48 protein-coding genes, 4 pseudogenes and 1 riboswitch (1 of these 53 running past the window's edge) are annotated in these 57,671 nt (G+C 57.5%); of the genes and pseudogenes, 25 read left to right on the plus strand and 27 right to left on the minus strand.

Annotated features, from left to right (window positions below):
- Positions 1 to 14 precede the first annotated feature (14 nt).
- Positions 15 to 594, minus strand: a pseudogene (locus GOB81_RS17565) (hypothetical protein); the annotation flags it as partial.
- A gap of 79 nt (positions 595 to 673) precedes the next feature.
- On the opposite strand from GOB81_RS17565, the gene GOB81_RS00005 reads away from it, so the two are divergent.
- The 4 genes from GOB81_RS00005 to GOB81_RS00020 all read left to right on the plus strand — a co-directional run bounded on the left by GOB81_RS00005 (position 674) and on the right by GOB81_RS00020 (position 5,407).
- Positions 674 to 1,437, plus strand: a protein-coding gene (locus tag GOB81_RS00005; protein WP_173568336.1) for an IS5 family transposase whose coding sequence is annotated in 2 segments (ribosomal slippage) — positions 674 to 1,007 and positions 1,007 to 1,437 — 765 coding nt in all. Because the reading frame shifts where the segments join, the coding sequence is not laid out codon by codon here.
- A gap of 511 nt (positions 1,438 to 1,948) precedes the next feature.
- Positions 1,949 to 3,325: a purine-cytosine permease family protein gene (locus GOB81_RS00010; RefSeq protein WP_173568337.1), complete on the plus strand. Its 1,377-nt coding sequence runs from the start codon at positions 1,949 to 1,951 to the stop codon at positions 3,323 to 3,325.
- Between the two features lie 266 nt (positions 3,326 to 3,591).
- Positions 3,592 to 3,996: a flavin reductase gene (locus GOB81_RS00015; protein ID WP_173568338.1), complete on the plus strand. Its 405-nt coding sequence runs from the start codon at positions 3,592 to 3,594 to the stop codon at positions 3,994 to 3,996.
- A 97-nt stretch (positions 3,997 to 4,093) separates the two neighbouring features.
- Positions 4,094 to 5,407: an NtaA/DmoA family FMN-dependent monooxygenase gene (locus tag GOB81_RS00020; protein WP_173568339.1), complete on the plus strand. Its 1,314-nt coding sequence runs from the start codon at positions 4,094 to 4,096 to the stop codon at positions 5,405 to 5,407.
- 76 nt (positions 5,408 to 5,483) lie between these two features.
- Here GOB81_RS00020 and GOB81_RS00025 read toward each other — a convergent pair.
- Positions 5,484 to 6,414: pseudogene (locus GOB81_RS00025) on the minus strand (IS5 family transposase).
- Positions 6,415 to 6,580: 166 nt separating this feature from the next.
- Positions 6,581 to 6,805: riboswitch (cobalamin riboswitch) on the plus strand.
- 12 nt (positions 6,806 to 6,817) lie between these two features.
- On the opposite strand from GOB81_RS00025, the gene GOB81_RS18010 reads away from it, so the two are divergent.
- The 5 genes from GOB81_RS18010 to cobJ are packed head-to-tail and all read left to right on the plus strand — an operon-like array spanning position 6,818 to position 10,567.
- Positions 6,818 to 7,306 carry a cobaltochelatase subunit CobN gene (locus GOB81_RS18010; protein ID WP_408736885.1) on the plus strand — a complete coding sequence of 163 codons (489 nt, stop codon included), beginning with the start codon at positions 6,818 to 6,820 and terminating at the stop codon, positions 7,304 to 7,306.
- Entirely contained in the window at positions 7,303 to 8,472 is a 1,170-nt protein-coding gene (cobG, locus tag GOB81_RS00035; RefSeq protein WP_173568341.1) for a precorrin-3B synthase, read from the plus strand. The genes GOB81_RS18010 and cobG overlap by 4 nt, the downstream gene beginning before the upstream one ends.
- Positions 8,456 to 9,085 (plus strand): precorrin-8X methylmutase, encoded by a 630-nt coding sequence (locus GOB81_RS00040; RefSeq protein ID WP_173568342.1) that lies wholly within the window; start codon positions 8,456 to 8,458, stop codon positions 9,083 to 9,085. Before cobG ends, GOB81_RS00040 begins: the two co-directional genes overlap by 17 nt.
- 4 nt (positions 9,086 to 9,089) lie before the next feature.
- Entirely contained in the window at positions 9,090 to 9,836 is a 747-nt protein-coding gene (locus tag GOB81_RS00045) for a precorrin-2 C(20)-methyltransferase (protein ID WP_173568343.1), read from the plus strand.
- Positions 9,833 to 10,567, plus strand: a complete 735-nt coding sequence (gene cobJ / locus GOB81_RS00050; protein ID WP_173568344.1) for a precorrin-3B C(17)-methyltransferase — start codon at positions 9,833 to 9,835, stop codon at positions 10,565 to 10,567. Before GOB81_RS00045 ends, cobJ begins: the two co-directional genes overlap by 4 nt.
- Here cobJ and GOB81_RS00055 read toward each other — a convergent pair.
- On the minus strand, positions 10,543 to 11,292 hold the full coding sequence (locus tag GOB81_RS00055; RefSeq protein ID WP_173568345.1) for a cobalt-precorrin-6A reductase: 750 nt from the start codon (positions 11,290 to 11,292) through the stop codon (positions 10,543 to 10,545). The two genes, cobJ and GOB81_RS00055, sit on opposite strands and share 25 nt — an antisense overlap.
- On the opposite strand from GOB81_RS00055, the gene cbiE reads away from it, so the two are divergent.
- Genes cbiE through cobF form a run of 4 tightly spaced genes read left to right on the plus strand, consistent with a single transcriptional unit; the run spans position 11,291 to position 14,460 of the window.
- On the plus strand, positions 11,291 to 12,484 hold the full coding sequence (cbiE, locus tag GOB81_RS00060; protein WP_173568346.1) for a precorrin-6y C5,15-methyltransferase (decarboxylating) subunit CbiE: 1,194 nt from the start codon (positions 11,291 to 11,293) through the stop codon (positions 12,482 to 12,484). The genes GOB81_RS00055 and cbiE overlap by 2 nt on opposite strands.
- Entirely contained in the window at positions 12,481 to 12,858 is a 378-nt protein-coding gene (locus GOB81_RS00065; protein ID WP_173568347.1) for a cobalamin biosynthesis protein, read from the plus strand. Before cbiE ends, GOB81_RS00065 begins: the two co-directional genes overlap by 4 nt.
- On the plus strand, positions 12,855 to 13,637 hold the full coding sequence (cobM, locus tag GOB81_RS00070; protein WP_173568348.1) for a precorrin-4 C(11)-methyltransferase: 783 nt from the start codon (positions 12,855 to 12,857) through the stop codon (positions 13,635 to 13,637). The genes GOB81_RS00065 and cobM overlap by 4 nt, the downstream gene beginning before the upstream one ends.
- Positions 13,638 to 13,695: 58 nt before the next feature.
- Entirely contained in the window at positions 13,696 to 14,460 is a 765-nt protein-coding gene (gene cobF, locus GOB81_RS00075; RefSeq protein ID WP_173568349.1) for a precorrin-6A synthase (deacetylating), read from the plus strand.
- Positions 14,461 to 14,702: 242 nt separating this feature from the next.
- Here cobF and GOB81_RS00080 read toward each other — a convergent pair whose 3' ends face one another.
- The 7 genes from GOB81_RS00080 to GOB81_RS00110 all read right to left on the minus strand — a co-directional run bounded on the left by GOB81_RS00080 (position 14,703) and on the right by GOB81_RS00110 (position 25,309).
- On the minus strand, positions 14,703 to 17,687 hold the full coding sequence (locus GOB81_RS00080; RefSeq protein ID WP_173568350.1) for a diguanylate cyclase domain-containing protein: 2,985 nt from the start codon (positions 17,685 to 17,687) through the stop codon (positions 14,703 to 14,705).
- 105 nt (positions 17,688 to 17,792) lie between these two features.
- A complete protein-coding gene (prfA, locus tag GOB81_RS00085; RefSeq protein ID WP_173568351.1) occupies positions 17,793 to 18,851 on the minus strand; it encodes a peptide chain release factor 1 in 1,059 nt (352 codons plus the stop codon).
- On the minus strand, positions 18,848 to 20,107 hold the full coding sequence (hisS, locus tag GOB81_RS00090) for a histidine--tRNA ligase (protein ID WP_173568352.1): 1,260 nt from the start codon (positions 20,105 to 20,107) through the stop codon (positions 18,848 to 18,850). Before hisS ends, prfA begins: the two co-directional genes overlap by 4 nt.
- A 180-nt stretch (positions 20,108 to 20,287) precedes the next feature.
- A complete protein-coding gene (ispG, locus tag GOB81_RS00095; protein WP_173568353.1) occupies positions 20,288 to 21,448 on the minus strand; it encodes a flavodoxin-dependent (E)-4-hydroxy-3-methylbut-2-enyl-diphosphate synthase in 1,161 nt (386 codons plus the stop codon).
- A 162-nt stretch (positions 21,449 to 21,610) separates the two neighbouring features.
- Complete coding sequence (locus tag GOB81_RS00100; RefSeq protein ID WP_173568354.1) at positions 21,611 to 22,966, minus strand: helix-turn-helix domain-containing protein; 1,356 nt, start codon at positions 22,964 to 22,966, stop codon at positions 21,611 to 21,613.
- Positions 22,967 to 24,019, minus strand: coding sequence for an NAD(P)H-dependent flavin oxidoreductase (locus GOB81_RS00105; RefSeq protein WP_338421278.1), 1,053 nt, complete (start codon positions 24,017 to 24,019; stop codon positions 22,967 to 22,969).
- A 36-nt stretch (positions 24,020 to 24,055) separates the two neighbouring features.
- The gene (locus GOB81_RS00110; protein ID WP_173568355.1) at positions 24,056 to 25,309 is read right to left on the minus strand and encodes an aspartate kinase; all 1,254 of its coding nucleotides are present in this window, start codon (positions 25,307 to 25,309) and stop codon (positions 24,056 to 24,058) included.
- Positions 25,310 to 25,579: 270 nt separating this feature from the next.
- Here GOB81_RS00110 and ubiG point away from each other — a divergent pair, with 270 nt between their 5' ends.
- Positions 25,580 to 26,374 carry a bifunctional 2-polyprenyl-6-hydroxyphenol methylase/3-demethylubiquinol 3-O-methyltransferase UbiG gene (gene ubiG, locus GOB81_RS00115; protein ID WP_173568356.1) on the plus strand — a complete coding sequence of 265 codons (795 nt, stop codon included), beginning with the start codon at positions 25,580 to 25,582 and terminating at the stop codon, positions 26,372 to 26,374.
- Between the two features lie 35 nt (positions 26,375 to 26,409).
- On the opposite strand, the gene GOB81_RS00120 is transcribed toward ubiG, so the two are convergent.
- From GOB81_RS00120 to rpsF, 4 genes are all read right to left on the minus strand, one after another.
- Positions 26,410 to 27,633: an SAM-dependent methyltransferase gene (locus GOB81_RS00120; RefSeq protein ID WP_173568357.1), complete on the minus strand. Its 1,224-nt coding sequence runs from the start codon at positions 27,631 to 27,633 to the stop codon at positions 26,410 to 26,412.
- A gap of 532 nt (positions 27,634 to 28,165) precedes the next feature.
- Positions 28,166 to 28,744, minus strand: a complete 579-nt coding sequence (gene rplI, locus GOB81_RS00125) for a 50S ribosomal protein L9 (RefSeq protein ID WP_173568358.1) — start codon at positions 28,742 to 28,744, stop codon at positions 28,166 to 28,168.
- 11 nt (positions 28,745 to 28,755) lie between these two features.
- Positions 28,756 to 29,031, minus strand: coding sequence for a 30S ribosomal protein S18 (gene rpsR, locus GOB81_RS00130; protein WP_010668229.1), 276 nt, complete (start codon positions 29,029 to 29,031; stop codon positions 28,756 to 28,758).
- 6 nt (positions 29,032 to 29,037) lie between these two features.
- A complete protein-coding gene (rpsF, locus tag GOB81_RS00135; protein ID WP_173568359.1) occupies positions 29,038 to 29,499 on the minus strand; it encodes a 30S ribosomal protein S6 in 462 nt (153 codons plus the stop codon).
- 332 nt (positions 29,500 to 29,831) lie between these two features.
- Between rpsF and GOB81_RS00140 the strand changes: the two genes are divergently transcribed.
- On the plus strand, positions 29,832 to 31,280 hold the full coding sequence (locus tag GOB81_RS00140) for a hypothetical protein (protein ID WP_173568360.1): 1,449 nt from the start codon (positions 29,832 to 29,834) through the stop codon (positions 31,278 to 31,280).
- Positions 31,281 to 31,355: 75 nt separating this feature from the next.
- On the opposite strand, the gene GOB81_RS00145 is transcribed toward GOB81_RS00140, so the two are convergent.
- The 4 genes and pseudogenes from GOB81_RS00145 to GOB81_RS00160 all read right to left on the minus strand — a co-directional run bounded on the left by GOB81_RS00145 (position 31,356) and on the right by GOB81_RS00160 (position 36,924).
- The gene (locus GOB81_RS00145) at positions 31,356 to 31,928 is read right to left on the minus strand and encodes a GNAT family N-acetyltransferase (protein ID WP_242009944.1); all 573 of its coding nucleotides are present in this window, start codon (positions 31,926 to 31,928) and stop codon (positions 31,356 to 31,358) included.
- Positions 31,915 to 33,900, minus strand: coding sequence for an RNA polymerase sigma factor RpoD (gene rpoD / locus GOB81_RS00150; protein ID WP_173568361.1), 1,986 nt, complete (start codon positions 33,898 to 33,900; stop codon positions 31,915 to 31,917). Before rpoD ends, GOB81_RS00145 begins: the two co-directional genes overlap by 14 nt.
- Positions 33,901 to 34,890: 990 nt before the next feature.
- A pseudogene (gene dnaG, locus GOB81_RS00155) lies at positions 34,891 to 36,420 on the minus strand (DNA primase); the annotation flags it as partial.
- Between the two features lie 42 nt (positions 36,421 to 36,462).
- The gene (locus tag GOB81_RS00160; protein WP_173568362.1) at positions 36,463 to 36,924 is read right to left on the minus strand and encodes a GatB/YqeY domain-containing protein; all 462 of its coding nucleotides are present in this window, start codon (positions 36,922 to 36,924) and stop codon (positions 36,463 to 36,465) included.
- A 393-nt stretch (positions 36,925 to 37,317) separates the two neighbouring features.
- On the opposite strand from GOB81_RS00160, the gene GOB81_RS00165 reads away from it, so the two are divergent.
- The 8 genes from GOB81_RS00165 (at position 37,318) to GOB81_RS00200 (ending at position 48,970) form a co-directional block, all read left to right on the plus strand.
- Entirely contained in the window at positions 37,318 to 38,694 is a 1,377-nt protein-coding gene (locus GOB81_RS00165) for a CDP-glycerol glycerophosphotransferase family protein (RefSeq protein ID WP_173568363.1), read from the plus strand.
- A 400-nt stretch (positions 38,695 to 39,094) separates the two neighbouring features.
- Complete coding sequence (locus GOB81_RS00170) at positions 39,095 to 40,027, plus strand: ribokinase (RefSeq protein WP_173568364.1); 933 nt, start codon at positions 39,095 to 39,097, stop codon at positions 40,025 to 40,027.
- 175 nt (positions 40,028 to 40,202) lie between these two features.
- Positions 40,203 to 41,618, plus strand: a complete 1,416-nt coding sequence (carA, locus tag GOB81_RS00175; RefSeq protein ID WP_173568365.1) for a glutamine-hydrolyzing carbamoyl-phosphate synthase small subunit — start codon at positions 40,203 to 40,205, stop codon at positions 41,616 to 41,618.
- Positions 41,602 to 42,834, plus strand: a complete 1,233-nt coding sequence (locus tag GOB81_RS00180; RefSeq protein ID WP_242009945.1) for an ATP-binding protein — start codon at positions 41,602 to 41,604, stop codon at positions 42,832 to 42,834. The genes carA and GOB81_RS00180 overlap by 17 nt, the downstream gene beginning before the upstream one ends.
- 15 nt (positions 42,835 to 42,849) lie before the next feature.
- Positions 42,850 to 46,104 carry a carbamoyl-phosphate synthase large subunit gene (gene carB / locus GOB81_RS00185; protein WP_173568366.1) on the plus strand — a complete coding sequence of 1,085 codons (3,255 nt, stop codon included), beginning with the start codon at positions 42,850 to 42,852 and terminating at the stop codon, positions 46,102 to 46,104.
- A 190-nt stretch (positions 46,105 to 46,294) separates the two neighbouring features.
- The gene (gene greA / locus GOB81_RS00190) at positions 46,295 to 46,768 is read left to right on the plus strand and encodes a transcription elongation factor GreA (protein WP_173568367.1); all 474 of its coding nucleotides are present in this window, start codon (positions 46,295 to 46,297) and stop codon (positions 46,766 to 46,768) included.
- Between the two features lie 11 nt (positions 46,769 to 46,779).
- A complete protein-coding gene (locus GOB81_RS00195) occupies positions 46,780 to 47,976 on the plus strand; it encodes a threonine ammonia-lyase (protein ID WP_173568368.1) in 1,197 nt (398 codons plus the stop codon).
- Between the two features lie 19 nt (positions 47,977 to 47,995).
- Positions 47,996 to 48,970, plus strand: a complete 975-nt coding sequence (locus tag GOB81_RS00200) for a S41 family peptidase (protein ID WP_173568369.1) — start codon at positions 47,996 to 47,998, stop codon at positions 48,968 to 48,970.
- Between the two features lie 115 nt (positions 48,971 to 49,085).
- Here the strand turns inward: GOB81_RS00200 and GOB81_RS00205 are convergent, their stop codons facing one another.
- Complete coding sequence (locus tag GOB81_RS00205; RefSeq protein WP_173568370.1) at positions 49,086 to 50,210, minus strand: GumK N-terminal domain-containing glycosyltransferase; 1,125 nt, start codon at positions 50,208 to 50,210, stop codon at positions 49,086 to 49,088.
- Positions 50,211 to 50,385: 175 nt separating this feature from the next.
- On the opposite strand from GOB81_RS00205, the gene GOB81_RS00210 reads away from it, so the two are divergent.
- Positions 50,386 to 50,619: a hypothetical protein gene (locus GOB81_RS00210; RefSeq protein WP_173568371.1), complete on the plus strand. Its 234-nt coding sequence runs from the start codon at positions 50,386 to 50,388 to the stop codon at positions 50,617 to 50,619.
- Between the two features lie 198 nt (positions 50,620 to 50,817).
- On the opposite strand, the gene rsfS is transcribed toward GOB81_RS00210, so the two are convergent.
- The 8 genes and pseudogenes from rsfS to GOB81_RS17575 all read right to left on the minus strand — a co-directional run bounded on the left by rsfS (position 50,818) and on the right by GOB81_RS17575 (position 56,883).
- The gene (gene rsfS / locus GOB81_RS00215; protein WP_173568372.1) at positions 50,818 to 51,366 is read right to left on the minus strand and encodes a ribosome silencing factor; all 549 of its coding nucleotides are present in this window, start codon (positions 51,364 to 51,366) and stop codon (positions 50,818 to 50,820) included.
- 20 nt (positions 51,367 to 51,386) lie between these two features.
- A pseudogene (locus tag GOB81_RS00220) lies at positions 51,387 to 52,053 on the minus strand (nicotinate-nucleotide adenylyltransferase).
- Positions 52,054 to 52,077: 24 nt separating this feature from the next.
- On the minus strand, positions 52,078 to 53,349 hold the full coding sequence (locus GOB81_RS00225) for a glutamate-5-semialdehyde dehydrogenase (RefSeq protein WP_173568373.1): 1,272 nt from the start codon (positions 53,347 to 53,349) through the stop codon (positions 52,078 to 52,080).
- Positions 53,350 to 53,403: 54 nt separating this feature from the next.
- On the minus strand, positions 53,404 to 54,498 hold the full coding sequence (ychF, locus tag GOB81_RS00230; protein ID WP_173568374.1) for a redox-regulated ATPase YchF: 1,095 nt from the start codon (positions 54,496 to 54,498) through the stop codon (positions 53,404 to 53,406).
- A complete protein-coding gene (gene pth / locus GOB81_RS00235) occupies positions 54,498 to 55,124 on the minus strand; it encodes an aminoacyl-tRNA hydrolase (RefSeq protein ID WP_173568690.1) in 627 nt (208 codons plus the stop codon). The genes ychF and pth overlap by 1 nt, the downstream gene beginning before the upstream one ends.
- A gap of 62 nt (positions 55,125 to 55,186) precedes the next feature.
- Complete coding sequence (locus GOB81_RS00240; protein ID WP_173568375.1) at positions 55,187 to 55,807, minus strand: 50S ribosomal protein L25/general stress protein Ctc; 621 nt, start codon at positions 55,805 to 55,807, stop codon at positions 55,187 to 55,189.
- A gap of 196 nt (positions 55,808 to 56,003) precedes the next feature.
- On the minus strand, positions 56,004 to 56,462 hold the full coding sequence (locus tag GOB81_RS17570) for a hypothetical protein (protein WP_338421279.1): 459 nt from the start codon (positions 56,460 to 56,462) through the stop codon (positions 56,004 to 56,006).
- A 127-nt stretch (positions 56,463 to 56,589) separates the two neighbouring features.
- Entirely contained in the window at positions 56,590 to 56,883 is a 294-nt protein-coding gene (locus GOB81_RS17575; RefSeq protein WP_242009947.1) for a hypothetical protein, read from the minus strand.
- A 520-nt stretch (positions 56,884 to 57,403) separates the two neighbouring features.
- Here GOB81_RS17575 and GOB81_RS00255 point away from each other — a divergent pair.
- Positions 57,404 to 57,671, plus strand: partial view of a rod shape-determining protein gene (locus GOB81_RS00255; protein WP_173568377.1) — the beginning only. The gene runs 782 nt beyond the window's last position; 268 of the gene's 1,050 nt are visible here — the first part of the coding sequence; the start codon lies at positions 57,404 to 57,406; the stop codon falls past the right edge of the window.

Raw genomic sequence — 57,671 nt, forward strand, 5'->3', positions numbered from 1 at the left:
CACGAGACTTGAATTCACCCGAATACCGTTTCCGCGTAACCTTCCCCATAAAACCCGTCCTCGCTCAGGTCGGGGGATAGCTTAGCCACCTGTCCGAAAAATGGGGACCACCTCTGATTGGCAAGCCCGATCTTTATTTCAGCACACCAGATGCCAAGGGTCCGGATGAACAACCCCATCCGTGATTTCTGGTCGGCAAAGACATGCCAACACGGGAGCGGTAACAGATTTCCCCGCATTGGAATGCCTCGTCCTCAGGGTCATCTCCTGACGCTGTGTTTTTTTATGGGTGGACTTTCGAGACACAACCCTGACGAGCCATGAAGTCCTCATTGGCGGCCGAGCGATACGCGGTGTCAGCCCAGACGGTTGAGCCCGTATTGCTGCGATCCAGCAGACCTTCTCGCAGCCTTACTCCGTCATGAGCATTGTCATCCGTGGCTTTCCACCGCCGGATCAGAAGTAGTTTTTGTAGTCAAAGGCTGGGATCGCAAGATCCATGATCGTCATGGATGCATCGTCACGCGGTTTTGCCTTTGTGAACTTTAGCGTCCATTACGCATCCCGGTCCTTGTGCCGCAGTTTTACGGGCTTCTTCTAGGCTCACGACCTATTAATTCGTTGAACTGTGCGTCCTGTTGTGATTCACAGGCTGACTGATGGAGGTGAGCCTGTGAGTGACATATTTTTGCTTTCCGAGCGGCAGATGGAGTTGATCAGGCCGTATTTTCCGCTGGCGCACGGCGTTCCCCCCGTAGATGATCGCAGTGTTCTGAGTGGGATTATTTACGTGATCCGCAACGGTCTGCAGTGGAAAGATGCTCCGAAAGCGTATAGCCCGCACAACACCTTATACAATCGCTTCATCCGCTGGAGCCGCCTGGGTGTTTTCGATCGGATTTTCACTGCACTGACTGAGCAGGCTGGCCGTTCAAAGCGCCTGATGATCGATGCAACACACCTGAAAGCACATCGAACAGCGGCCTCTCTGCTTAAAAAGGGGCTTTTCCCCGCCATATCGGCCGCACAAAAGGCGGACTGAATTCAAAACTGCATGCTGTATGCAATGGTCAGGGCCGTCCTGTCCGTCTCCATCTGACAGCGGGTCAGGTCAGTGACTTTAAAGGCGCAGACGTGCTTCTGAACGATCTTCCTGATGAGACAGAAGAACTCATCGGAGACCGGGGATACGACAGTAATAAGATCAGACAGTCTCTCGCAGAACGACAGATTACCACCTGCATTCCACCGAAGAAGAACCGGAAATCAAAGCTGCCTTACGAATGGCATCTGTATAAGAAGCACCTCCTTGTTGAAAACATGTTCGCAAAGCTCAAAGACTGGCGACGGGTGGCAACCAGATATGACCGCTGCGCTCACACCTTCATGTCCGCAATCCAAATCGCCGCAAGTTTTATCTTCTACCTCAAAGAATGAGGCCTGAGCCTGGGCTTCCGGGATTTTACCAGCCGTGAAGCTGCCAGACACCGTCTCACGGCAGCGCATGAAGGACAGCCGGTCATTGATGAGATATTCGGTTCATTCATCGGACAGGGTATTGATCGTCTAGATCACCAGAACCCTGAACATCAGCAAAGGATCAAAGAAACCAGCCTGCTGCATTCTCGGCTTCTCTCAATAAGGGAAGAAATGACGGCATCACAGTGCAACGATCAAAGCCAAGGGGGCGAACCGTCCAACTGTGCACCATCAAGGCCTCCCCAAGATCGGCTGGCAGTATATCTTCGCCATGGATGCCTACAATCTCATCCGATTGCCGACGATGCTCGCAATGCTGGGTACGCCTCTTTGATCCCTCCATCCGTTCACAGATAGCGGCAGCGATGAGGTGCCTCATCGAAGATAAAAACAAACGTTGCGAATTCGATATATCATGTATACACTATAATAATTAGATTTCCGATGCCCTCCATGTGCAAAGGTATTCATGACTGACCGGACTACAGACTTTTCGGTTGAAGCGAATAGCACGTCTTTTGTGCCACTTGGGCAGCGTCATGGCCGCGTGCGGGATCTGTTCACCCTGTGGTTTACAACAAATATAGCGCCTCTGCCTATCGTGACCGGGGCTACACTGTATCGGAGTGTGCATCTCCCCTTCTGGGTGGTGATGGTGACGATTGCGACGGGGCATATGGCAGGCGGATTGGTTCTTGGTGCCTGTTCGGCGCAGGGGCCACAGACCGGGTTACCACAAATGGTTCAGGCACGCGCTCAATTCGGGCGTTATGGATCATTGTTGCTCATCCTAGTTTCTTTCTTACTATATCTTGGTTTCTTCACATCGAATACCGCTCTGGCAGGGGCTGCACTGCATGGTCTCTTCGGTGGAATTTCACCGGGACAGGGATCCATTCTTGCTGGCCTTTGCGCAGTGGGGATCGGAGTGATGGGGTATAATACTATCCATCTCATCAACCGGCTCGGTTTCTGGTTTATGGCTACCGCGCTTGCAGCGGGATTTGTCTCTGTAATGATGAGCGGTGAGGTGCCAGTCATTACGCCCCTGGCAGAGGCGCCATTACAAGCATCGGGCTTCATCAGCTGGATGCTACTGTTTTCAACCACCTGCGTCTGGAACATCTCTTATTCCTGCTATACATCCGACTATTCGCGCTATTTGCCGCCGAGTGTAGGCTTCAAAGGACCCTTTCTGGCGAGTGCGGCAGGTGCTGGTTGTGGTGCATCACTAAGCTTTATCTTTGGGGTGCTGATTGCGGCAATGATGCCCGGCGTTATCGATCCACTTTCAGCGATTGCCGGAATCGAGCAGCCTCTGGGACTGATTTTAATGGGTCTGTTTGTGCTCAACATTGTCAGTCACAACGCCCTAAATGTGTATGGATCGGTTCTTACGCTGATCACTGCCATCCAGACTGTCTTTATTTCCTGGATACCCGGCCGCGTGGCTCGGCTGTGCTTCTCGGTCATTATCCTCGCAGGAAGTTTGAGTCTCGTTACGCTTTATCCACAGAGTGTCGTGCCGGTATTTCTCGACATCGTGCTGTCTCTTCTAATTGTTCTTGTGCCTTGGGTGACGATCAATCTCTGCGTGTTCTATTTTCCCCGTGTGCTGCGGGAAGAAGGAAGCATGGCCACGCAGGAAGTTGGATTTGACAGAAAGATTTGCCTCGCGTTTCTTGTGGGAACTGTTGTGCAAATTCCTTTTATATCCAATGCCTTTTATACGGGACCAATGGGCGCATATCTCCACGGAATCAATCTTGGCTGGCTGATTGCGACCCCGGTTACGGCAGGGGTGCTGTTCATGCTGCATGGTCGACGTCGATCGGGAAGCTCATGACCAACCGATGAAATCTGAAGCACTCCTAGCCGCGCCTGCTTCTGATTTTGCAAGGTCTCAGTTCCTTTGGCCGCCATTTTGGAAGCCTGAAATATACTCACGAGCGATAGGCATCCAGGAGGTCCATGATGAGAATCTGTAAAGGTGTCTTATCAAATAAGTATTGTTTGCAATAAATTTTTACAGACGAAATTTGTTATGGATTCGATTTATTTATCATGTATACATGACATCTCGATATCGAAACAGTTGAGAGGGAGCATCCGGTGATAGATCCTGCCGACTTTCGTGAATTGATGTCGCGTTTACCCAGTCCGGTCTGCGTGGTGACGACCAATGGGCCAGCCGGGCTGGCGAGCCTCACAGTTTCCGCTGTCTATTCGGTGACCGACACGCCTCCGACCATGCTTGTCTGCGTAAACCATTCCAGCAGAAGTTATGAGCCCCTGACCGGCAACTGTGAGATCTGCATAAACGTTCTCGGCTCCCGCAAGCAGGAAATCGCTATGCGGTTTGCCTCATCAAAGGGCAGCTTGGTAGAAAAATTCGAGGGTTTTTCGACGCACAGGCTACGTGGGAGTGCGCTGGCCATCGAAGGATGTCTTGCCTCTCTGGACTGCACCATCGTCAGGACGGCTGACATGCGGCACGCATACCGTGCTGTTTTGTGAAGTCCATTCATCGTCCTCTGAAGAGGATGATGGTCTGACCTATTTTCGGCGTGCTTTTCTTAGCCTTTCCTGATTTGAGCCTTGCGGGAGATCTTTCATGTCCAGAAAAATGAACCTATTCGCTTATCTGAAGACCGGACCGACCGCGCTGCATCCTGCGGGCTGGCGTCATCCCGAGGCGACTTTGGGAGATATTCTCAAACCATCTCGATATGAAAATATTGCACGCACTCTGGAAGCTGCCTGCTTCGACGGATGTTTTTTCGCTGACCTGCAAGGCCTGTATGATATTCACGCGGGAGGCTATGACGCTTATGTCAGATATGGCGGACAGATCAGTTATCTGGACCCGATGACGGTTCTGCCCGTTATGGCCGCTGCAACGCGCTATATCGGTCTGGGGGCTACACTTTCCACAACATTGCTGCCTGCCTACCATCTAGCCCGCTCCCTGCAGTCGCTCGATGTGATGAGCGGAGGTCGTGTGGCCTGGAATATCGTGACATCGGCCACCGAGCTTGAGGCCCGCAATTACGGCCTCGACAGTCTTCCAGACAAGGAGTTGCGCTACGATCAGGCAGATGAAGTTGTCGAAGCCTGCATGAAGCTTTGGAAAAGCTGGGATGAGGATGCGTGGATCCTCGATAAAGAGCGCGGTATATTCGGCGACCCATCCAAGGTTCATTACGCAAACTACGAGGGCCGGTTTGTGCGCACGCGTGGGCCGATCACCATTCCGCGTAGTGCGCAAGGCCATCCCGTTCTCATGCAAGCTGGCTCATCGCCACGAGGGACCGAATTTGCCGCACGCTGGGCCGAACTCGTCTTTACTTTCTACGCACCGAAAGAAAAGGCCATTGCGAGCTACAATACGCTGAAGGAAAAGGTTGTTGAGGCAGGACGACGGCCGACTGACTGTGCAGTCGCCATGCTCGCCACCTGCATCATCGGCGAGACGGATTCCATCGGGCGGGAGAAGGCCGACTATATCAATAGCCTTGTCGTGGGAGAGTTGAACGCGGCGCATCTGTCTGCATCCGCCGGAGTGGATGTCACGAAGCTGTCTGACAAGAACAAGGTAGGATCAGAAGCAGGCTCTCAGGGCATGCATGCAAGCATTGAGAAGCTCGTCGAATTGCAGAAAACTGCCAAGGCGCAGTTCATGGAAGCAGCTAAAAAGGCGCTCCCTGCACAGATCGTCGGTTCTCCAAAGACGGTTGCGGACAAACTGGAAGAAATCTTTACTGCCGGCTGCTGTGACGGGTTTGTGCTGGATCCTGTAGCGGCACCGTCGAGCCATGAGGCGTTTGCGCGTGCAGTCGTTCCAGAATTGCAACGGCGCGGTTTGTTCCGCACGCAATATGAGGCGACGACTCTGCGTGGCAATATCAGAACCCGTCCGGGATGTTAGGGTCGGGATCTATTGATATAGGCTCTGCTACATAAATTTGAGAATTGATGTGAGTGTCCGTTGGCCTGCTAGGTGATTAACAGGCAGCTTCTGTGAGAGGATGTCTGGCTGCGGTGAAGCGATTGAGTATGACCATGCAGATGGGAAATTCACATATTTGACGGTCAAAATCTCGTCTCATGAGGCGCTATGCGAACAGTTCGATACATTACTTTTTTCGTCTCGATACGGCTTTGGAGGCAATACGCGCTCCAGCATCGCCAAATTGTCCCTCCGAAACGCCCTTGAGCACGTAAAGCTTCGTTTCTGGTCTGAGCGCCTGGCGTTGTGAGACCCCTTTGCTGTGCATTCAGTCGAGACAGAATGCTCGCATCCTCCTTCGTTCGGCAATGATCTCGTGACAGTTTCGGATGTCATAGGCACCATCTGCCAGCACGTTACCGATCTCTTCAGCCTGCGGAATCTACCCCGGGAATGTTGGCAGAACCGGTACGTCCTCCACATCGTTACCGGTGATTTTAATAGCCGTAATTTCCAGAGTTTCTTCGTCGATACTGATGTAAAGCTTGCGCCAGATCCTGCGTTTCAAACCGCCATGTTAGCGGGCATACCCTTCTCCTTCGACCTTGACCCCAGCGCTGTCCACCAGGAGAGGAAAAGATCCCTTTGAGTCACGATAGGGAATGGTGACCATCAGGGATTTCTGGTGACGGCCGAGTATGCTGAAATCCGGAACGCGCAAAGGTTCAGTCCAATCATGCACAGGAGCGCTCTTAACGAAATCTGTTGCCTGCCTCAGGACCATGCCAAACAGAACCTTCAAGGATCAGAAAGGTCTGGGTGGCGGCATCGCTATCGCTCGCTCGCCGACCGCGTCGGCCTGTGAGCATCCCCTCCCCGATCATGGTTGGATCGAGCCAGAGCGGCAGAGAACCAGGTTGCTTCAGTGCTGCATTATACGAAAGCCCGTTCGTCGTGCGACAAACAGGCGCTGGGGGCTTGCTCATCCCGCCCCGCTACCACAGGGATGAAGCCGCGCAGGCTCCTTTTGTGTAACGAAGCCTCGGTGATTTCGTCGTCTGCAATTCGCCTGACCACCTCCCTCGTCGCAGAAGACAACCCTGTCCGCAGGCTGGGAGGGGGCTTTGTCGCTTGACATGGAGCGCACCTTGCCGCAACTGCGAGACTGATGGTTCCGCTCCGCAGATTTGTCTGTCGGGCGGCTAAGAGGGAATGTGACTGGGTCCTCCCGCAAGGTTGCCCAAAGCACAGCCGCCCCCGCGACCGTTACCGGAAAGATCGCTCAACGCCACTGACGGATCGTCGGGAAGGCAGGGTAATCGTTGGGGAAACCCTGAATCCGCTAGCCGGGAGACCTGCCACCACCAGAGACAAACGGGCAGCCGGGGTGTGCTGCAAACCGGCTGGACATTCCCACCGCCCTTTACGCAGCGGGGGACTGCCTGCGGTCACCCCGGTTGCGAAACAGGGCCGGGACATGAATGCGACACTTTTCGTTTGCACGATCTACCACGCGGGCGCACCTGCCACCGAGGGGCAATCTGTAAACGGTGCCCGTCTTTACGCCGAACTGACTGCCGCCCCCGCACCGCCAACCCGGACTGGGCAGTAGGCATGATGCGACATGGCTTCCGGCACGCGGCAGAAATGACCGCGACGATCGACAACGTTGCTGCATTCGCACAACTGATCCGTGTTGTCGCCGCTCATCTCTTCGATGTCTATTACAAGGCCACGCTGGGACGGGACGACCTTGTCACATTCATGGGAAAGAATAACCCGACGCCCCTGCGGCGTCGCTTTGAGGCCCGTGTGGAAGCTGGCCTGTGGATTACACGCCGCAACGCCATTGCCGCTAGCCTGCGGAACACACTATGACGGCCCCGCTGATCAGAGGCTGGTGCCCCGGCGCTCTGCGCCCCATGCAATCGGGTGACGGGCTTCTGGTTCGTATTCGGCCTCCGGCTGGACGACTGACCCAGACGCAGACGGCGGGCCTTGCTATGCTGGCTGCGCGTCACGGCAACGGACTGATTGATCTGTCCGCTCGCGCCAATCTTCAAATTCGTGGCGTCACCGAAGAGGGCCTTACTCCACTGATCGCTGGCCTCTCGGCGCTTGGCCTGATCGACCCCACGCCGGAGGCCGAGGCGAGACGCAATGTCATCGTCACCCCTTACTGGCTGGCCGGCGACGGTACTAAGGAACTGGCTGACGACCTGAGCACGGCTCTACGGTCCGATCCAACGCTCGGCCTGCCCGGCAAATTCGGCTTTGCTGTCGATACCGGCGCGGCTCCCGCCCTGCGGAACGTATCCGCTGATATCCGTATTGAACGCGACAGCGAAAACGCCCTGCTGTGTCGTGCGGATGGCGTGCATTATGGCACGACGGTGACGCCACAAACCGCCGTGCGGACAGCGCTCGCTCTAGCCCGCTGGTTCCTTGCCGATGGAGGCAAAGGACGCATGGCGACACATCTGGCTGCTGGCGCGACGCTGCCTCCCGCTTTCGCTGACAGAGAAGCCCTTACCTCGCCTGACGCACCGGCCCCGACACCGCATAAAACAGTTGCTGGATTCCTGATCGGCTTTGCATTCGGACAGATCCGGGCCCAAACCCTCTCCGCCCTCTCCGCAATCGCGCCCCTGCGCGTGACGCCCTGGCGAATGGTCCTGCTTGAAGGACAGAGGAGCGCACCGGAGATCGAGGACATCATCAGCCGCCCGGATGACCCGCTACTGCACGTTGTCGCCTGCCCGGGCGCGCCAGCGTGTGGACAGGCACTGCAACCTACACGACCGCTAGCCCGCGCATTGGCCTCGTATATACGCCCTGATACAACCCTTCATGTCTCGGGTTGTGAGAAGGGCTGTGCGCATCCGGCTCCGGCTCATCTCACGCTTGTCGCCCAGGCAGAGGGGTTCGGCCTTGTCCGGGACGGCACCGCTGCCGGGACGCCTGTCGGACGCCCTTTGACAGCCGAACAACTGCAACGCATGCCGGGACTGCTCAGGAAAGATCCAGATGCCCTATCTCTATGAAACCGATGGTGCGGTCATCTATCGCCAGTCTTTTGCCACCATCCGGGCGGAAGCCGACTTGGCACGTTTCAGCCCGGAAGAAGAGATCGTCGCGGTGCGCATGATTCACGCCTCCGGCATGGTTGGCCTTGAGCGGCACATCGAATTCACTCCCGGCATGGCGCGCGCAGCGCGCGCGGCGCTGGAATCGGGTGCCCCGATCCTGTGCGATGCCCGCATGGTCAGCGAAGGCATTACCCGCGTGCGGCTTCCCGCCGACAATGCCGTGATCTGCACGCTGAACGCCGAGGGCGTTGTCGATCTGGCCCGGGAAATGGGAAACACACGATCGGCGGCGGCTCTGGAACTGTGGCGACCTCACCTGGCTGGCGCAGTGGTCGCCATCGGCAATGCACCGACCGCGCTGTTCCACCTGCTCAACATGCTGGAAGACCCCGCCTGCCCCCGTCCGGCGGCGATCATCGGCTGTCCGGTCGGTTTTATCGGCGCAGCGGAGTCTAAAGCGGCGCTGATGGCTGCTGCGCCCTCGCCTGCCCTCACCGTCAGAGGAAGGCTCGGTGGCTCCGCGATCACGGTTGCCGCGATCAATGCGCTGGCCAGCCGGACGGAATAGACCCATGACCGGCAAAATCATCTGTACCGGCCTTGGCCCGGGCGATCCGGAACTGATGAGCGTACGCGCGGATCGTGTGATCCGCAGCGCCCGTCACGTGGCGTATTTCCGCAAGGCCGGACGCGCCGGACAGGCACGGCGGATCGTTGAGGGCATGCTGGCACCGGGTGTCATCGAGTATCCGATGGAATATCCCGTCACTACCGAACTACCGGTGGACAGTCTGGCTTATTGCGAGGCGCTGGCCAGCTTTTACGATGACTGGGCAAACCGCCTGACAGATCTGGCGCAGAGCCGGGATATCGTGGTGCTGTGCGAAGGCGATCCGTTTTTCTATGGCTCCTTCATGCATCTGCATGTGCGCCTTCAGGGCCACGTCGGGTTGGAGATCATCCCCGGCATAACCGGCATGACCGGCTGCTGGAACGTGACCGGCATCCCGATCACCTGGGGCGACGACGTGCTGACTGTACTAACCGGCACAATGCCCGAGGCCTCTCTGGTGCGACATATGCAGGCTGCCGACGCGCTGGTGGTGATGAAAACCGGCAGGAATTTGCCCAAAGTGCGCCGCGCTCTTGCTGCTGCGGGCCGACTGGTGGATGCCTGGCTGGTCGAGCGCGGCACGATGCCCGGCCAGCGGGTTATCCGCCTTGCTGAAGCCTGCGACACCGATTGTCCTTATTTCGCGATTGTGCTGGTGCATGGGCACGGGCGGCGTCCGGAGATAAAAACAGGTGGGGCACGATGAACGGAACGCTGGTGATCGCCGGGCTTGGTCCGGGGGACGAGGCGCTGGTGACGCCCGAGGTGACCGCCGCCCTTGCCGATGCGACCGATGTGGTTGGTTACATTCCCTATGTGGCTCGCATACCGCCGCGTGAAGGGCTGATCCTGCATGCCACGGACAATCGCGTGGAACTCGAACGCGCCGTTCATGCGCTCGAAATGGCGGCGGCTGGGCGACGGGTGGTTGTCGTCTCGTCAGGTGATCCCGGCGTATTCGCTATGGCCTCGGCCGTCTTCGAGGCTGTGGAGCGCACACCGTATCTCGCTCATGTCGATATCCGCATCCTGCCCGGCGTCACCGCGATGCTGGCGGCGGCTGCACGCATCGGCGCACCGCTAGGCCATGATTTCTGCGTGATCAACCTGTCGGATAACCTGAAACCCTGGGAGACAGTCGAGCGACGCCTGCGCCTTGCCGCACAGGCTGATTTTGCCATGGCGTTCTACAATCCACGCTCGAGCAGCCGTCCGCACCAGTTTGCACGGGTGCTCGACATTCTGCGCGAAGATTGCGGCCCAGAACGGCTGATCATTTTCGCCCGCGCCGTGACGATGCCCGAGGAGCGGATCAGTGTGGTAACGCTGGCTGAAGCGCATGCCGACATGGCCGACATGCGCACCGTCATCCTGGTGGGAAATGCCTCGACACGGCGGATCGGGCCGTATGTCTACACACCGAGGCGCTCAGGATGACCGAGCCATGCCATCACCTCATCAGGCGTGCCTGCGACGGAACGCGGCGGTATGGCGGGCCGGTCGATCAGGATCACCGGCAGACCCAGACGGCGCGCGGCTCCAAGTTTGGCGTGCGCGCCGACGCCACCTGCGTTCTTCGCTACGACATGGGTGATGTCGTACGCCTGCATCAGGGCGAAGTCGCCCTCCTGCGTGAACGGTCCGCGCGCGAGAACCACCTCGGCACGCGGCAGGGGCAACACATCGGATGGCGGATCGACCAGACGCAGGAGATAGTCATGCTGCGGACGGGCCGCGAAGGCGTCGATCCATTGCTTGCCGATCGCCAGAAAAACCCGCGCAGCCGCATCGGGCAGTGCAGCGACCGCGCCCGCCGCATCGGCGACCACGCGCCAATCATCGCCCCTGTCAGGCACCCAGGGCGGCCGCTCAAGCGCGAGAAGCGGGATACCGGTTGCAGTGCACGCCTCTATCGCATTGTGGCTCATACGGGCGGCAAAGGGATGAGTCGCGTCGATCACATGACTGATGCCAGCCTCGCACAGCCAGGCGGCAAGGCCCTCCGCTCCACCAAAACCTCCTGTCCGGACAGGCAGAGGCTGAGGGCGCGGCGTGACAGTCCTGCCCGCATAGGAAAATATGGCGTCTATTCCGGCGGCGGCCAGCATGCGCGCCATCTGACTGGCTTCAGTGGTGCCGCCCAGAAGAAGGACGCGTGTCATGACTGACTCCCGGGCTGAACCCTGGCTTACGTGCATCGGGATTGGTGAAGACGGCATGGCAGGTTTGTCAGCGGCACGCCATGGCGAACTGGCTTGCGCTGAGGTGATTTTTGGGGGTCCGCGTCATCTTTCTCTGGTGAATGCGGGTGACCGGGGGCGGGCATGGCCGGTACCGTTCTCGGTTGAACCGGTTCTGGCGGAGCGGGGACGGAAGGTGGTGGTGCTGGCATCGGGCGACCCGTTCTGGTTCGGTGCGGGCGCAAGTCTTGCCGACCGGCTTGATCCGGGCGAGTGGCAGTCCCATCCGACGCCATCCACCTTTTCGCTGGTCGCGAACCGCCTCGGCTGGCGTCTTGAGCACGTATTCTGTGCGGGACTGCACGCTGCGCCGTTCGAACGGCTTATTCCCGAACTCTCTCCCGGAAGGCAGGCGATCTGTCTGCTGCGGGATGGCGAGGCGACAGGGAAGCTGTCGCAATGGCTGGTCGCTCAGGGTTTCGGTGCTTCCATGCTTCACGTCATGGAAGCACTCAATGGTCCGCGAGAGCGTATCCGCAGTGTCCGCGCGGAGGATTTTGCCTTCACGGATGTCTTCGCGCCGGTTGCGGTGGCGATCGCCACGGCAGGGGCACCGGGGCTGAGCCGGGCGTCGGGACTGCCTGACGAGCGTTTCGTCCATGACGGGCAGATCACCAAACGCCCGGTTCGCGCCCTCACCCTGTCCGCCCTGGCATCCCGTCCCGGTGAACTTTTATGGGATCTCGGGGCCGGTTCCGGGTCTATATCGGTGGAATGGTGCCTGACGGGTGGACAGGCGATTGCCGTTGAGGCCCGTTCAGATCGCGCGGCGAACATTCGCGCCAATGCGTGTGCCTTTGGCCTCGATCACCGGCTTCGGACGGTGGAAGGCGAAGCGTTGACGGCACTCGCGGCGCTGCCCGATCCTGATGCCGTATTCATTGGCGGCGGCGCCTGCACGGAGTTGCTGGAGCATCTGTGGGCCCGGCTCCCACACGGAACACGCATCGTGGCCAACAGTGTCACGCTGGAAACTGAATCCTTGCTGGCAGCGTGGCATGCGCAAAAGGGCGGTGAGTTACTGCGGATCGAACTGACAAGAGCGACCCCGATGGGATCGAAACGCGGATGGCGCTCGGCGTATCCTGTCGTACAGTGGAGTGTGACCCGATGAAGGTCGCGGGCTTCGGCTTCCGGCGAGAGGCCACTCCCACATCGCTGCGCGACGCGCTGGCTGCGGCAGGTGGTGAGCAAGGGCTTGATGCCTTAGCCACGATCACACAAAAGGCGGCGTCGCCCGCTCTTCTGGCGCTAGCTGGGGAACTGGGCCTTCCTGTCCACTCTCTGGGACGGAAACAGCTTGAACATATCAGAACGCCGACGCACTCCCCCCGCGTTATGGCTGCTTTCGGGATCGGAAGTCTTGCCGAAGCGGCCGCACTGAGCGCTGCAGGACCGGGCGCGCGGCTGCTGTCCCCGCGCGCGCAGTCCGCCGATGGAATGGCAACGGCGGCCATTGCGGAAACGGTTCAGGAGGACGGAGAATGACAGTCCATTTCATCGGTGCCGGACCCGGCGCGCCGGATCTCATCACCCTACGCGGGCGCGATTTCATCGCCGCGAGCCCCGTCTGCCTCTATGCCGGATCTCTCGTTCCGGCGGCGCTGCTCGATCATTGCCCGGCAGGCGCGCATATCGTCAACACGGCGCCGCTCTCGCTCGACGCGATCATCGACGAAATTGTTGCAGCCCATCATGCGGGCCAGGACGTAGCCCGGCTGCATTCCGGCGATCTGTCCGTGTGGTCCGCCATGGGGGAGCAGCTTCGCCGTCTGCGCACGCTGGGTATCCCGTACGACGTGACGCCGGGTGTGCCGTCTTTCGCTGCTGCCGCAGCTGTGCTGGGTGCGGAACTGACGTTGCCGGGCGTCACCCAGTCCGTCGTACTGACCCGCACCTCGGGCCGGGCTTCCTCCATGCCTCGGGGTGAAACCCTTGCTGCTTTCGCCGCGACCGGCGCGACGCTAGCAATCCATCTTTCGATCCATGTTCTGGACGATGTCATTGCCGAACTGGTCCCGCATTATGGCGTCGATTGCCCCGTTGCCGTGGTGTGGCGCGCAAGTTGGCCCGATGAGCGCATTGTCCGTGCCACGCTGGGAACTTTGGAAAACGCACTAGCCCATGAACTGGAACGCACTGCCCTGATCCTTGTCGGTCGGGTGATCGGCGCGACGGAATTTGGTGAGAGCCGCCTTTATGCAGGCGATTATGATCGCCGGTTTCGCCCTGTTGGCACGACCCCACGCTTTCCGGAGGTAAAATGAGCTGCCCCGGCCTCATCCTTTACGGCGCGCTGGTTAGTCCTCGAGAGGGGCATGGCGCATGATAGACCTTGTTCTTGTCGGCATCGGCACCGGAAATCCCGAACACCTGACCTTGCAGGCCATTCGTGAAATCAACGCTGCGGACCTCATCCTCATTCCGCGCAAGGGCCCGGGGAAAACCGATCTGGCTGATCTGCGTCAAGCCATCTGCGCGCATGTGTTGACCAACCCGGACACCCGCATCGCCGAGTTCGACATGCCGCGCCGCAATGCCGACGATCCCGACTATCTGAAAGGGGTGGACCAGTGGCACGAGGCTGTCGCTGGCGCATGGAACGCGACGATCCACGAGAATCTGCCGCAGGGCGGGACGGTCGCTTTGCTCGTCTGGGGCGATCCGGCCCTGTACGATAGCACCCTGCGGATTGCCGCGCGGCTTTCTCCCTCGCCCAGGGTTCGCAGTATTCCCGGGATCATGTCGCTGAACATGCTGGCGGCGGCGCACACCATCGCGCTCAATGACATCGGTGCGCCATTTCTGGTCACCACCGGACGTCAGTTACGCGATCATGGCTGGCCGCAGGGCGTCGATACGCTGGTCGTGATGCTGGATGGAGAATGCTCATTTCAGCATCTCTCCCCGGATGACGTCACGATTTACTGGGGCGCCTATGTCGGCATGGCTGAGCAGATTCTGCTCTCTGGCCCGCTCACGCGGATGGCTCCCCAGATCATCGATGCCCGTGATGTGGCTCGCGCACGTCACGGCTGGATCATGGATATCTATCTTCTGCGGCGGACCCGTAAGCCACGAACAATGTGATGAATAGCCACGTTAGGTTTTCTGGCCGTCTGGACGAAAGATTACGATACTGTGCGCATAACTCACAAGTCGGCAGGCAAATGGCCGCCCAGATGGGTAGACAACCATTAACCATAAAAACAGGCATTCTACCTTTTGAGTGAATACAAAAAAGGTAGAATACCTGTCGCCTTCTGTATCAGCCTAACGATTCAGAATTCAGGCGAACCACTTTAGCAATCGATTTAATGTACAGAGAAAAATTACTGATCAAATACAACACAGTTCCTTCCTTTTCTTTTTCCTTTATATAATGCTCTGTCCGCTCTTCCTACCAACTGCGATGCGGTGTCACCAGACATAAAAACCGCAACTCCTATACTACATGTAACTGTAATATCGACTTCCAAACATCTCATTGGTTCACGGAGGTGCTCATGCAATTTCACAATGCGGGACAGAATATCTTCTACTGACATAAAGGAGGTAAAAATTACGATCAGCTCTTCTCCCCCGTAACGTCCGCATAACGTCCCGGAACCGGCAGACTGCCTTAACCGATGTCCATATTGCTCCAGGACATAATCGCCTCCTTGATGTCCCAATGTATCGTTGATGGATTTAAAATGATCAATATCAATCAGGGCCACAGCAATAAGGTCACGAGGCGAGCCAGATGATATAAGAGAATCCAATTCATCCAGGGATGTTCTACGATTCAATAATCCCGTAAGACCATCTATTCGAGATTGATGAAGAAGCTGCGCTTGCATTTCCTCCATCACTCGCGTTCGGCCACGCACCGCCATATCAATTTTTTTCTGCCTCATTCCCACCATTTTTTTATAAATACACGCAAATACAATCATAAATGCTAGCACTGAACAAATGGCCCACCCTATTATCCTAGAACCAGAGCCCCCCAGAGCAGCAGAATGCGCAGACATAACAGCACTACTGGATGAACGGTTATTTAATAAATCGAATGCCTGAACTTGAAATATTATTTTCTTTATATTTAAATCGTCATAGTTAGCAGTAGCATAAGAGCTTTCGTTATAATTATTATCAATTCCAACCAATTTATACTTATAACGAACATTTCCATTATCTACGAATGTAGGTGCAACAAAATGAATGTGTAGATTTTGTTCGCCCACTTCCCAGAAGCTTGATTTTCCAAGAATATTTGATTTCCCCAGCTGTGCAGAAACTATATTAGTATGTAGATTAGGTAACGGGGACAAGAAATCCTGATTAATAAAGTGAACAAGATTCTCCTCGGTTCCAATCCAAACCGATCCATCCTCGTCTTCACTAATAGAATTGGTAATAATACGACTGGAAGCAAGACCTGATCCAGAATCAAAATGAGCCCAGCCTTTGAATGTTAAAACATCAATTCCTTGCGAACCCGCCAACCAGATCCAACCACGCATGTCACGAAAAATGGTCGTAATCCGCCCATCTTTTGGGCTACCATCCAATACTGAAACGGTCGGTTCCCCATCATCAGGAAGAAGTATTTTCCTGATTGTTCCTTTACTTCCCAGAAGCAAAATATCATTCGATGGAGAAATGGCCATGGAGTGCCCTTCTCCAATATCAAAATTTGATACGTCGATCCGGGGTTCAAATATTTCTTCGCCAGATTTTTGCTGGAAGAGCACATCATTCGATAAAACAAGCAAACGACCGAACTGATCAAAGCAAAATTGATTAATACGCCTTCCAGATAAGGCCATTATACGAGGAAGGTAAGGAACAGTTTTCAGAGGGTCATCTAGTCTTATTATTCCATCAAAAGTACCAATCCACATGCGACCGGCACTATCCAATAACAATGCACCAGTCGTAGGATTCGGAGAGGGTATTTTTCTTATTTTACTAGTAGAGGGATCAATTCGAACGAGCCCCTTCCCTTTCTCAACCGCCCAAATCGCTCCATCTGCAGTTCGCACAAGTGAAGAAAGATTATTAATGTTGACATATAAAAGTAATTTTTTTTGTTTTTGAGTTTTTTCATTCCATTCGTATTTAAAAAGACCATTTGAAGCAGCCACCCACAGATTACCAAGATTATCGTATCTGACACTTGAGACACGCTCTGGCACAATCTCATCATTCGAGCGAAAAGTGCGCCAAAACGGGTAGCCAGCCAAACGAATAATCCCTCGCCCGGGACTATTCATCCAAACACCATTTTCCCTGTCATAAAAACCAGATGTCACTAATTGAGGTACCAACCCAGATGGCCAGGCCATCTCATCCCAATATCCAGCCGCTGAACGCGACACCAAAGACTCATTACCCGGCGTTAAGACGGACCCATCCACAGCAACAATCAGGAACAAACTATTCTGATGATTTTGAAAATATGACGGAGTAGAAAATGGAATATTTTCTACTGATACGATGCCATTGGCAGATATTCTTACAAGTTTTTTCAAACTACGAGCAAAAATGGTTCCATCATTTGCCTTGGCAAATGCCACCCAACTATCTTCAGGAACACCTTTCCTTGTATCAAATACTTCCACTCGACCGTCATCATAGCGGCACAGCGCTGTTTCGCATGCAAACCAGATAGCCCGATTGACTGTCAATATGCCAGTCAGCCGACGATTCAAAAGAGGATTTTGCAACAAGCTTTCATTATCAGGATAAGTATCAATAAGAGGTGTAACTTCGAATGCGGTCCGGGCAGCATGATGGTGAATACGCCATAAACCACCGGCTTTTATAGGGCCATTACCATCAAGAATTAGGAAGTCAGAGCCGGAAGAAACAAGAGATATTTTTCCCTTTCCTAAAAAATCTATTTTTTTAAATTGATTTTCTCTTCTTAGCCACAATTCTTCGCCCGATGCCAGAAGCAATTCACCATCTGTATTTTCTACAATAGCTGTTATATTTAGAAATGGCGTCCCGTCCGGCTTGTCCTGTCTTATAAAATCTCCACCTGAACTTACGAATAGACCAGTTTCTGTTCCGACATATAAGAACCCATCGGAATCCTGAGCAAATATATTAACTGCCAGGTTGGCCAAACCTCCCTGACCATCAAATAAACGAAGTGTTTGTGCAGTAGCTGCTTGTGAAAGACATACAATAATAGAAGAAAAAAATAACAACGCGCCACAATTTAACTTAAATAACGAAATTGCATGCTTCCACAACCTCAACAAGAGGCACAAAAAATTGTTCTTCTGAAATGTAATTTTTCGACTTGATGAAAAATACAACACTGTTCAGTTACCGCTTTCCATAGAAGTAGCGACAACCTAAAACTAATCCCTTATCTTAATGTTAAGAATGAAATATCCAATATTTATTAATTTAAATCCTGGAAATCACAATCCTTCCGCCGCAAGCTGGGCTGCTTGATCTTCCTGAATCAATGCGTCGACGATCTCGTCGAGTTCTCCGAGCATAACACGCTCAATCTTGTGAAGTGTCAGGCCAATGCGATGATCCGTGACCCGCCCTTGAGGAAAATTGTAAGTACGAATTCGTTCGGAACGGTCTCCCGTCCCTACCTGTGACTTTCGGTCGGCGGCGCGACTTTCATGCAAACTCAGGCGTTGCCGTTCATACAGGCGAGAACGCAGGATTTTCATCGCCTTGGCACGATTTTTGTGCTGACTTTTCTCTTCCTGCATCGTCACGACCACACCAGTGGGAAGGTGCGTGATACGAACGGCGCTTTCAGTTTTATTGACGTGCTGACCACCCGCTCCTGAAGCGCGATACACATCAATACGAAGGTCTTTTTCATCGATCTGCAGATCGACTTCCTCCGCTTCCGGCAATACTGCGACCGTGACGGTAGAGGTATGAATACGCCCCTGATTTTCTGTGGAGGGAACACGCTGGACACGGTGCACACCTGACTCATATTTGAGCCGAGCGAAGACACCTTTTCCAGTGACCGTCGCGATCCCTTCTCGCAAGCCACCCAGTTCGCTCTCATCATACTCCATGAGTTCGAAGCGCCAGCCCCTAAGGTCCGCATAGCGCCGATAGGCGCCGAACAATTCAGCAGCAAAAAGAGCAGCCTCATCGCCTCCTGCGGCAGGACGAATTTCCAGAATGGCGCTTCGATCATCTGCCGCATCACGTGGAAGCATGGCGAGACGCACATCTTGTCTGAGCGTTGCAATCCGCTCTTTGAGTGCGTGTAATTCGCCCTCCGCCAGCGCCTTCATTTCAGGATCGTCCAAAAGAAGAGCTACATCCCGTTCTTCTGTCTGGGCAACGCGCAAACCGTTTATCCGGACGACCAGTGCCTCCAACTCAGCATATTCCCGTGATGCTTTGGTAAAATCATCACCTGTCACACCACTGGCGAGCAACGCTTCAAGCTCTTCGCTCCGGGCAACAATACGGTCGAGACGGTCGTCAAGACTCACGCTGACGTTCCTGCTCCACCGCTCTGCAGAGCAGCCACTAGCGCCGATGTAGCCACCTCGGTCTGGCCACCGGAACTCAGGTCACGCAGTTGAGATGTGCCCTTCTCCACCTCTTCTTCGCCAATAATCACGACGTGCGAGGCGTTGCTGCGATTGGCGCGTTCCATCCGTTTCTTGAGGTTGCCGCGATACGCCATCTCGGCACGAATGCCTGCGCCACGTAGCTGATTAAGGACTCCAATGGCCACCTTCTCCGCTGCCGCGCCCATTGGAATGACAACCACAGGCCGATCCACTACCGGGGCGGCCTCAAGCAGCATCGCAAGACGTTCAATACCGCCTGCCCAGCCAATTGCCGGGGTCTGAGGACCACCCATTTCGGCGACAAGCCCATCATAGCGACCGCCAGCAAGCACTGTGCCCTGCGTGCCTAAACGGGTTGTGACGAATTCGAAGGCTGTATGGCTGTAATAGTCCAGACCACGAACAATGCGTGGGTTTTCTGTATAGGCAACCCCGAAGAGCGTCAGTCCGTTTCGCAACTCATCCCAGAAGCGACGAGAATCATCGTTAAGGTAGGCCGAAAGGGCTGGTGCGTCGGCAACCAACTCGCGGTCTTCCGGCGCTTTGCTGTCCAGAATGCGAAGGGGATTACGCTCAAGTCGATTGAGGCTGTCTTCGGAAAGTCGATCCCGGAAAGCCGAGAAATACTCCACGAGAGCGACACGCCATGCGGCCCGGCTCTCCACATCTCCCAACGTGTTCAGTTCGAGAACGACATCATCCATGATCCCAAGGGCGGCAAGCACATCCCGCCCCATCGTGATTGCTTCGGCGTCCGCCAAAGGTTCACCCGGACCGATCAGTTCGGCCCCTATCTGATAGAACTGGCGATACCGTCCCTTTTGCGGGCGTTCGTAGCGGAACATCGGCCCGGCATAGAACACCTTCTGCGGCAGAGACTGGGTCAGGCCATTGGTGACCAGCGCACGGCAGACAGCCGCAGTTCCCTCGGGACGCAGCGTCAGAGAGTCTCCGCCCCGATCCGTAAACGTATACATTTCCTTGGAAACGACATCCGAGGTGTCACCCAGAGAGCGAGAGAACACTCCTGTTTCCTCGAAAATAGGGGTCGCCCATTCCTCGAACCCATATAACGACGTGACCTGGCGCGCTGTCTCAACGACATGGGCATGCCGACGCTGGTCCTCTCCAATGAGATCGTGGGTACCGCGGACGGGCTTGATGGCGCTCAAGAAAGAAACTCCGGAGACAAGATATGCGTTGCAACACCGGTGTCTGGAGCGAACCCAGTCAGCGGCTTAATAGGCGATGCAGAGAATGGCCTGCTCAATCAGCACGGTCTCACGGGGCCATTGGTGAGGAAGCCTACCAGTCCCTCATCAATCATGCCCCGGGAGAAGCTCTGAATACTCTTACTTCGCGCTGGCGAGGTCAGGCAGAGCTGGCGCGATGCCTTCAGCCTTTTCTTTGGCTTCTTCGGCCTCGATTTTTGCCACGCGCTCTTCAACCAGATCGACGATATGATCGATCATGGAAGCCGCCTCGATCGTATGGTCCTGCTTGCCTGCGGAATAGACCATGTGACGACCCGAACCGCCTCCAGTCACGCCGAGATCGGTCATCAGTGCTTCACCCGGCCCATTCACCACACACCCGATGATGGAGAGGGTCAGCGGGGTTTTGATGTACGCGAGACGATCTTCCAGTGTCTGAACGGTCTGGATCACGTTGAAGCCCTGACGAGCGCAGGATGGGCAGGAAATGATTTTAATGCCGCGATGGCGAAGGCCGAGCGATTTGAGAATATCCCAGCCGACCAGTACTTCCTCTTCCGGCTCGGCGGAGAGAGAGACGCGCATGGTGTCGCCCACACCGGCCCACAGCAGATTTCCAAGACCTATGGAAGACTTCACCGTGCCTGCGCGGCGGCTTCCTGCCTCGGTGATGCCGATGTGGAGCGGATGGTCACAGGCGTCCGCCAACTGCTGGTAAGCCGCCACGGCAAGAAACACATCGGACGCTTTCACACTGATCTTGAACTCGTGGAAATCGTGATCCTCAAGGATCTTGGCATGTTCCAGCGCACTCTCGACCAGAGCGTCAGGGTTCGGCTCGCCATATTTTTCGAGCAGATGCTTTTCGAGTGATCCGGCATTCACGCCGATGCGGATGGAGCAGTTGTGATCCTTAGCCGCATTCACGACCTCACGAACACGTTCAGCGCTGCCGATATTACCCGGATTGATGCGCAGACATGCGGCACCTGCCTTGGCGGCTTCGATGGCGCGCTTGTAGTGAAAGTGGATGTCCGCAACGATCGGAACATTCACCTCACGGACAATCTCGGCGAGGGCGGCCGTGCTTTCCTCATCAGGACAAGAGACGCGAACAATATCCACACCAGCCATTTCTGCGCGGCGGATCTGCTCGATCGTCGCCTGCGCATCGCTGGTCAGCGTATTGGTCATTGTCTGGACCGAGACCGGCGCATCGCCACCGACCGCGACCTTGCCGACGTGAATCTGGCGCGACTTGCGGCGCTCGATATACTGATAGGACCTGTAGCCACTCATCGTTCAATCCTTCTGTCGGGACCAAGGCCGACGCCGGGAAGAGCGTGCCTCGGGGGTGTCCTCATCGCGTATGGGGTCTTCCTGCCAAATTTGTCGGCTGAATGCCATAGCAGAGACGCTCATATCGACCTGCATACCCTGACATTCAGCACTTTCGCAGTCCTACATGTGAGGGCTAGCTGCTGTGCCTCCGATGTTTTTCAGCTGACGTGCGTTGAGATCATCGGCTGAAATCTCTTTCCCCTCTGGCGCCACCGGGTCAGCACGCCTGACTTTTGGTTTGACCATTGGAGGAGGAGGCAGAGGAATCTGTGGCTCTTCATCCGGAGAGCTGACTGATTCTTTTGGCTCCCATATCGATGCCGGCGCAGTTGTCCCGGAGATCTGCGTAGTCAGAGGGGAAATGCTGCCATCACGTATAGCAGCCTCTGTGACGGCGATATTCCGCCTTACTGCACCATTCTTTCCCAGCGGCTCCGTCATGACATCGTCAACCGAAAGCGCCACGCCTCCGGCATTCCCTACTGTCAGTGTAAAAGGTCCGCCCTCCAGCGGGAAAGCCCATGCCTCATCCGGCTCCATGATGTGATCATACACCACCTTTCCATCCGAAGTTTTCACCTGAATCCAGCTCTTTGCAGTCGCTTTGATGGCAGCGGGCTTCGGGATATTCGGACTGGACGACAGTTCCGGCACATTTTGAACGGTTGCGTTGCCAACAGCCGAGGATAGCTCCCCTGCTCCCTGCCCGCTTTGAGTGTCGTTCAGCTGCTGGGGAAATGCACCTGCTGGTGCATCATTGCCAGCAAATGCAGACTCCCCTTGCCCGCTCTGGCCTGAGCGAATGAGGGTTTGTTCCAGTTTATTGGAGGCCTGAGGCGCTATGGCAGACGGAACGGAAGGTGATGAAGGAACGACATCAGGCATGACCGAAGCGATCTGCGGCGATGGCACGGCTTTGTTGCCCATACCGGGCATGACACTCGCAACGGATGGAACCTGCTCAAGCTGCACAGGATCATGGCCGATCGTACGATACCACCCGATGTAAGCGCCCACGATAACCAACAGCCCCACGAACACGAGAGCGCCAGCAGGAACGGTTTTTTCTGGCTGGGGAGTAAGGAACGTCAGCTCTGGTTTTTTGGAGACGCCGCGCACTTCACGCTTGAAACGTTCCACGACTTTTTCTGCGGGGAAACCCAGAGCATCGGCATAGGTGCGCAAAAAACCTAGGGCATAGGCACCGGCTGGAATCGTATCTGCACGGTCATGCTCCAGCGCTTCCAGGTAAGGTTGTCTGATGCACAGCCACGCAGCAACATCCGGCAGCGACCAGCCAAGAGCTTCACGGCGCAGCCGAAGGGCGTGACCCACCCCCAGTGAATGAAAATCGGGGAGCGGCGTTGACCACAGGTCAACGCTTTCGTTTGCCGGATCAGAGAGCCGAATCGTCTCCTCTTCTCCGTCCCGCTTCACTGTGTCTTCCTCGAGTCGATTCGAGGTCTCCACGCTCATTCATTCTCCTCGACGGCCACTTCTGTGCGCCAGAGCGCTGACTGCCTGCGAGACAAGATCGTCAATGATCTCTTTCACGGGCTGGATGCTCTTTACCATGCCTACCGACTGGCCCGCCATGACAGATCCTGTCTCGATATCACCGTCTATCACTGCACGGCGCAACGCCCCTGCCCAGAAATGCTCGATTTCGAGTTGCGCTTCTTCTTTCGTCAGCTCACCAGCCTGAAAACGCCGCAGCGTTTCGGCCTGATGGGCGAGAAAATCCCGACTGCCTTCATTGACCAGCCCGCGCACGGGGATGACGGGAAAGCGTGGATCAAGCTGCACGGATGTGGTCGCGTCGCGGGCTGCAGCTCGAATGAACGCTTGCTTGAAGCGTGCATGTGCGATGCTTTCCTCGCCTGCGGCAAACCGGGTCCCCAACTGGGCACCGGAAGCTCCCTGCTCAAGAAACCCCACGATAGCATCGCCTCGGGCAATACCACCTGCAACGAACACCGGCACTTCAGTGACGTGCGGGAGAATTTCCTGCGCCAGAACGGTCAGCGATACCGGTCCCACATGACCGCCTGCTTCCGCGCCTTCAATGACCAGAGCATCCACACCCATTCGCATCAGGCGTTTTGCCAGTACGAGGGCGGGGGCAAATGCCACGACTTTAGCGCCGCCGTCCTTCGCTGCCCGGATGGCCGCCCCAGGGGGGATTCCGCCTGCCAGAACGATATGCCCGACGCCAGCCCTCAGGCAGACCTGCACCAACTCATCCAGAGCCGGATGCATGGTGATGAGGTTTACACCGAATGGTTTTTTCGTGAGTGCCTGTGTGGCCTCGATTTCCCTGGCGAGCAGATCAGGGCTCATCGCACCGCAGGCGATCACACCGAACCCACCAGCATTCGAAATTGCCGCGACAAGATTACGTTCACTTACCCACGACATGGCGCCGCCAAGAATGGCGTATTCCGTGCCGAGAAACGCGGTTCCCCGGGACCAGAGATGATCGAGTTCCGCCCGGGCGGTCTGCGTGTCGGCGATGGTGGCGGTTGTCACACTAGATTCCCAGTCAATGCGTCAGGGGGCAGCTTATTACGCCGCGTCAAGCCCATAGGCCGAATGAAGAGCGCGGATGGCCAGTTCCGCATATTCCGCCGAGATCAGCACCGAGACTTTGATCTCACTGGTGGAAATGACCTCGATATTGATTCCACGAGCGGACAGTGTACGGAACATTGTACTGGCCACACCGGCATGCGACCGCATACCAACTCCAACAACACTGATTTTAACGACCGCGTCGTCAGTCACGACTTCGCCATACTGAATATCAGGACGCGCCGCCTCAATCACAGCCATGGCGCGGGCAAGATCCGTGCGGCTGGTTGTGAACGTCATATTGGTCATGCCGTCCTCGCCCGTGCTCTGAACGATCATGTCGACATTGATGTTGTTTTCGGACAACGGGCCAAAAATAGCTGCGGCGATGCCAGGACGATCCGGAATGCGGCGCATCGAGATCTTCGCTTCATCCCGTGAGTAAGCGATACCGGTAACGAGTTCCTGTTCCACGATTTCGTCCTCATCAACTACAAGCGAACCAGGCAGGTGGCCATTTTCTGCGGGGGCTTCGTCGGAGAAGCTCGACAGCACCTGCACACGCACACGCTCTTTCATGGCAAGCTCAACGCTACGGGTCTGCAGCACTTTCGCACCGACAGATGCCAGTTCCAGCATCTCTTCGTAGGTGATTTTGCTAAGCTTCCGCGCCTTCGGCACGATTCGCGGATCAGTTGTGTAAATACCATCGACGTCAGTGTAGATATCACACCGGTCTGCTTTCACGGCAGCCGCGAGGGCCACAGCGGAGGTATCAGAGCCACCGCGACCAAGTGTTGTAACACGGCCAGCGGCAGAAACGCCCTGAAACCCCGCGATGACCGGCACCTGACCGGCTTTCATGCAGGAAATCAATGCATCGCCATCAATGGACTCGATCCGCGCCTTCCCGTGCGCATCATCCGTCCGAATTGGCACTTGCCAGCCCTGAAATGACCGGGCGTTCACACCAAGTGCCTGAAGAGCAATAGCCAGAAGACCGCTGGTCACTTCCTCGCCGGTGGCAACCACGGCATCATATTCTTTGGGATCGTAAAGCGGCGACAGACTTTCGCAAAAATCGACAAGCCTGTTTGTCTCGCCGGACATGGCAGACACAACTACGGTGACTTCAAAGCCTGCATTGACCTGTGACTGAACTCGTTTGGCGACTGAGCGAATCCGGTCGAGGTCAGCAACGGACGTGCCGCCAAACTTCATTACGACCCGTGGTGGAGTGCGCTCCATGATGTGACCTGTCTCCCTGCCCCGTCAAAACAAGGGCCTGCCTTTAAGCATGCATGAATTACGGGAAGTCCTGAACCTTCCTGCCGCTCCATGTGCTGTGTTATGCGGTTACCCGGCGAGTGACTCTGTAATCCGACGACGAGGCTAACCGATTGTCACCGGGAACCACGCATCGATATGGCGAGCCATTGCCAAGGCATGCAAGGCGCGTCACATAACCTCGCCCTTGGCTTACGTCCAGCCGCGAACGCAGTTGAAAGGTGTCGTTTCATGCATTTCACTCCAGACAGTGATGGCCCGACAACGGAACCAGAAGGCTTTTGTGCTTCCGGTGATGCAGCTGCGGCATCTGTTTCCCCAGACGAAATTGCCCGTTTTGGCGCTATCGCGCGGGAATGGTGGGATCCCACCGGACCGATGCGGCCACTGCATGCGATGAATCCGCTGAGGATTGGCTGGATCGACCGACATTTGCCATTACGCAGCAAAAAACAGTCCCCTCTGACTGTGCTCGATCTAGGCTGTGGCGCCGGTCTTGCCAGTGAAGCCCTCGCCAAAGCTGGTCATGACGTGCTCGGGATGGATGCATCCGCTGAAGGGATTAATGCTGCAAGACGGCACATTGAAGACAATCCTCTGCCAACCGGTTCAGGCTCTCTCGCCTATCGAGTGGGGAGCGCCGAAGCTCTGGTAAGCGAAGGCGTAACATTCGATGCTGTAGTAGCATTAGAGATTATCGAACACGTCACCGATCCAGCAGCATTTATGATTATGCTCGCCCAATTGGTGAAACCTCGTGGGCATATTTTCGTTTCCACCATGAACCGCACGCCCCGCGCCTTTGCATTTGCAAAGGTCGGTGCGGAATACATCATGCGCCTCTTACCGATCGGAACGCATGAATGGCGGAAATTTGTCACTCCCTCTGAACTTGGAAGTTATGGCCGTCATGCTGGCCTTCGGCTCGACGATATAGCAGGTATGACGCCTGCCCTGCTCGGAAAAAGCTGGAAAGAAAGCCGCGATCTGGGAGTAAACTATATTGCCGCTTTCTCCCGAGAATGATCCAGCTTCCTTTTCAGGTATATTATCCATTACTCTCAGGAAGCGGAAATTTTACGTTCCGCCTCGAACATGTAATCCCGAACAAGGGGAATAGCATTGATATCCCGCGTCAGTTGCAACTGAAAATTCATGTGTCCCTGCACTTCGAAAGACAGCTCTGCCCCCGCGAGATAAAACTCGAACATCCGACAGAAACGCTCGTCATAAAGCGCTTTGGCCTTCTCTCGCTGGACTGCAAAACGTTCGCGCCATATTGCGATAGTTTTTGCATAATGCAGTCTCAGTATTTCGCAGTCGGTCACCCATAAGCCCGTTTTCTCAATGGCTGCGAAGGTCTCGCTCAGGCTAGGAGAATAACCTCCCGGAAATATGTATTTGTCGATCCAGGGGTTTGTTGTGCCCGGAGCATCATTACGTCCGATGGAATGCAGCAGTGCGACGCCATCATCTTTGAGGCAGTCCCGTAGCTTGGCAAAAAACGTTTCATAATGGCCTATACCAACGTGCTCGAACATGCCGACAGATACGATACGGTCATAACGGGTCAGAACATTACGGTAATCAAGCAGTTCGAAACGCACCTGCCCCGATAGACCTGCGCTTTCTGCCCTTTGGCGCGAGATCCGCAGTTGCTCCTCGGAAAGGGTAATTCCCGTAACTGTCGCCCCATAGTCTCTGGCGAGGGTAAGAGCCATACCTCCCCATCCGCACCCTATATCGAGCACTGACAAACCTGGTCGATCAAGCCGGAGTTTCGAAGCAATATGATGCTTTTTGGCTTCCTGCGCTTCATCCAGAGTTTCATTCCCTTTTGGGAAATAAGCACAGGAATACTGACGATCCCGATCGAGAAAAAGATCATAAAGCCTGCTATCCAAGTCATAATGATGCGCGACATTTTTTCTCGCTCGTGCTTCCGGATTGAACTGAATCCAGCCCCTTCGGACATGTCGCGTGGCAGCAGCAAGAGCCTCACCTAAGTGACCAGCCGGCTCCATGGCATTGAGCATGAGCAGGCGCAGCAAATCATAAAGGGAACATTCTTGAGGCTGGACTGTTCCATCCATATACGCCTCCCCGAACCCAAGTCCGGGATTAAGGAGCAGACGCCGTTCTGCATCCGTCGAACGAAACCGCATAGCGGCGTGAGGACCGGGGCGATGACCACGGTAATGCGCCGTAGAACCATCGGTAAAAGTCACGTCCAGAGAACCTGCAGCGATGAAGCGGCTCAGGATAGTATTGAGCAACAGTTTCATTCGGCATGTCTCCAGATAGATTCGCATTGAAAGTGAATAGGATTTTGACGGTCTATCTTATGGAGGTCTAGGTCTGCCTTAACAAATCTGCGCAGAATGCGATGAGAACACTACACTCAACCATCAGTATCAGCAGAATACAAAGCAAGATCGTCGCTGATATAGAAAGACAAATTACCCTATATCCCTTTTATCATTACGCCTAAAATTAGCCTCTCTGGTCAGATCAGACAGTGAAAACTGCTCATCCAGATTCATCTACAGGTCATAACACATAAAAAATTTTCAAATTAAATTCATAAACCGCACGAATATTCTTATAAACATTGAATGCTATGTATAATAATTCTTTTCTATAATAAACATCAAATAATACCTCACTTTTTATTTTGACGGATATTGCAACCAAGCCCCCACATTCGCGATGACCGCTTCCTATGCATGGTCACTTTACTCTCTACCCACAAAATGAGAAACCCGTATGGCGAACCATACGGGTTTCTCTGAAAAATCTGACAAAAAGAAAATTACTTCAGACGGAAGCAGATTCCTCATCGGCAGAAGCTTCAGTTGGTTCTTCCTCTGCGAGTTCCAGAACTGGAGTCTCGTCTTCTTCAGAACCGATCACTTCACCCCGAGCCTGACGTTCGGCTTCCTCGACCGTACGAGCGACATTCACACGAACCAGAATTGTGACTTCCGGGTGCAAAGCAACACGAACATCGTAAAGACCAAGCGTCTTGATGGGATGCGGCAGATTGACCTGATCTCGCGTAATGCTCAGACCAGCTTCGGTCGTCGCCTGCGCGATATCACGCGTGGAAACGGAGCCATAAAGATTGCCTCCATCGCCAGCCTGACGGATCAGGACAACAGACAGACCTTCCATACGCTCAGAAAGACGCTCAGCCTCTTCGCGACGCTTGATATTCTGAGCTTCGAGCTGAACGCGTTCACGCTCGAAGCGGTCACGGTTTGCAGCGTTGGCACGGATCGCCTTGCCCTGTGGCAGGAGGAAGTTACGGGCATAACCCGGCTTCACCTTCACAAGATCGCCCATCTGGCCGAGATGCTCGACGCGCTGGAGCAGGATAACTTCAGTTGCAGCCATGATTTCCTCCCTCAGCCCACAACATAGGGCAGCAGGGCGAGGAAGCGGGCGCGCTTGATGGCCTGAGCCAACTCACGCTGCTTCTTCGCGGACACGGCCGTGATGCGGCTTGGGACGATCTTGCCACGCTCCGAAAGGAAGCGGCTCAGCAGACGGACGTCCTTGTAGTCGATCTTCGGCGCGTTCGGCCCGGAAAATGGGCAAGCCTTGCGACGACGGTAGAACGGGCGGCGCGCACCAACGGCAACGCGACGGGCACCCGGATTGATTTCGTTGCTCTCGGACATTCGACCTTACTCCGCTGCGGGTTCAGGGTTCTCGTCACGAGCGCGATACTCTTCGCGATCGTCATAAGAACGACGTGAGGAACGACCGCTTTCGAAGCGACCAGACGGCTTCGGACCACGGAAGCCGCGCTCTCCACGGTCATCGCCCTTGCGGGACAGAACCGGAGACGGATTCTCGTCGATTTCCTCAACGCGCAACGTGAGAACACGCAGGATGTCTTCGTTCAGGCTGAGCTGACGCTCAACTTCACGCAGCGTCTCCGGCTTCGCTTCAAGGCCGAGGAGCATGTAGTGGCCCTTACGGTTCTTCTTGATGCGGTAAGCGAGTGAACGCAGACCCCAGTATTCCTGCTTCTTGATGGAGCCGCCATCAGCCTCAAGGAGACCCTTGATCACTTCGGCAACAGCTTCAACCTGCTGCTGGTTGATATCATTACGTGCGATAAGCACGGTTTCGTACAAAGGCATGCAATCCCTCCGGATTGTTTCAACCCGAACATTGCGGACCCTTCCGGCAATGCTGCGCGGCCTGTTGAGCCTAAAACGCGTCAGGTATAGCCGGACACGATGCCACGTGCCCAGCAGGGAAGAGGGTGATCAACCACAACTGATAGCCAAAAGCAAGTTTTTCGGTCCAGAATAACTTGAGACAGAGCTTCACTCTGATACTCACCAAAAAAGCACTCAACCGATGATTATCCGCTTTGACGTATAAGCATTAGCAATTAGGACCAATAAAAATTGCATTGCGCTGCTGGCCTCTTACAGTAGGCAACTTGTTATCGTTCGGAATATTTTTGATGCCGCAGACAGCCCCTCCCAGCACTCCCTCTTACCTCCTAACGTATTGGGGGGAGATCTTGGATTATGACTGGGACAAGGAAGAAATTAGATCACGCCCCTTTGACGGCACCCCGCCCCATGCCCGCGTCACGATATCTCCGACAGGAAAGGCGTGCTTCGAGGTCCGTTCGCAAAATGACAATGACACCTGGCTTGCGGCCGAACCTTTTCCAGATGGAAAAATACATACTTCTTCCCACAAACGGTTCCCCAACACTATTCAAAGCATTCCGGACCATCGCCATCCTGAAATATCCTTTTTTCGAGTTAATGGTTTGTATCTAACCACCAATGAGGAAGGTGAAACGCAATTCCGCGAAACCAGAGGCATTACGTGGGAAAGCTATTTTCTGCTTAATGAAATACGTTTCGCACAGCTTTGTTTCATACTTGGAAGCCATTGGTATTCTCCCGGGCAAGACCGTCTCATTTCATCGAAAGAAATCGTGCTTGAAAAAGACATGTCTATTAAATTAGGAAAAATAAACACCAAAATACCCGAAATACTTGAATTTTTAGGAAACAACACTTCATCAAAAGAGATAAGATTTTCCCATGATCAGTGGCAGCAGGATTGTATTATACTATATAGACCGCTTATTTACTACTGCTCCTTTGGAAAGGAAGACGGCTTCAAGTGTTTGGCAATCTCCATCGAATCTCTACGACACTATGGAAAATATGATGGAGATATCGCAGTCTTAACCGAGCGATCATCACCGCAAATAGCTGAAGAATATCGTAACATCACAGAAGAATCGACACTAATTCCATACCTTCCACTTGATTCTATCGACTACATGTCAGCTCGCTTCGATATATCTTCATTTAATTATTTTGATAATTTTCAGCCTATACTATACCTTGATACAGATGTAATTATACAAAACAATATTAACTCCATCCTTATTGATGCCATCCGTGAAAAGCAGAAAATTTTTCATGTTACAAAAGAATCTTCAGAACCGATGGAAGCGCCCTATTATGGAAGGGAACTTTTCCAGGAAGATGAAACCGTCAAAACCTTTCCATCTTTCGGGTTTACAACGGGCATCCTCATGTTTCGAGATAAAAAATCAGCCGAACCAGCGCTCAAGCAGATAAGAGATGTTATTATTCTTCAAGGTGAAACATTTGGCGCAAGAAGTCATCATATGCGTTGCTTTGATCAACCCGCTGCGAATTACGTTTTACATAAACTTGAGCAACCAGATCCTGAAATTTTGACTCTGAACGTGTGTAATTTCGACATGAAGCAGCGCCATGTCAGTGACAATGATTTGGTGGAATACGCTATCAGCATTGCTGCATTCCCTATCCTGCATTTTGCTGGCGGGGTCGGCGCTTATGAGTGGAAGCTTGAGGCTATGGTGCGTTATCACAATGCACTAAAAAGCCGTAACTAAACTCCCAATAGTGTCTCTACTCACGCGTAAATATAATACCACGACAAAAATTAATTCCGCAGCATTCAATCCAATTTAGACTAAATGCTGCGGAATTGGGATATTCAAACGAAGAGGAATATCCCAATCTTCCCGAATGACGCCGACAATCCGAAACCCAATACTCAGATAACTTGTCAGTGCACGCGCATGATCGGCCGTGCATGTATTGACGGTTACCCGCCGCGGATTACCGGACCATGCCAACTTAACCACCTGAGCGAGAAATATTTTCCCTATCCCTCGACCGATAGCTTCCGGGACAAGGCCGAAATAAGCCAGATTGACTGTTTTATGAGGTTGAAGTTCAAATTCAAAAAAACCCCGTATTTCATCTTTATCTTTAAGGAGAAAGACTGAACGCCGGGGCTCGCGAAGGATCCGTTCCAATTCGAGATCGGATTTTACCTGACGCATCCACCAACAATGATTACGTCCTACCCATTCGTGCAGCTTGCGATACAGAGCGACTGAAGGTGTCTTCAATAGTTCAATATGCCAGCCGGGTAGAAAATCGGGAGCCTGCAATTTCGGGGGGTGGAGCATCTCAAGAAATGTGACGTCCACCACGACCCGACTGACCGGCTCCATTGCCTCAATTGTCGTCAAGGAAGGAGCGAAGCTTCCGGCTGCGGCTGGGGTGCTTCAATTTACGAAGCGCCTTAGCCTCGATCTGCCGGATGCGTTCACGTGTGACATTGAACTGCTGTCCAACTTCTTCCAGCGTATGATCGGTATTCATACCGATACCGAAACGCATACGGAGGACCCGCTCTTCACGTGGGGTGAGGGATGCGAGAACACGCGTGGTTGCCTCTCGCAGATTGGTCTGGATGGCAGCATCAAGCGGAATAACAGCCGTCTTGTCTTCAATGAAGTCGCCGAGATGGCTGTCTTCCTCGTCACCAATCGGGGTTTCGAGAGAAATCGGCTCTTTGGCGATCTTGAGAACCTTGCGGACCTTCTCAAGCGGCATGCCGAGCTTCTCGGCAAGTTCCTCTGGAGCGGGTTCACGGCCGATCTCGTGCAGCATTTGGCGTGAAGTGCGGACCAGTTTGTTGATCGTCTCGATCATATGGACCGGGATACGGATCGTGCGGGCCTGATCCGCGATGGAACGCGTGATGGCCTGTCGAATCCACCAAGTGGCGTATGTCGAGAACTTGTAACCGCGGCGGTATTCGAACTTGTCCACGGCCTTCATCAGGCCGATATTTCCTTCCTGAATCAGGTCAAGGAACTGCAAGCCGCGATTGGTGTATTTCTTGGCTATGGAAATCACGAGGCGCAGGTTGGCCTCGATCATTTCCTTTTTGGCACGGGCGGAATCACGCTCGCCACGAGCGACGGTAGCATAGACGCGACGGAACTCGCCGACGGAAAGGCCGGTGTCCTGCGCCAGTTCTGCCACCTGCGACCGCAGATCGACCATCATCTCGGTATGTTTGGCGACGAGATTTTTCCAGCTTTTCCCGGGCAGGGCGCTGACCATATCCATCCAGCCGGGATCGATTTCATTGCCGCGATATTTCAGCAGGAAGTCGTCACGGGAAACCTTGCAACTCTCGGCCAGACGCAGCATGCGGCCTTCGAGCATGTTGAGGTTCTGGAACAGCTCCTTGAGCTGCATGACCAGCTCCTCGATGCGGTTATTGTGCAGGTGAACCTGCTCGACCTTGGCGACCAGTTCCGAGCGAAGCTGCTGGTAGGAATCCTCGGATTTGTCGGAGGTTTCGCCACCCGTGACAAGCGCTTCGAGACGCTTGTCCTGCATCTTCTGAAGCTTCTCGTAGAGCGGTTCGATCTCGTCGAACTGGATGAGGATATCGGGCTTCAGCTTCTCTTCGAGGGCGGAAAGGGACAGGCCGCTTCCCTCCCCTTCGGCGTTGTCCGTGTCTTCGACGTCTTCCGCCTCGTCGGTTTCCTCTTCGCCTTCCTCGCCTTCTGCGGTGACACCTTCTGCGGGAACGCCTTCGGGACCGTTCTGGTCGGCCTGCATGGCCTCGAGATCGACGATGTCGCGCAGGAGCATGTCGCCGACCTTGAGTCGCTCATGCCAGGAGATGATGGCGCGGAAGGTCAGCGGGCTTTCGCAGAGGCCGCCGATCATCTCGTCGCGGCCGGCCTCGATGCGTTTGGCGATGGCGATTTCGCCTTCGCGGGAGAGGAGTTCGACCGACCCCATCTCACGCAGATACATGCGGACCGGATCATCGGTACGACCGAGGTTTTCGCTGACGTTGCCGGTCGGGCTTTCGGCTCCCGCTTCGGCTTCCTCTTCTTCCTCTTCGTCCTCGCTCTTGGCGGGCTTTTCTTCGGTCGTCTCGGCTTCGTCGTTATCTTCGTTCTCGACGACCTGGATGCCCATCTCGGAGAGGATGGCCATCACGTCTTCGATCTGTTCGGACGACATCTGGTCCTGGGGCAGGACGGTATTCAGCTCATCGAACGTGATGTAGCCGCGCTCGCGCCCCTTGGCGATCAGTCGTTTGACGGCGCCGGAGCGGGTATCGAGGATCGAGTTGTCCCCGTCCTGTTCACCAGAAGTGGTGGTCGTCCCGGCTGCAGTCTTGGTCGCCATACCTGGATAGTCTCCCCCTGTCCGCTTCCTAAGGCCCGGAATGCGGAACAGTTCAATGCATGGATAAAGAATAAGGCAGCGTGGAGGTGGTCGATCATACCCCGGAAGTCAAGAGGTGCGCCGGAGTTGTCTAGAAAAAAGTTGCGACTTTGTCACATTCTGGAGGCAAAATTACACAGTCCCGTCTTCCATTCGCCGCAGCGCGGTCAGTGCGTCGATTCGGGACTTAAGCCTGTCCCATTCGTTCGGGTCCATCCCGTTGCGTATCCAGAGGTCGCTGTCGCGGGCGACGTCGGCCTCGAATTCGGCTCGGTTGAGTTTTGCATAAAAATGCCACCATTGCATCTCCGGCGGTTCATCCGGGGCGGCGGGGTCGATGGGGCGGTTGGCAGCCGGGGCGCAGGCCGTGCGGATGATGAGGGCTGCGTGTGCGGCGAGGCTCTGTCCGCTGAAAGTTTGACCATTGAAGCTCTGACCGCGGGCGCTAGGGCCGCCGGTGGTGTTCTGGCTGGCCGGGTTCTGACCTGTATCGCTCTGACCGGGGTCACTGTGGGCCGAGATGCTTTGGCCGGTGATGTTGTGGCGGGCGCTGGTGCTGCTTTGGCCCGGGACACTTTGGTCGGTGATGTGGTGGGCGGGGTGACTCTGGCTGGGGGTGCTTTGGCTCGGGACACTCTGGCCGGTGATGCGGTGGCCGGGGTGACTCTGGTTGGGGGTGCCTTGACCCGGGACACTCTGGGCAGCAACGCCTTGGATGGGGGGATGCTGGCTGGAGGCGCCTTGACCCGGGACACTCTGGGCGGCGACGCCTTGGTGGATGGGGGGATGCTGGCTGGTGATGCCTTGGGCGGGGACGCTCTGGCCGGTGATCGCTTGGGTGGGGACGTTCTGGTTGGGGATAGGTTGGCCGCTGATGCTTTGGGTGGCGAGGACCTGCATGAGGCGGATGTGCATGTCCTCGGAGTTGAAGCGGCCTTCGCGGTCGAGGTCCTCGCTGGTGAAGTCGATGATGGCGGCGCGGAGGGCGGCGAGGTCTTCGGGGAGCTGGAGGCGGCACCATGCGTCGCCGATGCGCTCGGCCAGCCAGGGGAAGCGGAGGACGAGGTCGGTGAGTTTTTCGAGGCTGGCGCGGTCGCCATTGAAGGGGGTGGTGTCGCGTCCGCCGAGGCTGACGTTGGTTGTGGGAGGTGCTGGCCCCCTGCCCTTGCCTTTGCCGCCGGAGAAGGGTGTGCGGTTGCCTCTATAGGTTCGGAAGAACTGGTCGAGGAGAGTTGAGCGGTATTCCGAGGCGAGGGTTTTGTCCTCGATCTTCGTGGCGGCCTGTGTGAGGCGGCTGCGCAGGGCTGCACGCTGTTCCGGCGTAGGTTGTGGGGGTGTGCCTTCGGCGAGGAGGTCGAAGAGCATCTCGGCCAGCGGGCGGGCCTGAGCGAAGAGGGTGGCGACGGCCTCTCGTCCGCGATGCTGGAGGAGGCTGTCGGGGTCCTCGCCTTCGGGGAGGAGGCAGATGCGGAGGCCGCGGTCGGCGGAGATGAGGGGCAGTGCGGTTTCGGCGGCGCGGATGGCGGCGCGGCGGCCGGCGGGGTCACCGTCGAAGCAGAGGATGGGCGACGGGGTAGCCTGCCAGAGGATTTCGAGCTGCTCGGGGGTCATGGCCGTGCCGAGGGGGGCGACGGCGCCGGGGAAGCCTGCCTGATGGAGGGCGATGACGTCCATGTAGCCTTCGACGACCAGGGCATCCACGGGGGGCGCATCTTTCGGGCGTGCAGCGCGGAGGGCGGGTCGGGCGCGGTCGAAGCCGAACAGGAGGCGGCGCTTGGAGTAGAGCGCGGTTTCGGGGCCGTTGAGGTATTTGGGCTGGCCGTCGCCGAGGATACGGCCGCCGAAGGAGACGAGGTCGCCCCGGCGGTCGCGGATGGGGAAGGTCACGCGGTTCCAGAACAGTTCGCCTTTGGGGCGGCCGTCCTCGTCGAGGCGCATGAGTCCGGCTTCGGCCATGGCCTCGGGGGGGATGCCCTGTGGCTTGAGGGCATCGACGAGGGCGTTGCGGCGGTCGCTGGCCCAGCCGAGTCCGAAGGCTGTGATGGTGTCGTCGGTGAGGCCGCGTCGGCGGAGGTAATCCAGTCCGGCGCGTCCGGCGGGCTGGCGCAGGTCGTGGGTGTAGATGCGCTGGGCGGCTTCGAGCACGTCGCCGAGGGTTTTCTGGCGGGCGGCTTCCTCGCGGGCTTTCGGGCTGGGTTTGGGAACGACGAGTCCGGCTTCGGCGGCGAGGGTTTCGACGGCTTCGGGGAAGGCTTTGCCTTCGATCTGCATGACGAAGGAGATGGCGTCGCCGTGCGCGCCGCATCCGAAACAGTGGAAATGGTCGTCATAGACGTAGAAGGACGGGGTTTTCTCGCCGTGGAAGGGGCAGCACCCCTTCCAGTTGCGTCCTGAGCGCGCGAGCTTGACGCGGCGACCGATCAGCGGCGCGAGCGGGGTTCTCGCGCGGAGTTCGTCAAGGAAGGCGGCGTCAAGGCTCATGCGTCATGATTTAGGCGTTGGGGGGCGTTTTGGCGACCCGTTTCAGGCGCTGAGGGCGGCCTTGACGAGACCGTTGGCGCGGCCCAGGTCGAGGGAGGCGCCGAATTTGGATTTCAGGGCGCCCATGACCTTGCCCATGTCCTTCATGGTGGTGGCGCCGCTGTCCGCGATAGCGGTTTTGACGGCGGCTTCGAGGGCGGCTTCGTCCATTTCCGGCGGCAGGAATTCGCGGATGATGGCGATTTCGGCCTCTTCCTTGGCGGCGAGTTCCTCGCGTCCGCCTTCGCGGTACATTTTCACGGACTCCTGACGGGATTTGACCATGCCGCGGAGGGCGGAGGTGATGTCATCATCGTTGAGGGCGTCCTTGCCCTGTCCGCGCGCGGCGATGTCCGCGTCTTTTACTTTGGCGCCGATCATGCGGAGGGTGGTGACGCGCTCTTTCTCGCCGGCCTTCATGGCGGTCTTGGTGTCTTCGGTGAGGCGGGTGCGGATGTTGGTCATGGGGGACTTCTCCAGCGGATATGATCAGTGTGGAGGGGGTGTCTCGCGGATTGGTGGGGGTGGTCAAGGTTGAGGGTCGGCTGCATCTGCCTCGAAGTGGCGGGATATCCGAATGTGACGCTTCTTTCAGAGCGAGTGACGCAGGAGAACATTCGGGGGGATGCGACGTTAGATGCGCAGTTGATGGCTATGGAATATATAGAGAATTACGCTCAATGTATGCGTATTGCAGGTTTTCCGTCCATCATTCCGTAACAGGCTGAGTTACTCGTTTACGATTCGTATCTTTCGTCTATACGATGTCTTTAGATTTTAATGATAATAAATAATGCTCACATATCTTGTGTATTAATTAAAAATAACGCCCATCCCTAACAGAAAGGCTAAACTACAGTGGATTCCGAACAGCAATTACTAGGCCTATGCCAAGCAACTGCAAATGCTCTTATGAGTTTATCTCGGGATCAGGAAAATATAAAAAGCCTTCTTACCAACATGTCCCAGATAATGATTGAGACCTGCAGACAGGCCCATGAGGCGCGAGAAGTATCCGAGGCATTTTTCTCGTCGCAGAAAATTCCGGACAAGACAAAAATCCGCTGCGTTTTTATGGTTAGTTCCATCGCTGCCTGGGACGCATTATTTGATTTATATAAAGACATGCTCGATCATAACAGTTTCGATCCTGTTGTTGTGTCGATAAATTATCGCACTGGTCAAGATCAGTATTATGATGGAGAGCAGGCAGTCAGCGATGGATTGAAAGAACTCAATATTCCGCATCTTCGCTTTGACATGGAAGATTCTTTTTTCGCCCTTAAAATTCTACGTTCCATTGCTCCCGATGTCATATTTCGCCAGACACAATGGGATATCCTCTATCCGCCGGCCTTTACCTCCCAATACCTGAGCTTCGCCAAACTGTGTGTCGTGCCGTATGGGATAAGTATTCTGGAGAAATATGACAAAAATTCCCCTCAGGAAGATGCCCACGCAATATCCTGCGATACGCCCTATCATAGAGGGGCGTGGCGAATTTTCTGTGAAAATGAATATACACTTCACAAAATCCAAGATTTTCAGCACTCCCTACCCGAAAAGCTTGTCCTGACGGGTTATCCTAAATTTCAGGCCCTTCTCGACTCCCCTCCTGAATGGCCTGAATTCAAACGGCCCCTTACGAATGAGCGGCCATTTCGCATTATCTGGGCCCCCCATCATTCCGCTGGAGACACATGGCTTAATTTTGGGGTTTTCCACAAAATACACCATCAGTTCCTGAATTGGGCAAAAAACGCTCAGGATATTGATTTCGTGCTTAAGCCTCACCCTGAACTTTTTAAAAGTGTCGTCATCCGGGGCATCATGACGCAGGAGGCCGTAGATGCCTTTCTGACGGAATGGAACAATCTCCCGAATTGTGCCCTTGAAACCAAGAGATATGGGGGGCTTTTTGCCGCATCGGATATCATGATTACTGACGGCATCTCATTTGTTGTGGAATATCCCATCTTCAATAAACCGCTGATTTTCTTTGATTCAGGCGCACATTCCCCTTTTAATCATGTTGGAAAAACTGCTCTTGCATGCGCTGAAACCGTTCATGACTTTGAGACGATGAAAAAAATCGCGTCCAGTTACAAGGATAAGACGGTTACAGACACACACAAGGACGCTCTGGCCGATCTTTTGAAAATCCTATTTCCTGTCAATGAAAAACCATCGAAGATTATTCTTGAAAACATCAAAGAAAGCATTCTTGGCAAATAGCTTATTTCGCCGTGAAGAATAGGTTGTTCCTGTTATAGTTGGCGACCTGACCCGGACGGAATCAATCTAGAGGGCGTTATATGCCCTCTCGACATATCCTCCGGGTCCGACCGCTCTTTTTCATGATGTGCCTCGTCCATTTGTAACGGGAAAGACGATTTCATCATGTATCGAGGCACTTCGGCATCATCAGGCCGTCGTGATACGGGGGGGGGGGATGTTGAGGTAAGAACAACCAATCCCGCATGAGGCAACGCCAGAGACCAGAACAGCATCTGTCTCTGCTTGCCCATCCCCCTCTCCCATTCACTAACCACCCCATAAACAAGGTGAATTCGTCTTCGATTTGATGGATAACGATCTGTATTAACTCTCCATCGAACCAGAACGAAAGCCTCTCATGCCCCTCCCCCTCATCCTTTCCTTCGGCAGTGTGAATATCGACGTGACGGCGCGGGGGAAACGGCTGCCTGCGCCGGGGGAGACGGTTCATGCGGAGAGCTATGCGATCGGGCTGGGTGGCAAGGGGGCAAACCAGGCGGCTGCGGCGGGGCGACTGGGGGCTGGGTGTGGGGTGAGGTCGGCTCTGGTGGGGCGGATTGGTGCGGATGCGTTTGGGGTGCAGGCGCGGGAGGCGTTGCGGTCGTTTGGTGTTGATCTTGCGGGTTTGCGGGAGGATCCGGGGGCTGCGACGGGACTGGCGCTGATTGGGATTGATGCGGCGGCGGAGAACTGCATCACGGTGGTTGGTGGGGCGAACCTGCGGGTTGATGGGGGCGACGTTCGCGGGTCGGAGGCTTTGTTTGGCGAGGCTTCGGTGTTGCTGTTGCAGTTGGAGGTTCCGGTTGAGGCGGTGCTGGCGGCGGCGCGACGGGGCCGTGAAGCGGGGGCTCGGGTGGTTCTTGATCCGGCACCGGCGCCCTCTTCTCCCCTGCCGGATGAGTTGTGGCCGCTGGTGGATGTTGTGACGCCGAACGAGACGGAGACGGCGGCGTTGTGCGGGGTTTTGCCGACGACGCGCGAGGAGGCGGCCAGGGCGGCGGGGCTGCTGATGGCGCGTGGGGTTGGGGCGGCTGTGGTGAAGATGGGGTCGCGGGGCGTCTGGTGGCAGTCATCGGAGGGGAGCGGGTTTGTGTCGCCTTTTCCGGTGACGGCTGTGGATACGGTAGCGGCGGGGGATTGCTTCAACGCGGGGCTGGCGGTGGCTCTGGCGCTCGGGGCGTCGCTGGGTGAGGCTGTTCGGGTTGCGGCGGCGACCGGGGCTTTGGCGGTGACGAAGCGTGGGGCGGCGGATGCGGCGCCGGAGTGGGGTGCGGTTCAGGCGTTACTGTGACGCTGCTGTTTTCCTGTGTGGTGGGGAGTGTTGCGGCTGGTGTTCTGTGGGCGCGGCTTGTGGTGTACGGAAAGGGGAGAAAAATTCCCACTTTCGACTCTCTTTTCGGGTGGGAATTTTCTTCCCAGACGTTTCGATCGCTGATAATGATTGCCTTGCAGGGGGAAGGAAGCCAATGCCTCTATCTGTTGAGACCATCATTGAGCGGGTCGGTGGCCCGGAGAAGATTGCGGCCCTGACGGGTGTCGGCACCGAGGCGGTGCGGAAATGGCGTCAGGCGCGGGCGATTCCGCCGAAGCACTGGCCTGTTGTTGCGCGAGCCGCGGGTGTATCGCTTGATGAGTTACAGCCGGGGGGCTTCTCCCCTTTCCTTTCAGATTCCCAGAACCGGAACCAGCCCATGTCCGAACAGCGCGCCAGCACAGTCACTGACGTTCCGGAGGGGGCGACGGCTGCCCTTGTTCTTGCGGATGGGACGGTGGTGTGGGGCATCGGGTTTGGTGCTGTGCCGACGGGCGATGCTATTGGCGAGATCTGCTTTTCGACGGGCATGACGGGGTATCAGGAGACTCTGACGGACCCGTCTTTTGCGGGGCAGATCATCACGTTCACCTTTCCGCACATCGGCAATGTCGGCACGAATTCCGAGGATGACGAGGCTCTGCGGGTTGCGGCGCGTGGTCTTGTGGTGAAGCAGGATCTGACGGAGCCTGCGAACTGGCGTGCGACGGAGAGTCTGGATGCGTGGCTGAAGGAGCGGAATGTTCCGGGCATTTGTGGTGTGGACACGCGGGCACTGACGCTGCGCATTCGGGATGGCGGTCCGCAGACGGCGGTTCTGGTTGCGGTGAAGGATGGCGCAGTCGATCTGGATGCGGCGAAGGCGAAGGCTGTTTCGTGGCCGGGTCTGGAGGGCATGGATCTGGCGAAGACGGTGACGTGTGCGGCGCCGTATACGTGGTCTGGCGGCATCTGGGAGTGGCCTTCGGGGACGAAGGGTCTTTCGGAGAAGCGTCGGCGGGTTGTGGCGGTTGATTATGGTGCCAAGCGGAACATTCTGCGGTGTCTGACGTCGGCGGGCTGTGATGTGACGGTGGTTCCGGCGACGACGTCTGCCGAGGAGATTCTGGCGCTGAAGCCGGAGGGTGTTTTCCTGTCCAACGGTCCGGGCGATCCGGCGGCGACGGCGGTTTATGCGGTTCCGGCGATCCGTGGGGTTCTGGATGCGGGGGTTCCTGTATTTGGCATCTGTCTGGGTCATCAGCTTCTGGCGCGGGCTTTGGGGGCACAGACCTACAAGCTGGTTCAGGGGCATCGCGGGGCGAATCAGCCGGTGAAGGATCTGGACACGGGCAAGGTGGAGATCACCAGTCAGAATCATGGTTTTGCGGTTGATGAGAAGACGCTGCCGAACGATGTGAAGGTCACGCATGTGAGTTTGTTCGACAAGTCGAACGAGGGCATTGCCTCGACGACGTTGCCGGCGTTTTCGGTGCAGTATCATCCGGAGGCGAGTCCGGGTCCGTCGGACAGTTTCTATCTGTTCGAGCGGTTTGTGGCTCTGATTGATTCGCATGGGAAGGCTGCCTGAGCCTTATCTGATGGATCCGGTTCGCAATCCTTATGTCCCGGGCGCGGGAGCGTCTCCGCCGGAGCTTGCCGGTCGTGAGGATCTGTTCACGCAGGCCGGGATTGTTTTGCAGCGGGCGCTTGGCGGGAAGAGTGCGCGTGGGTTCATTGCGACCGGGCTTCGGGGGGTTGGCAAGACGGTTGTTCTGGCGCGTGTCGAGCAGCTTGCGCAGAGTGCGGGTTATCTGACGTGTTTTGTCGAGGCGCAGGAGGAGAAGCCGCTTGGGGCGACTCTTGCGCCGTATCTGCGTCGGATGATGCTGGAGCTGGACCGGCTTGGCGCGGTGACGGAGCAGGTGAAGCGCGGTCTTCGGGTTCTGAAGAGTTTTGCGGCTGGTTTGCGGATTCATTCGGATTTCGGGTTCAGCATTGCGCTGGATGTGGAGCCGGAGCGCGGGACGGCGGACACGGGCGATCTGGCGATGGATCTGCCGGACATGATTTCGGCGCTGGGTCATGCGGCGCAGTCCCGGCATACGGGTGTTGCGCTGTTCATTGACGAGATTCAGAACCTGCCGGAAGCGGATCTTGCGGCGCTGATCATGGCGATGCACCGTGTGATGCGCGAGGGGTTGCCTGTTGTTCTGATGGGGGCCGGCCTGCCGCATCTGGTGTCGATGATCGGGCGGGCGAAATCCTATGCGGAGCGTCTGTTCGAGTTTCCGGTTCTGGGGCCGCTTGCGCCTGCGGAGTGCGAGGATGCGCTTCGGACGCCTGCGGAGCGGGCGGGTGTGGATTTCACGCCGGAGGCTGTTGCGGAGGTGGTGCGGATCACGCGGGGCTATCCGTATTTCCTTCAGGAGTGGGCTTATCATGCGTGGAACGTTGCGCATGGGGACCGCATTCTGGCGGGGGACATTCAGGTGGCGACGGAGGTTTCGCTGACGTCTCTGGATGGGGGTTTTTTCCGCATGCGCTATGCGCGGCTGACGCCGCGTGAGCGCGAGTATTGTCAGGCGATGGCCGAGCTTGGGGCGGGTTCGCACCGTTCCGCGGAGGTTGCCGGGCGGATGGGTGTTCGCACGCAGGTGGTGGCGCCTGTTCGTGCGACCCTGGTTCGCAAGGGGATGATTTACAGTCCGCGCCGTGGCGAGACGGCCTTCACTGTTCCCCTGTTTGAAAACTATCTTCACCGCATTCGGACCATGGGCGCTGACCTGGCCGACACAGACGACTGACCAAAAGGACTGATCATGCCCAAACGGACAGATATTCGCTCTATCCTGATTATCGGTGCCGGTCCGATTGTTATCGGTCAGGCCTGTGAGTTTGACTATTCCGGCGCGCAGGCGTGCAAGGCGCTGCGTGAGGAAGGCTATCGGGTCATTCTGCTGAACTCGAACCCGGCGACGATCATGACCGATCCGGGTCTGGCGGATGCGACTTATATCGAGCCGATCACGCCGGAATTTGTCGAGCGGATCATTCTCAAGGAAAAGCCGGACGCGATTTTGCCGACGATGGGCGGCCAGACGGCGCTGAACGCGGCGATGGCGCTGGATGCGTCGGGCTTTCTTGTGAAGCACAATGTTGAGCTGATCGGTGCGAAGGCGGATGTGATCGACCGCGCCGAGGACCGGCTGAAGTTCCGTGAGGCGATGGATGCGATCGGGATCGAGAGTCCGAAGAGCTTCATTGCGCACACTCTGGATGAGGCGCGTGCGGCGCTGAAGAATGTCGGGCTTCCGGCGATCATTCGTCCGTCCTTCACGATGGGCGGTGCGGGTGGCGGCATTGCCTACAACAAGGAAGAGTTCGACCAGATCGTCACGGGCGGTCTTGATGCGTCGCCGACGACGGAAGTGCTGGTTGAAGAGTCTGTTCTGGGCTGGAAAGAGTTCGAGATGGAGGTTGTTCGCGACACGGCGGACAACTGCATCATCGTGTGTTCCATTGAGAACATCGACCCGATGGGTGTGCATACGGGTGACTCGATCACGGTCGCTCCGGCGCTGACGCTGACGGACAAGGAGTATCAGCGGATGCGCGATGCTTCGATTGCGTGTCTGCGGGCGATTGGTGTTGAGACGGGCGGGTCGAACGTGCAGTTCGGCATCAATCCGGTGGATGGCCGCATGGTGGTCATCGAGATGAATCCGCGTGTGTCGCGGTCATCGGCTCTGGCGTCTAAGGCGACGGGTTTCCCGATTGCGAAGATCGCGGCGAAGCTGGCGGTCGGGTACACGCTGGACGAGCTGACGAACGACATCACGGGTTCGACGCCTGCGTCGTTCGAGCCGACGATTGATTATGTCGTCGTGAAGATTCCGCGTTTCACGTTCGAGAAGTTCCCCGGCACCCCTGCCCTGCTGTCCACGTCGATGAAGTCGGTTGGCGAGGCGATGGCGATTGGGCGGTCGTTCGCGGAGGCGCTCCAGAAGGGGCTGCGTTCGATGGAGACGGGTCTTGCGGGTCTTGATCCGGTTGAGGCTCCGGGTGATGGCGGTGTGGATGCGTTCCGTGCCGAGCTGTCGCAGCCGCGTCCTGAGCGCATTCTGATGGCGGCTCAGGCTTTGCGGGCTGGTTTCTCGGTGGACGAGATTGCGGCGGCGTGCAAGTTCGAGCCGTGGTTCCTGCGTGAGCTTGAGAAAATCGTTCATGTGGAAAAGGAAATTCTCGACCGTGGGTTGCCGGAGGATGCGCAGGGGCTGCGTCGTCTGAAGGCGATGGGGTTCTCGGATGTGCAGCTTGCGCGTCTGTCGGGGACGCAGGCGGCTGAGGTGATGGCGCTGCGTGAATCGGTGGGTGTGAAGCCGGTTTACAAGCGGATTGACACCTGTGCGGGCGAGTTCGCTTCGGCGACGCCGTATATGTATTCGACGTATGAGAACCGTTTCGGGCAGCCTGTGTGTGAGTCCGATCCGACGTCGCGGAAGAAGGTTGTCATTCTGGGTGGTGGTCCGAACCGGATCGGTCAGGGCATTGAGTTCGACTATTGCTGTGTTCATGCGGCCTATGCGCTGCGCGAGGCCGGTCTTGAGACGATCATGGTCAACTGCAATCCGGAGACGGTTTCGACGGACTATGACACGTCTGACCGTCTGTATTTCGAGCCTTTGACGGGTGAGGATGTGGTTGCGCTGATCCGTCGGGAGCAGGAGCAGGGCGAGGTTCTGGGCTGCATTGTTCAGTATGGCGGTCAGACGCCTCTGAAGCTGTCGCGGGCGCTTGAGGCGGCTGGCATTCCGCTGCTTGGCACGCCTGCGGATGCGATTGACCGGGCGGAGGATCGCGAGCGTTTTCAGGCTCTGCTGCGCAAGCTGGGTCTGCGTCAGCCGGACAATGGCATTGCGCGGTCTCCGGCTGAGGCTGAGGAGATTGCGGAGAAGATCGGTTATCCGGTTGTGGTGCGTCCGTCCTATGTTCTGGGCGGTCGTGCGATGGAGATCGTCTATGACCGGGCCAGCCTTCAGCGTTACATGAAGGTCGCGTTGCAGCTTGCCGGTCCGGAGGTTGCGAACGGTCCTGTTCTGATCGATCATTATCTGAACGATGCCATTGAGGCGGATGTGGACTGCATTGCCGATGGCGAGGATGTTTATGTTGCCGGTGTGATGGAGCACATTGAGGAAGCGGGCATTCACTCGGGTGACAGTGCCTGTGCGTTGCCGCCCTACACGCTCTCTCCTGCGGTTGTGACGGAGCTGAAGGCGCAGACCGAGGCGATGGCGCGTGAGCTGGGCATCGTGGGTCTGATGAATGTTCAGTATGCCATCAAGGGTCAGGATGTTTTCGTTCTGGAGGTGAATCCGCGTGCGTCGCGCACGGTGCCCTTCGTGGCGAAGGCGACGGGTGTTCCGGTGGCGAAGATCGGGGCCCGGGTGATGGCGGGTGCGAAGCTCTCCGACTTCACGCTGGATGACCGTGCGGTTGTGCCGCATGTTGCGGTGAAGGAGGCGGTGTTCCCGTTCCATCGTTTCCAGGGTGTGGACACGATCCTTGGTCCGGAGATGCGTTCGACGGGCGAGGTGATGGGTCTGGACACGTCGTTCGAGCGTGCTTTTGCGAAGTCGCAGCTTGCGGCGGGTGTGAAGCTGCCGCTTTCGGGTGCGGTGTTCCTGTCGGTTCGCGAGGGTGACAAGGCGCATCTGCCGCGTCTGGGGCGGATGCTGGCGGACATGGGCTTCACCATTCTGGGCACGCGCGGCACGGCGAAGTGTCTGAGCGATGCGGGCATTGCGGTGAAGATTGTGAACAAGGTTCTGGAGGGTCGTCCGCATTGTGTGGATGCGATCCGGTCGGGCGAGGTTCAGATGGTCATCAACACGGTGCAGGGTGGACAGTCGGTCAAGGACAGTTATGACATCCGGCGTTCGGCGCTGACGATGGGCATTCCGAACTTCACGACGATGGCCGGAGCACGGGCTGCGATCCATGCGATTGCGGCGATGCGCGAGGGTCCGCTTGAAGTCGCGCCGCTTCAGTCCTACTTTAACGCCTCGTTCTGAATGGTATGGGGGTTGCCTTTACGGTTTTCCCCTCGGGTGTTCCGGTTGATTTACCGTTCTGAAGCGATTTTGTGGGAGGCTTTTGCCTCTCATTGAACTGCGAGGGACATTTCCCTCTTCATCCGGGCTGGGCTGGCATTTGTGCCGGTCTGGTCCTCTTTTTGTGTTTCGCTTTCCGAGGATTGGCACCTTGCAGAAAACCCCGATGACCGCTTCCGGCCTGCAGCGACTTGAGGGCGAACTTCGTCATCTCAAGTCTTCGGAACGTCCGGCCGTCATTCGTGCGATTGCGGAGGCCCGCGAGCACGGCGATCTTTCGGAAAACGCGGAGTATCATGCTGCGCGTGAGCGTCAGTCCTTCATTGAGGGGCGTGTGCTTGAGCTAGAGGAGATTGTCTCCACGGCTGAGGTGATTGATCCGTCCAAGCTGTCTGGCGATCAGGTGAAGTTTGGCGCGCGCGTCACCCTGATTGACGAGGAGACGGAGAAGGAAGTGCACTACCAGATTGTGGGTGTGTATGAGGCTGACATCAAGCAGGGCCTGCTGTCCGTTTCCTCGCCGCTGGCGAAGTCGCTGATTGGCAAGTCGCTGGGCGACACGGTTTCCGTTCCGGCTCCCGGCGGCGACCGCAGTTATGAAATCACTTCCGTTGTTTATGGCTGAAAGCGGTCTGCGTGATCACGTTCGAGGATATCAGGGCTGCTGCAGGGCGGATTGAGGGGCGCGTGCTGCGCACGCCCACTATTCCCTCTCATTCGCTGTCGAAGTCCGTTGGGGCGGAGATCACGCTCAAGCTTGAGAATTTGCAGGCGGTCGGGTCGTTCAAGGAACGTGGCGCTGCCAACAGGCTGGCGCTGCTGACGCCTGAAGAGCGCGCGCGTGGTGTGATTGCTGCGTCGGCGGGCAATCATGCGCAGGGCGTGGCGCGTCATGCGAGCCTTCTGGGCATTGATGCGGTGATTGTCATGCCGCGCTTCACGCCGGCCTCCAAGGTGACGCGGACGGAGGGCTGGGGCGCACGGGTTGTGCTTGAGGGCAACAACTTTGCCGAGGCGTCCCTGTTCGCGCGGGATTTGCAGGAGCGTGAGGGGCGGGTTTTCATCCATCCCTATGACGACGATGCGGTCATGGCGGGTCAGGGCACCTGTGCGCTGGAACTGTTCGAAGATGCGGGGCCGCTGGATGCTCTGGTCGTGCCGATCGGTGGTGGCGGGTTGCTGGCGGGTTGTGCGGTTGCGGCGCGGGCGATGCGGCCTGAGGTCGAACTGATTGGCGTTCAGGTGGAGAGTTATTCCTCGCTGTCGCATTTCCCCGGCCCGGAGGTGACGCCGTGTGGTGGCGCGACGATTGCCGAGGGCATTGCGGTGATGAAGATCGGTCGCCGGACGCATGAGGTGATCCGGCAGCTTGTCTCGCAGGTTGTGGTTGTTTCCGAGCGCGATGTGGAGAATGCGATCACGCTGATGGCCGAGGGTGCCAAGCAGGTGACTGAGGGTGCTGGTGCGACGGGTCTGGCGGCGGTGATGAGTCACCCTTCCCTGTTCGCGGGCAAGCGCGTGGCGTTACCGGTGAGTGGTGGCAACATCGACACGCGCATTCTGGCCAACACGTTGTTGCGGGCGATGCTGCGTGACGGGCGGCTTCTGCGTCTGATCATGGAGATTCCGGATCGTCCGGGGGTTCTGGCGGACATTTCGAAGACGATTGGCGAGGCTGGGGGCAACATCATCGAGGTGTCGCATCAGCGGTTGTTTGCCGCGCCGTCTGTTCAGGCGGCGGAGCTTGAGGTGATGATCGAGGCGCGTGATCCGCAGCATGCCGAGCAGATCACCGAGGCGCTGCGGGAGCATTATGTGGTGCGGCGGGTCTGACCCGGTGGGATCTGGCGTGATGGCGCGGCGCGGCGTGCAGGCTATTGTGCGGCTGGGGCTGGCGGCGCTGTTTGTGGCTTCGTGCTGGGCGGCCGGTGTTCCCCCGGCCGAGGCGCAGGACATGGTCCTGTCGAATGACGAGGCGCATGATTTCGTTCTGTCGCTGGGCAGGACGCTGACGGACGACTATCCCTTCCCTGACATTTCGGCACGGTATGCGGAGGCGCTCGAGCGTCATCTGGACAATGGCGAGTATTACGGGCGGGCGCCGTGTGAACTGGGTGTGCGGATCACGGCGGATCTTCAGGTGGTTCATCCGGACAAGCATCTGAAGGTGCATTGCCGGGCGGATGTGAACAGGACGGATCGTCCGATTTCGTCGGGGTTTCAGTCGGTTGAAGTCGATAGCGTGCACCAGACGACGTATATTCAGTCGAACGGGTCATGGGACAACGACGAGTATACCTACACGGCGGCATTTTCTGTCATGCAACTGGCGGGGCGGTCGCGTTACATCATCATTGATCTGCGGGACAATGTTGGTGGCACGGGGGTTATCGGGCGTATTCTTGCGTCTTATTTCTTCAGGCCGGGCGAAGAGCAGTTCTTCATGTATGGATATCCGAAGGACAGGTCTCAGGGTATTCAGGAATGGACGTTTCCGTATGTTCCGGGCCATCGGTCTGACAAAGCGAAACTTTATATTCTGGTCAACAAGGATACGTTTTCGGCGGCTGAAGGTTTTGCGTTCGGCATGAGGAACCTGAAGCGGGCGACGATCATCGGGCAGACGACGGCGGGTGGTGGCATTGCCGGGATGTTCGTCAATTTCGATGGTGGCAAGGAAGCGGTATTCGTCCCGACGAAGATGCTTGTCGCGCCGCATACGGACAAGGGCTGGGATGGTGTCGGGGTTGTGCCGGATTATGTGACGGCGGTGGGGCACGAGCGCGAGAAGGCCATGGAGCTGATTGAAGCGGATCAGGGGCGGTAAGAAGTCTCGCGCGTCTTTATTTGAGTTTTACGTCACCCTCTTGGTTACTGGAGCACCCGTTATCCGACAATTTCTGTCAGGTAACGGGTTTTTTCTGTCTGGCCTCTGACCTTCATTACGACTGCTTTTCCAGACGCCATTCCGGGAACTGGTCGGGATGCAGCACGCGCTCGGCAATTTCGCTCCATTCGGGGATATCGACGGAAACCGGGTCCTTGTAGAGCAGCGCTGCGGTGATGGCGGCCTTGATGGAGGTGGGATCGCCGGGCTTGTATCCAAATCGGCTGGGCATGCCACCGACGGCGAATTGCGGGCAGACGGCTGGTTTTCCGAAATAGGCGAACTGGCGCAATTTCATGGATGTATCGAGCAGATAGGCGGGGGTGTCATTGTCGCGGTAGGGGGCGACACCGATTGTCATATGCGCGAGCCAGCCGAGGGTTTCCTCGAAGGGCATTTCGTCGTGGATGATGATGTTCTGTCTTTTCGTGACCCCGCTGGCAGCGGGGCCGGCGCCGATGACATAGAAGTCCAGATTGGGGAAAAGCGGTGCTGCGATGTTGAAGAACGAGGCATCGAAGAGCATGGAGCCCACGGACACGCAGGTTTTTCTTTCCCCTGTCATGGGAGAGGGGCGCGGGGTGTCCATCACGGCCTTGTTGATGCCGTGGGGTGCGAGGATGGCGGTTTTTCCGTGTGGCATTCCTTCCAGCAGCAGCCGGGAGGGGAGACGGATGGTGTCGATGGACTCGAAGTTCCTGATAAATGACCGCTGGATGGTTTCGGCGGCACCGATTGTTGTCAGGTCATCGGCGGCCCAGTAGACGATGCGGGCCTTTGGGTTCAGTTTTTTGACCACGCCGATATAGACGGCGGCCATGCCTGATTCGATGAAGACCTGATCGGCTTCCCTGATCCATTTCCTGAGGACGGGGGTCATCAGGCGTGTGTAGATCTGGAACATTCCCTCTTCTGCGAAGCGCAGTTTACGGTTTTTCAGGCGGAAGGGGTGCCAGAGGTTTCTCTGGAGATAGCATTCGACGCCGTCGATGATTTCCACATGATTGGCTCTGTCGACCAGGTCCATGCGTGTATCGCCACGATGTTCCGAGAGGCGGCTCATTCCGACGGAATAGAACCGGGTGCGGCCCCGTTTTGCGAGTTCCTCGGTCATGAAATGGACGCACGTCTTACGGCGTGATCGGAAATCATGAACAGACAAGAACAGGAAATTTTCCATGTGAGGCACTCGGTCTCCGCAGTGACGGTTAATGCGTGGTTACATTACGGTGTTTGCCGTCATCCCCACGCTATAGAGGTCCCAATATCGGGCAAAAATGCAGCATGTGGTGTGAGAGCGAAAACATCGGGTTCAGTTACAAACCGATCCGCACAAGTGGAAACGCTCCTGCTTCATGAGGGTGCAGGAGTTGCTGCGCGAAATTTTCGGGTTTGATCCGCAGCGGGGCGTTGCGCTCGATTTTGTGGTGCAGGCTGGGTTGGGAAAATCTGTTTTCAGGACCGTTGTTTGCGGGAAGCAGTCCGCGCGGCTGAAAAATCCGGGAAGGAACCCAGTCTATCGTCTCGTCCCGTGGGAGGCGGCATCGCAAACCCTCATTCCGAACATCGTGTTCGCTGTCAGAGACTGATTAAAGCAACCAGTTTGTGACAAAGTATCTCTAGACAATCCCTTAACGGGTTGGGAGTCAAGGCTGAGGGTTTGGGTGCTGTCGTTTTTCAGATATTTCCCTGTTAATTTTTCATTTCTCATAATGTCGAATTGTGAGCACAAAAAAAGGGGATGACTGGATCATCCCCTTCCCTTCCACTTTTCTCTGACGACAGGCTCAGAGAGAGGTGATGTTTTCCTCGTTGGTATCGTCTAAATCGGCGCCCCACATCTCTTCAAGGCCGTAGAGCGCGCGGGCTTCGGCCTTGAAGAGGTGGATGACGATGTCGCCGGCGTCGATCAGCACCCAGTCCGAACCGTTGGCGCCTTCGATGAGGAGGCGTTTGAGGCCGACCTCTTTCAGCTTGCGCTCGATATGCTGGGCCATGGCGGCGATCTGGCGATCGGCGACGCCGGTGGCGATGACCATGCGATCGGCGAAGGAGGCGCGTCCCGTCAGGTTGATGACGACGATATCTTCGCCTTTGTCGTCATCGATGCTCTCGGTGATGATCTTGAGGTATTTCTCAAGTTGATCGGCCGGGGCATGCGGGCGCTTCTTGGTCTCCTTGGTGGGACCGGCGGCGGCGGCTTTCTTGCGGGGCGTTCCGGGGGCCTTGGCGACTTCGGCGAGGCTCGGGTCTACCGGCTTTGGAGTTTTGGCCTTGGGTGCGGCCTTCGTCGCGCCGGTTTTCGCCTTGGCGGCGGGGCGGCGTTCGGTCTCCATATCGGTGGGGGGCTTTCTGGCTATGACCGTGTCTCCTGCCGGGTGGCTTGCCCGATCTGTACGGAATAAGGATTCTGTGATTCCTGCGCGACGCAGGGCTGTTGCCGATATACCGTTTTGCGGGCCGGGAAGAAAAGCCCAGACTGGCGGGGTTTTCGTGGGAAGTTGCCTAATTCTGCTCACGGGCAGGCGACTGTGGCTCAAACGTGTCGCGATTTTGCCGTGGAGGGCGGCTGCATTGCTTCCGGGGCGGGGCATAACGGCGAGTGGCACCTCGTGGATGAAGGTTTTCCAGCGATGCCAGCGGGGCAGTTCGGCGAACACGTCGGTGCCCATGAGCCAGACGAAGCGGGCGCGTGGGAAGCGGCGTTTGAGGGCGCGCATTGTATCGGAGGCGTAGCGGGTGCCTATGCGAGCCTCGATGTCGGTTGGGATCAGGCGGCGGTCGGTGGCGAGTTGTTCGACGGTGGCGAGGCGCTGGCGGAACGGGGCCATGCCTTTCTGGGGTTTCAGGGGGTTTCCGGGGGAGACCATGAGCCAGACCTGATCGAGTCCGAGCAGGTGCAGGGCGCGGAGGGCGATCTGGATATGCCCTTCGTGCGCGGGATTGAACGATCCGCCGAGGAGGCCGATGCGTGTTGTGCGGCGGTCTCCCCGGATAGGAATGGTGTCGTGGTGAGACGGCATTATGCGGGTTGGGCGCGCCCCGGCTTATGGCCGGGTCTGGCCGGTGCCGAGGACCTCGTAACGGAAGGTCGTGAGCTGTTCGAGGCCGACGGGGCCGCGGGCGTGGATGCGTCCGGTAGCGATGCCTATTTCCGCGCCGAAGCCGAACTCGCCACCGTCGCAGAACTGGGTGGAGGCGTTCCACATGACGACGGCGCTGTCGGTGCCGTTGAGGAAGCGGGTGGCGATGGCTTCGTCGGAGGTGATGATGGCCTCGGTGTGACCGCTGCCGTAACGGGCGATGTGGGCGAGGGCTGACTCCACGCCGTCCACGACGACGATGGAGAGGATCGCGTCGAGCCACTCGGTGGCGAAGTCCTGGTCGGCGGCGGGTTCGAGGCCGGGAACGATGTGACGGGCGCGGGCATCGGCGCGGAAGTCGCAGCCGAGTTCGCGGAGGTCGCTGATGATTTCGGGCAGCAGCGTCGGCGCGATGGCGCTGTCGATCAGCAGGGTTTCGGTGGCGCCGCAGATGCCGGGGCGGCGCATCTTGGCGTTGGCGAGGACGCGGCGGGCCATCTGGGGCTCTGCGGCGGCGTGGATGTAGGTGTGGCAGAGGCCCTCGGCGTGGGCGAGGACGGGGATGCGGGCATCGTTCTGGACGCGCTCGACGAGGGACTTGCCGCCACGGGGGATGATGAGGTCGATCAGGCCGGAGGCGGCGAGCATGTCGGCGACGTGCTTGCGGTCGGCGCTGGGTGCGACCTGCACGGCGTCCACGGGCAGGCCGGCGGCTTCGAGACCGGCGGCCATCGCGGCATGGATGGCCTGGGCGGAGTGGAAGCTTTCGGAGCCGCCGCGCAGGATGACGGCGTTGCCGGACTTGATGCAGAGTCCTGCAGCGTCCGCGCCGACGTTGGGTCGGCTTTCATAGATGACGCCGAGGACACCGATGGGGGTGGCGACGCGGCGGATTTTCAGGCCGTTGGGGCGTGACCATTCGCTGAGGATGCGTCCGACGGGATCGGACAGGTCCGCCATGTCTTCCAGCCCTTTGGCCATGTTCTCGACGCGTTCGGGCGTGAGGGTCAGGCGGTCACGGAAGGCGTCGCTGCCGGTGTAGGCGGCGAGGTCTTTCGCGTTGGCTTCGAGGATGGCGGCCTGCCGTTCGCGCACGGCGCTGGCGGCGGCCCAGAGGGCCTTGTCGCGGATGGCGGTTGGGGACTGGGCCAGCGTCCGCGCTGCGATCCGCGCGGCCCGGGCCATGCCCGCGATCGCGTTGGATTCTGTCGCTTCCGCCTTCATGCTGGCGCTCATTTCTGGTCCCCTGTCCTCTTCTTCTGTGTGCTGTGTGTATGTGCTGTCTGTGTATCAGACGTTGAAACGGAATAGCAGCACGTCACCATCCTGCACGATATAGTCGCGGCCTTCGACACGCATCTTGCCTGCTTCCTTGGCGCCTGCTTCACCGTTGTACTTCACATAATCGTCATAGGCGGTGGTTTCGCAGGCGATGAAGCCACGTTCGAAGTCGTTATGGATGACGGCGGCGGCCTGCGGGGCCTTGGTGCCAGCCGTGATGGTCCATGCGCGGGTCTCTTTCGGGCCGACGGTGAAGTATGTCTTCAGGCCGAGCAGCTTGTATCCTGCGGCGATGACGCGGTCGAGGCCGCTGTCGGACAGGCCGAGCCCTTCGAGGAACTCTTTCTGGTCTTCCTGCGGGAGCTGGCTGACTTCGGCTTCGATGGCGGCGGAGACGATGACGCAGGCGGCGCCTTCGGCCGTGGCACGGGCCTGCACGGCTTCGGAGAGCTTGTTGCCGGTTGCGGCGGAGGCTTCCTCTACGTTGCAGACATAGAGCACCGGCTTGGTGGTCATGAGCTGCAGGCGGTCGGCGATGAGTTCCTTGCCTTCCGGGACGGCGGTGCGCGCGGGTCTGCCTTCACGGAGGGCTGCGACCAGCGGTTCCATCACTTCGACCTGCGCCTGTGCGTCGCGGTCGTTGGAGCGGGCTTTTTTCTGGAGCGGAACGATGCGCTTTTCGAGGGAGTCGAGGTCGGCGAGCATCAGCTCGGTCTCGATGATCTCGGCGTCACGGATGGGATCGACGCCGCCTTCGACGTGGGTGACGTCATCGTCCTCGAAGCAGCGGAGGACGTGGATGATGGCGTCCACTTCGCGGATATTGGCGAGGAACTGGTTGCCGAGCCCTTCGCCGCGCGATGCGCCGCGCACGAGGCCTGCGATATCGACGAATTCGAGGCTGGTGGGCAGGATTCGCTGTGACTTGCCTATGCGGGAGAGTTCGGCGAGGCGCGGATCGGGCACGGCGACGCGGCCGACATTCGGCTCGATGGTGCAGAACGGATAGTTCGCGGCCTGAGCCGAGGCGGTGGCTGTCAGGGCGTTGAACAGGGTGGATTTGCCGACGTTGGGCAGTCCGACGATGCCGCAGTTGAAGCCCATCAGTCTGTCACTCCTGTCTGCCCTGCCTTCTGGCCGGGAATTGTTGGTTTGGGGCTGTTCGATGTGAGCAGCGCGATGCGTGTCATGCAGTCTTCGCGCTGGCCTGCGGCGAGCAGCGGGGCTGTGTCGGCGACGGCGTCCAGCAGGTCTTCGAGCCAGGGCTGGTCGGCCTTGGCGAAGTCTCCGAGGACCCATCCGTGGACGCGTTCCTTCGAACCGGGGTGTCCGATACCGAGGCGCACGCGCCAGTAATCCTGTGTTCCGAGCTGTCTGTCGGTTGAGCGCAGGCCGTTGTGGCCGGCGGCTCCCCCACCCTTCTTGATGCGGACCTTGCCTGCGACGAGGTCGAGTTCGTCATGGAAGACGGTGATGGCATCGGGGGGGATTTTGTAGAATGCGGCGGCGTCGCGGATGCTGTCGCCGGATGCATTCATGTAGGTCATCGGCTTGAGGAGCAGCAATTTGCTGTTGCCGATCCTGCCTTCCGCGATTTCGCCGCGGAAGCGCTTACGCCACGGCGAGAAGCCGTGGCGGGTCGCGATGGAGTCGACCGCCATGAAGCCGATATTGTGGCGGTTGTGGCTCATGGATGTCTCGGGGTTGCCGAGACCGGCCCAGAGCTGGATCGCCGGTTGCATGGCGGTCTATCCCGAGGCCGGAGGATGAACCTCCGACCGGCCGGGCCTCCTTACTTCTTTTCTTCTGTGGCAGCGGCCGGGGCCACTTCGTCCTCGGCATCGACGGTCGGAGCCGCGACGGTTGCGACGACGAAGTTCGGGGTCTGGAGGACCGGGGTGACGCCCTCGGTGCCCTTCAGGTCATCCCAGCGGACGTTGTCGTTGATGTCCAGCGCGGAGATATCGGCGGTGAAGACCTCGGGGATGTTTTCCGGGTCGACCGTGATTTCGATCGTGTGACGCACGACGTTCAGCACGCCACCGCGCTTGATGCCGGGGGATACCTCTTCGCCTTCGATGTGGACGGCGACTTCGACGTGGACCTTGTGGCCCGGCGCGAGGCGCTGGTAATCGACGTGGATCGGGGCATCGGTGACCGGGTGGAACTGCAGGTCGCGCATGAGGGCGCGCTCGGAGACGTCACCGGCCTTCACTTCGTAGACGTGCGAGCGCCAGCCGGGCTTATGCAGTTCGCGCATGATGATGCGGGGGTCGAGGGCGATGAGGACCGCCTCTTTTTTCGCGCCGTAGATGACGGCCGGAACGAGGCCCTCACGACGAGTTGCGCGCGCTGCCCCCTTACCAGCCTTCGCGCGCAGGGTTGCTTCAATCGGAATCAGTTTCGTCGCCACTTTATGAACTCCTGAGTATGCGAACGCACGCCGGCCTCCAGGGGTGCCGACGCGAAGGCGGGCTCTTTAGCGGAAAACACGGTGCGACGCAACGCATCTGACGGTGCTGCGCTGCGGTCCGGGCGGTTGTTGCGTGTCACTGGCTGTCATCCGGCAGAATGGCGTGCTGTGTGATCGGCTTTCCGCATCCGGCGTGTCAGTAGCCCTGACCGGAGTAGCCCTGCTGATTGTAATAGCCCGGCTGGGTCGTGGTCGGCTGGGTGGCGACGGGCTGTCCGTTATAGGTGCGGGGATAGCCGGTCTGCTGTGGCGGGGCTGTGTAGGTGCGCGGGTATCCCTGCTGCTGGGCGGGGTAGTATCCCTGTTGTTGCTGGGGCACGGCGGCCTGGGGCTGCTGGTATCCCTGCGTATATCCGCTTGAGGGGCGGTTTGGCGTTGTCACTGCACCGGTTCCTGCGCCGAGGAGTCCACCGGCGAGGGCACCGATGATGGCACCGCGCCCGCCGCCGGCCACTGCGCCGATGGCAGCGCCTGCGCCGCCGCCGATGAGGGCGCCGTTACCGGCGCGCTGGCCGGGGTTGTAGGGATCGCCGCAGCCGGTGAGGAGAAGCGTCATGCCGAGTGCTGCTATTCCGCAGGTTTTCTTTGTATTCACGGTATCTTTCATCCGCTTTTGATGATCCGGACTGAATTCAGGGCTGAACCAGCCGAGGTTTCCGGAGCCGGGTTATAGGATAAGGCGGGCTACCTTGTCGTCCCCGAAAAGAGCGGGGCATGACGGTTCAGCGACCGGATGAGCCGGCCCGGTTCGGGGTTGTGGCGGCTCCCACAGCGGCTCCGGTTGCGCCGCCTGCGAGAGCGCCGATCGCAGCACCTCCTCCTCCGCCCGCTATCGCGCCGATCGCGGCTCCGCCGCCTGCACCGATGAGAGCGCCGCTGCCCGCGCGGTGGGCGGGGTTGTAGGGATCGCCGCAGCTCGTGAGCAGGCAGAGCGAGGCGAGTCCTGCGAGGGCGTAAACGGCTTTTGCGTTCCGGCGTCGTGGTCCGGCTTTTGTGTCAGCGTTTCCTGCGACCATTGATCTTCTCTCCGCTGTGCATCCGGTGCGGGTGTTTCCGGTGAGGGTGCTTTCGAGGGGTATCTGGCTGTCCGCGGTCTGGTCGTATGCGGTCCGGTCGTGTGGGGTCTGGTCGTCTGAGGTCTGGTGGGCGGGCGGCGGGCTGATGCGGCTTCTCCTGACTGAGGTGAGACTCGGCAGTTGTAACAACGGTGACGAGAGAGGCAGGTTCCTGATGGTGATTTCAGGGCGTCTTTATTACGGAACGTAAGTTGCGTCGTATGAGCGTGGGTTTTGACGATCGGGGGGGCTGGTTTTCGGGCGGGAGTGAGGAACTTTGCGTGTGGGGGATGGTTTCTTCATGTTGGCCCTTGCAGTGACCGGGCAGCCTCGTTAAGCCCTCGGTCCAGCCTACATATAAGATCGCTGCCTGCTTCCGACGGTCCGCGCGTCTGGAAACCCGGTTTTTCCGATGGAGTATGCGGGCGAAATATGCCTGCGCGCTGCCTGCGCGGGCATGATTGCTGGCCAGGAGTTTTGGATGTTCGCTCGCCTGCTGGGTCTCATGTCGGCCGACATGGCTATCGACCTCGGCACTGCCAATACACTTGTGTACGTCAAGGGACGGGGCATCGTGCTGAACGAGCCGTCCGTGGTGGCGATTGCGGAATCCCGGGGCAAGAAGCAGGTTCTTGCCGTTGGTGAGGAAGCCAAGCAGATGGTCGGGCGCACGCCTGGCAACATCATGGCCATTCGCCCGATGCGCGATGGCGTGATTGCCGACTTTGAAGTCGCGGAAGAGATGATCA

It is taken from the genome of Acetobacter conturbans, assembly GCF_011516755.1.
Lineage (GTDB): Bacteria > Pseudomonadota > Alphaproteobacteria > Acetobacterales > Acetobacteraceae > Acetobacter > Acetobacter conturbans.

What these genes read in the sequence shown, in the direction of transcription:
- GOB81_RS00120 (WP_173568357.1), bottom strand. Translation starts at nt 27,633, where the DNA reads ATGAAACTGTTGCTCAATACTATCCTGAGCCGCTTCATCGCTGCAGGT.
- GOB81_RS00205 (WP_173568370.1), bottom strand. Translation starts at nt 50,210, where the DNA reads ATGGAAAATTTCCTGTTCTTGTCTGTTCATGATTTCCGATCACGCCGT.
- GOB81_RS00100 (WP_173568354.1), bottom strand. Translation starts at nt 22,966, where the DNA reads ATGAGCGTGGAGACCTCGAATCGACTCGAGGAAGACACAGTGAAGCGG.
- rplI (WP_173568358.1), bottom strand. Translation starts at nt 28,744, where the DNA reads ATGGCTGCAACTGAAGTTATCCTGCTCCAGCGCGTCGAGCATCTCGGC.
- GOB81_RS17575 (WP_242009947.1), bottom strand. Translation starts at nt 56,883, where the DNA reads ATGGTCGCAGGAAACGCTGACACAAAAGCCGGACCACGACGCCGGAAC.
- cobM (WP_173568348.1), top strand. Translation starts at nt 12,855, where the DNA reads ATGACAGTCCATTTCATCGGTGCCGGACCCGGCGCGCCGGATCTCATC.
- ychF (WP_173568374.1), bottom strand. Translation starts at nt 54,498, where the DNA reads ATGGGCTTCAACTGCGGCATCGTCGGACTGCCCAACGTCGGCAAATCC.
- GOB81_RS00065 (WP_173568347.1), top strand. Translation starts at nt 12,481, where the DNA reads ATGAAGGTCGCGGGCTTCGGCTTCCGGCGAGAGGCCACTCCCACATCG.
- cbiE (WP_173568346.1), top strand. Translation starts at nt 11,291, where the DNA reads ATGACTGACTCCCGGGCTGAACCCTGGCTTACGTGCATCGGGATTGGT.
- GOB81_RS00045 (WP_173568343.1), top strand. Translation starts at nt 9,090, where the DNA reads ATGACCGGCAAAATCATCTGTACCGGCCTTGGCCCGGGCGATCCGGAA.
- GOB81_RS00020 (WP_173568339.1), top strand. Translation starts at nt 4,094, where the DNA reads ATGTCCAGAAAAATGAACCTATTCGCTTATCTGAAGACCGGACCGACC.
- ubiG (WP_173568356.1), top strand. Translation starts at nt 25,580, where the DNA reads ATGCATTTCACTCCAGACAGTGATGGCCCGACAACGGAACCAGAAGGC.
- ispG (WP_173568353.1), bottom strand. Translation starts at nt 21,448, where the DNA reads ATGAGTGGCTACAGGTCCTATCAGTATATCGAGCGCCGCAAGTCGCGC.
- GOB81_RS00160 (WP_173568362.1), bottom strand. Translation starts at nt 36,924, where the DNA reads ATGACCAACATCCGCACCCGCCTCACCGAAGACACCAAGACCGCCATG.
- rpsR (WP_010668229.1), bottom strand. Translation starts at nt 29,031, where the DNA reads ATGTCCGAGAGCAACGAAATCAATCCGGGTGCCCGTCGCGTTGCCGTT.
- rpoD (WP_173568361.1), bottom strand. Translation starts at nt 33,900, where the DNA reads ATGGCGACCAAGACTGCAGCCGGGACGACCACCACTTCTGGTGAACAG.
- GOB81_RS00110 (WP_173568355.1), bottom strand. Translation starts at nt 25,309, where the DNA reads ATGGAGCGCACTCCACCACGGGTCGTAATGAAGTTTGGCGGCACGTCC.
- GOB81_RS00010 (WP_173568337.1), top strand. Translation starts at nt 1,949, where the DNA reads ATGACTGACCGGACTACAGACTTTTCGGTTGAAGCGAATAGCACGTCT.
- GOB81_RS00225 (WP_173568373.1), bottom strand. Translation starts at nt 53,349, where the DNA reads ATGAGCGCCAGCATGAAGGCGGAAGCGACAGAATCCAACGCGATCGCG.
- rsfS (WP_173568372.1), bottom strand. Translation starts at nt 51,366, where the DNA reads ATGGAGACCGAACGCCGCCCCGCCGCCAAGGCGAAAACCGGCGCGACG.
- cobF (WP_173568349.1), top strand. Translation starts at nt 13,696, where the DNA reads ATGATAGACCTTGTTCTTGTCGGCATCGGCACCGGAAATCCCGAACAC.
- GOB81_RS00055 (WP_173568345.1), bottom strand. Translation starts at nt 11,292, where the DNA reads ATGACACGCGTCCTTCTTCTGGGCGGCACCACTGAAGCCAGTCAGATG.
- carA (WP_173568365.1), top strand. Translation starts at nt 40,203, where the DNA reads ATGCCTCTATCTGTTGAGACCATCATTGAGCGGGTCGGTGGCCCGGAG.
- rpsF (WP_173568359.1), bottom strand. Translation starts at nt 29,499, where the DNA reads ATGCCTTTGTACGAAACCGTGCTTATCGCACGTAATGATATCAACCAG.
- GOB81_RS00180 (WP_242009945.1), top strand. Translation starts at nt 41,602, where the DNA reads ATGGGAAGGCTGCCTGAGCCTTATCTGATGGATCCGGTTCGCAATCCT.
- GOB81_RS00200 (WP_173568369.1), top strand. Translation starts at nt 47,996, where the DNA reads ATGGCGCGGCGCGGCGTGCAGGCTATTGTGCGGCTGGGGCTGGCGGCG.
- GOB81_RS00140 (WP_173568360.1), top strand. Translation starts at nt 29,832, where the DNA reads ATGCCGCAGACAGCCCCTCCCAGCACTCCCTCTTACCTCCTAACGTAT.
- GOB81_RS00040 (WP_173568342.1), top strand. Translation starts at nt 8,456, where the DNA reads ATGCCCTATCTCTATGAAACCGATGGTGCGGTCATCTATCGCCAGTCT.
- cobG (WP_173568341.1), top strand. Translation starts at nt 7,303, where the DNA reads ATGACGGCCCCGCTGATCAGAGGCTGGTGCCCCGGCGCTCTGCGCCCC.
- carB (WP_173568366.1), top strand. Translation starts at nt 42,850, where the DNA reads ATGCCCAAACGGACAGATATTCGCTCTATCCTGATTATCGGTGCCGGT.
- GOB81_RS00170 (WP_173568364.1), top strand. Translation starts at nt 39,095, where the DNA reads ATGCCCCTCCCCCTCATCCTTTCCTTCGGCAGTGTGAATATCGACGTG.
- GOB81_RS00210 (WP_173568371.1), top strand. Translation starts at nt 50,386, where the DNA reads ATGAGGGTGCAGGAGTTGCTGCGCGAAATTTTCGGGTTTGATCCGCAG.
- cobJ (WP_173568344.1), top strand. Translation starts at nt 9,833, where the DNA reads ATGAACGGAACGCTGGTGATCGCCGGGCTTGGTCCGGGGGACGAGGCG.